The sequence below is a fragment of the Brochothrix campestris genome (assembly GCF_046058945.1).
GTDB lineage: Bacteria > Bacillota > Bacilli > Lactobacillales > Listeriaceae > Brochothrix > Brochothrix campestris.
Genome location: NZ_CP175511.1, coordinates 805,125 through 862,795, shown reverse-complemented (window position 1 = coordinate 862,795; position 57,671 = coordinate 805,125). Strand labels below are relative to the sequence as shown.

Here is a 57,671-nt window from a genome sequence, read left to right as displayed (position 1 = left end):
AACTAATCGATACGGGGGTATACGTCCTGGTGGCGTTGTTAGGTATCATTACCTTTCTGTTTGCTAAATTCGCGTTGACACTTATCCCTGTCTTTATCGCGGGAATACTAAAGCCGATTTTCCCCGGTCACGCCACGCAAATCATTTTAGAAAGTGTCTTTAAATTAAGCCTGTTAGTCGGCTATTTACTAATCGTTTCGCAAACAAAATTAATTAAAACGATTTTTCAATACCACGGCTCGGAACATAAGGTCATCAACTGTTACGAAAGTGGACAAGCAATGACGGTTGCGAATGTCCAAAAAGCGACTCGACTCCATTATCGTTGTGGTTCAAGCTTCATTTTATTCACGGTCATTATCGGGATGTTCGTCTACTTCTTTTTTCCGACCGACCCTTTTTGGCTCCGGTTACTGTCGCGTATTTTACTAATCCCTGTAGTAATGGGTATCTCATTTGAAGTATTGCAAGCAACGAATAAATGCCGGCAGCTACCGCTATTAAAATACTTAGGTTACCCTGGTTTATGGTTACAGCTGCTTACAACAAAAGAGCCGACCGATAAGCAAGTTGAAGTCGCACTTGCCTCGTTCGAAGCATTGCGAGCGATTGAAAAACAACCCTCTTTACTCAAGACAGATGAACGTTTTCAAAAAACAGGCGCTGTTAATGACCAACCTTTAACAAACTAACTGATTATTTCTACTAAAATTCATTTAGCTCTTTATAAAGTCAGCTATTATCGTTATAATTAAAAAGTAGTGATTAACTAAGAAGAGGTGTACGAATTGAACATATTATTTACTTTACTGGCAATTATTGTCATCATTGTTCTTTACCAACTGTACTTCATTATGCGCGCACGTCGTATTGTGACTCGCTTAACTGAAGAAGAATTCAAAAAAGGTTACCGTAAAGCACAACTGATCGATGTTCGTGAACAACGTGAATTTGATTCAGGTCACATTTTAGGTGCCCGTAACATTCCGTTTTCACAATTCCGTCAACGTTCAAACGAATTACGAACTGACTTACCACTTTATATTTACTGCCAAGGTGCTGCTCGTAGCAACCGTTTTGCTATTAAAATGGCAAAAAAAGGGGCCAAAGATATTTACCAATTAAAAGCTGGCTATCAAGGGTGGAAAGGCAAAACTAAATCAAAATAAAAAAAAACGCCGTTTGGCGTTTTTTTTTTGTAGTCAAAGTCGAATTGAACGTTCGTTTTCATCAAAATTATTTGCTTGCATCGGAGATAATCACTCGCACGATCTTTACGCTTTATACGCTGTTGAATGAGCCAATTTCACTTTCATTTCTCCAGTATTTATCCCCTAAACCTGGGTGATTTCAAAAATAACGCAGTTTTGAGACACCGTCGAGACGTTATTTTCTCCAATCACTGCGGTTGAGAACGACTTTAAATTACGTTCATTCCTCTAGTTCAATACTGTGCTTGCCACATCTGTGCACGCACAACCGCTTCGGCATCTGCTAGTTTTACGGCACTGACACCATCGGCAATCGCTTGTTTGACGACAGCGACAGCGACAGCGAACGAGGCTGTTTTTAAATCGGCCACGTTCGGTAATAGGCTCGCGCCAGGTATGCTTGCATCCACTAAGTCAGCCACTGCATTTGCAGCGGCACTTAGCATCGCCATCGTTACACTTTGTGCTTGGGCTGCAACTGCACCCAGTCCTAAACCGGGATATAACAAGGCATTGTTCGCTTGCCCAATCGTATACGTCTGTCCGTTGTAAGTAACCGGTGCAAATGGACTCCCAGTCACGACTAACGCCTGTCCCTTTGTCCATTCGATAATATCAGCTGGTGTTGCTTCTGATAAACGTGTCGGGTTGGATAATGGAATGATAGCTGGTCGCTCGCAATGAGCTACCATTGCCTCAATCACTTCTTGTGTGAATGCGCCCGGAACACCTGATGAACCGATTAACATCGTCGGTTTTACTGCTCGAATAACAGCAGCTAAATTACCTGTATCACAACTAAAGTTCGCATCATCTTGAGCAAACAGTTGTTGTCCCGTCGTTAAGTTCGGCTGTGATTGGAGTACGAGTCCTTCTCGATCAAAGAGGTGTAATTGTTGCTTACATTGATCAGAACCGCTTTGACGGGTCATTTCATCTAGCAACTGCGTCGCAACTCCGACACCAGCCGTTCCACCACCAAAAATAAGCACACGTTGTTCTTTTAGCTGAATATCAGCCGCTTGCGATGCTGCTAAAGCAGCTGCTACAACCATAATACCAGTCCCTTGAATATCGTCATTAAAGGTTAAGTAATCAGGTTGATACTTCGCTAATATACGGGCCGCATTAGCTCGACCAAAATCTTCCCAGTGTAGCAATACGTTCGGATACGTTGTTGTCATCGCCTTAACGACGTTTTCAATAAAGCCATCGTAGATAGTGCCTCCTATACGCGCATGACGGTTACCTAAATAAAAGGGATTCGCTAGTAGTTGTTCATTATTCGTTCCGACATCCAATACGACCGGTAAAACATCTGCTGGGTTAACATTAGCCGCAACAGTATAAACCGCCAATTTACCGATTGAAATATTAACGCCGTTAATCCCCCAATCACCAATTCCGAGCACACCTTCACCATCGGTAATCACAACCATCTTTACATTTGGTTGCAAGTCAGCCCGTTGTTTAATAATACGTTCAATCGTCGCTGGCGCATCATTAATCGATAAAAACAAGGCGTCTTTTGGCGTTGTATAGTCTTCGTTATATTGCATCACTGCATCACCAATCGTCGGTGTATAAATGATTGGTAACATTTCGCTCACGTGATGATTCACTAAATAGTAAAACAACACGCGATTCGTGTCATATAAGCTCATCAAAAAGCGATGTTGACTCATTGCATCTGAGCGTTTCAGAAATTGCTGATAAGCCTGCTCGCTTTGCTCTGCCAATGTTTGGATTGCAGTGGGTAACAGACCTTCTAAGCCATACTCACGGCGTTCAGCCGCTGTAAACGCCGTCCCTTTATTTGTCATCGCATTGTTTAATCGTGTCCATCCGTTCATCTTTGCCAACTCCTTTTTTAGTCTGTTATGTTGTAGAGATCTGGTCGACGGTCTGCAAAGATGGGAATTCTTCCCCGCGCTTGGGCCACAGCCTCCAACTGAATTTCTGCTTGCAAAATCGAATCACTTTCATCCGCTTCTGCAATAATTTCACCCCACGGATTAATAATGAGTGAATGTCCCGCAAAAGTGTTTGCCGGATTACTTCCTGCCACATTGACACCGACGATAAAACACTGGTTTTCAATCGCCCGCGCCTGTAGTAACGTCCGCCAATGATGCAACCGTGGTTCCGGCCATTGTGCGGGCACATAAATAATGTGAGCGTCCTGCAACGCCTGCTGTCTTACCCACTCACTAAAGCGTAAATCGTAACAAATCAAACTGCTTTGTGTAATGCCATCAATCGTAAACACATGGTCTGTTTTCCCTGCCTGCATGTATTCATCTTCGGCCATTAAACCAAATAAATGCACCTTATCATACTGACTGACAAGTTCGCCAGAACGATTCATAACATACGTACGGTTATAAAAGCCCTTTTCTTCTTTAACAGCCACCGAACCACCAATAATATTAACTTTCAATTGCTGTGCGAGTTGACTTAAAAAACGTTTCGTTTGCTCACCACCAACATCGGCTAACATCGCTAAGTCAGATAAGGCATACCCGGTATTCCACATTTCTGGCAACACAATCACATCAGCACCAGCTGCTGCCGCTGCTCTAATTTTCTGTTCAATCACAACGTAATTTTTTTGGGGCTCCCCAAAAAAGACCGTCGTTTGAATACATGAAAGCTTCATTTACTGACCCCCTAATGATTTATCTGCCCTCTCATTATAGCTTATTTAACCACTTATCTATAGGTTTAGCCATCATTTTTAGCCTCGGATGCTAAAAAAGTTGCACCTTTTATCCTCTTATAATAAAGGGAGGGTGAAGTCTAAACAGCAGAAGGAGGGATTCGATGATTATCGTTGCCTTTGATAGCGACTGTTTAATGTGTAACGGTTTCGTTATTTGGTTGTTGAAGCATGATAAGCAAGAGCGACTCACCTTTACAGCTCTCAATTCTGCTTACTTTGAAACGCTCTGCACTGAGCGTAAGCTGACGATTAAACAAGACAGCCTTATCTTCATCAGCGGTTCAAACATAGCCGTTGAATCAACAGCAGTGATTGAAACCTTACGACAGATTAAAGGGTTACAGTACATCAGCCCACTTGCTTATGCACTGCCTCGCTCATTGCGCGATACGTGTTATCGCTTCGTTGCCCGACGTCGCAAAAAAACGAGCAGCTCTTCGGCGTGTCCGATAATACCACCGCAATGGCGTCATCGTTTTAAATAGTCGGTAAATAAAAAGGTCAACTCCTTCGAGTTGACCTTTTTATTACTAACTTTTAACACGACTTATTTGTATACAGCCGCATGTGTTCACTCATACCTGTCAGCTTAATCGGTGCTTGATCAAGGCTATCATCGATTTGATAGGTTGAGCCATCAGTTGGTAAACTTGCAACGAACAAGTCTTCATACGCTGCAATCGTTAATTGTTTACGTGCCTGTAATTGTGCCGCATGAGCGGTTGTATACAGTTGTTTTCTAAAATCAGGTGCCAAGGTTGCGCTGAAAAATTCACCGACTGCCCCCGAACCGTAGCTGAATAAACCTAAACGATCACCTGGCATCAACGTCTCATCATGTTCTAACAACGACAGTACACCTAAATACAATGAGCCTGTATAGATGTTACCAATTTGACGACTGTACTTCGTACTTAATTGATAGTAGGCCATTAAAGCTTCTGCTTTTTCAGGACTCGCAGTCTCAATAATCGTATCCAAGGCCTTTTTACCCATCTTCGTATATGGCAGATGGAAGCAGAGTGCCGCAAAATCAACTAACGTTGCCTTTGTATTGGCTTGATATTGTTCCCAAACATCATTGAAGAAGCGAATGTATTGCTCAGTTGAATACTTACCTTGTACACAGGCTGTTTCGGAGTATAGCGGACGCCAAAAATCCATAATATCATCGGTCAAATAGACATTGTCATCGTTCAATACTAACAAACGCGGTTCTGCAGCGACTAACATCGCTACTGCTCCAGCACCTTGGGTCGGCTCACCTGGTGTATTCAAGCCATAACGGGCAATATCGGAACCAATCACGAGCGCTTTTTTAGTCGGATGGGCCGCAACATGATTACGTGCATAACTTAAACCTGCCGTTGCTGCATAGCAGGCTTCTTTAAATTCAATCGCACGACAGTTTTTAGGTAGTCCGAGTAAACGGTGAATATAAACAGCTCCTGCTTTTGAATGATCGATGCCTGATTCTGAGGCAAAAATCACTAAATCGATTTCGGCAATATCGTCGGTACTTAACATGTTCAACGCTGCATTAGCGCCCATTGTAACTGCATCTTGGCTTAACGGAGCAAATCCCATTTGATCTTGACCAATGCCAATCGTGAATTTATTTGGATCAATCCCACGCGCCTCTGCTAATTCAACCATATCAACATAAAAGGCTGGTGTGTAAAAACTCATCTTGTCTATCCCAATATTCATCGCTAACACCTTTTTCTATTTTATTTTTAGTGTTTGTATATGCCTCTAGTCTATTAAAAAAAACAACTAATTACAACTGATTTTATATATCTTTTTAATGGGTGCCTGTTTTTGATAACACAACCGTTATTTGGTGTTCGTTTTCAAACTGAAATGGTATAATGTAAGCAACGATTACACCACTACTCAGAACACCAACAAAGGAGTTTATTATGAAAGAAATTGTTATTGTAAGCGCAGCACGAACACCGATTGGAAAATTCCGCGGCATGTATACTAATGTCTCGGCTGTTGAACTAGGAACACAAGTGATTAAGGCTGCCATAAAGCGGGCCAACATTTCAACTGACCAGGTTGACCAAGTTATTTTAGGCAATGTTTTACAAGCTGGTTTGGGTCAAAATCCCGCTCGCCAAGCAGCCATCCATGCCGGTATCCCGCAAACAGCGACTGCTATGACAGTCAACCAAGTGTGTGGGTCAGGTTTAAAAGCGGTCATGCTCGGTCAACAAGCACTCCAACTCGGATTGGCTCAAACCGTCGTCGTTGGCGGTACCGAAAACATGACACAGGCCCCACTCCTCCTTAAACGTGAAGATAAGGCTAATGTGGCAACAACACAGTTGAGTGACAGCATGTTTTCAGACGGTTTAACCGATGCCTTCGGACACTATGCGATGGGTGTCACTGCCGAGAACCTCGTCGACCATCATCATATTAGTCGAGAGGCGCAAGATTTATTTGCCTTTAACTCACAACAAACGGCCGCTAACGCACAGGCTGCTGGCAAATTCACTGCTGAAATCGCACCTGTTACCCTTGCAGATGGTACAGTTCTTTCAGTCGATGAATCAATCCGACCGCAAACAACACTCGCCAAACTGGCGGAGCTGAAACCTGTCTTTAAAGCAGGCGGTAGTGTCACTGCCGGTAATTCTTCGACTATTAACGACGGGGCAGCAGCGCTTGTGCTCATGACAAAAGACGATGCGATTGCACAAAACATTCCCTTTTTAGCAACGATTAAGGCAGCAGTCGAAATCGGAACTGATCCCGCAATGATGGGCTATGCGCCTTTTTATGCAGTGACGCAATTACTCGCAAAAGCAGACCTGCCAATTGAGGCGATTGATTTATTCGAATTGAACGAAGCCTTTGCTGCCCAATCTTTAGCCGTAATGACCGATTTAAAAATCCCTGCATCGAAAATTAATATTAATGGTGGCGCAATCGCGCTTGGTCATCCGATTGGGGCTTCAGGGGCTCGGATTCTAACGACCTTAATTGCCAATTTAAACGAAACGCAAACAGCACTTGGCGTGGCATCACTTTGTATCGGTGGCGGGATGGGTGTTGCAGTGCTAATTGAACGTGCATAACGAAAGAGAGGCTTAACTCGCATGAAGAAATTTTACGAACAAACATTAGCCGAACGACATGCCAGTCTGATTGATTCTGGTGTTTTAACGAGCGAACAAACGGCCAGCTTATTAACCGAAGCATTGCTAGACCACGCGATTGCCGATGGGATGATTGAAAATCAAATCGGCCAGTTTCCACTCCCACTTGGTGTAGCGATGCACTTTATGATTGATGGCACACCTTATTATATTCCGATGGTAACCGAAGAACCATCCGTAATTGCGGCCAGCAGTAATGCCGCCAAAATTGTTAAACAAAATGGCGGCTTTATGACGACCGTCCACGAACGAGCGATGATCGGCCAACTCATTTTCACTGACATTAATGATTTCGAAGCTGCCCTAGCCTTAATTCACGAACGTGAAACAGCACTCTTTGAGGTTGCTAACAATGCCCATCCCTCGCTTATTAAGCGTGGTGGTGGCTTAAAACGTATCGAAACTCGCATCATTACTGATGAGGATTCTAACAAAACCTATTTAACACTCCATCTTGTGATTGACGTCCAGGAAGCGATGGGTGCTAATATGATTAATACCATTCTCGAGGCGACTTCAATCGTGTTAAAAGACTGGCTCAACAGCGAAATTCTCATGCGGATTTTAAGTAATTTCGCTGATACCTCGCTCGTAAGCGCATCATGTGTCATTAAACCAACAACGCTAACGACAAAAGACTTTGACGGCAACTGGTTAGCCCAACGAATTGTTGAAGCTACACGTTATGCCCAACTCGATTCGTATCGGGCGACAACACATAATAAAGGCATTATGAACGGTGTCGATGCCGTCGTTTTAGCGAGCGGTAATGATACACGTGCCATCGAAGCTGGCGCTCATGCCTTTGCAGTTAAGCAAGGACGCTATCAACCACTCTCTAAGTGGACGATGGCTGATAATGGCGATTTGCTCGGGACCATCACCCTCCCTTTACCTGTCGGAGCTGTTGGCGGAGCCACTCACTTATTACCGATGGCTCGCGTGGCACATGATCTCCTCAATAAACCGAGCGCGACAGAGTTAGCACGTATTATCGCCGCGGTTGGATTAGCCCAAAATCTTGCGGCCTTAAAAGCGCTTGTATCTGATGGTATCCAAAAAGGGCATATGTCTTTACAAGCCAAATCACTGGCTTTGAGTGCTGGTGCTACTGAAGATGAACTATTAGCCGTAACGACTGCCTTAATTGCAAGTAATCAATTTAACCTTGCTAATGCTAAAATGATTATTTCACAGCTACGAAACACTAAAAACTAGTGATTCGGACAGTTAACAATTGTGGCTCTATGTCAAAAAGTGTTGTTATTCAAAATTTAGTAAAATAAGTCATTTTTGCAGCTATCTTTTTTGGTAGTTGCTTTTTTTGTAGTTGCTTTTTTTGTAGTCATTCCTAATGTGAAGGACGCTTTCTGCGGGTGACGCTTCATCCTCCGCGCTCCGCTGTGGGGTATTCAGCTGCCACTTTTCCCACTAGAGTCGCCTTCACAAACGTCATGACGTGCACGTTTATTATTGAGGCTCTCGCGTATTAAAAGACAGTAAACGAGTCAATTAATTACGAGTTGGGAGCGATGCGTTTATGATTGAATCCGAGTAGAATCCTGTTTCTGAAATTTGAAAAGTTACGGTAACCAAACGAAATCCGTTTAATCACTTTTATTTTGTTATTGATCCCTCCTAAATGCCCGTTGGAATCCTCGTATTTAAAGCTATTTTCGATTGCAGGTAAATGCTTGTTTAATGTTTTTAAACTGCGTTTCAGTTGTGAAGAAACGAAAGGTTTTTTAGTCTGAATCAATGATTGGTAAGCAGGGAAATTTTTGTGTTTTAGCGCAATCAGTAATTGCTGTGCTAGTTCGGTTTGAATTGAGGAGACAATTAGTGTAAAGCACGATTAACAGTAGTTGTTGAAACACTCTGTCTAAAAGCGATATCTTTTTCAGAAGTAATAAACTGTCCTTCGGCAGCTAGTGTTTGGATGACACGTTTGGAGATAAAACAATTTCGTTTTACCATCGAAGTTGAAGCGATAAAGGTTGTTTTACATCCTTTACATAAGAAGCGTTGCTTCTTTAAAAAGAGATAGGTTGGAAGGTTATTTGTTTTAGGGAGTGTGATACGTGATAGTTTAGTTCCGTGTTTAATGAGTTTAACTGTTTTATTATTAAAGCCGCAATTCGCACACCGTGAGGGTGTGTAAGAGAGTGTACCCAAATAACAAGTGCTTAAAACACCTTTAATTAACTGAGTTAAACACCATGTTTTTGGAAAAGAAATAGTTTCATCTGTAATTCCAGAGGAATTTGCGATATTATTAAAAGTGATAGCTGACATTGTCGAATCCCCCTTATAAATTTGTTGTGGTGACTTAATATTATAGGGATTTTGAAAATGCAGCTATTTTTTTGCGAAAAATAGGCATCAGTGAAAATTCACCAACACCATAAATTATAGAACCACAATTGTGTCGGTAATACGACATCTTGTTAACTGTTTTTTGATATAGCTGCTGGAAGCTAGCACTTCCTCATCATTGTCTTTTGTGATGACTCCATCAGAAGTCGCAATGCCAGAATCCGTTGACTAGGTGCCGACTCTTCCGTAGTCTTAAACGTATAACCAATACAAAACGGAGGTAATTATTATGAATAAAACAGCACGTAAAGTCGCAATTATCGGTACCGGCTTTGTTGGATCAAGCATTGCTTATGCGATTGTTAACCAAGGCATCTGCAACGAACTCGTCCTCATTGACGTCAATCAAAATAAGGCTGAGGGTGAAGCACTTGATTTAGCTGACGGCATTGCTTGGGCTGATACGAAAACAACTATTTATGCTGGGGATTACGCGGATTGTAAAGACGCTGCACTCGTTATCTTAACAGCCGGTATCAATCAAAAACCGGGACAAAGCCGCTTAGACCTCGTTGATACAAACGCTAAAATCACCGAACAAGTAACAACAGAAATTATGGCTAGTGGCTTCGATGGAATAATCATCGTCGCGAGTAACCCAGTTGATGTGATGACCTACATCGCATGGCAAGCATCTGGCTTACCATTTAACCGTGTGATTGGAACAGGGACAATTCTTGATACCGCTCGTTTCAAAAAAGAAATTGCCCTTAAACTTAACGTCGATCCTCGCATCGTTCAAGGCTACATCATCGGCGAACATGGTGATTCTGAAACGGCTGTTTGGTCCCATACAACGGTTGGCGGTAAACCAATCATTGAGTGGGACAACATTACAGCAGATGATCTCAATACCATCTATGTCTCTGTTCGTGATGCAGCCTATGAAATCATCGACCGTAAACAAGCAACCTATTATGGTATCGGGATGAGTACGGCTCGTCTCGTGAGAGCGATTTTAAATAATGAAAACACTATTTTACCGGTTTCTGCCTTTCAGCGCGGTGAATACGGTGAAATCGGACTTTTCACTGGTACTCCTGCATTAATTAACGAAACCGGTTTGCGACAAATCATCGCCCTTAATTTAACAGCTGTTGAACAAGTCAACTTCGAAACATCTGTCAATCAACTGCGTCTAACAATCCAGTCTTTAGATTCAAAATAGTCATATGATTAACAGTTGACAGCGCCAAAAAGCGTCTTTCTTATCGATAAAAAAATCGGTAAAAAAGACGCTTTTTATTTGTTATCATTTAGTTAAGCTATTGGCCATACAATTTGTGGCTTACGTGCGGCTTGCGCTTCATCCAAACGATGAATGTAGGTCGTATGTGGCGCTTCTTGTACGATTTCAGGATTATCTTCTGCTTCCTTTGCAATTTGAATCATCACATCGCAGAAGTTATCCAATGTTTCTTTCGATTCTGTTTCGGTCGGTTCAATCATCAATGCTTCTTCAACAATGAGCGGGAAATACGTGGTTGGTGGATGAATGCCAAAATCCAACAGCCGCTTCGCGATATCGAGTGTTCGCACACCCTGCATTTTTTGACGACGACCACTTAACACAAACTCATGCTGACAAGGCCCCGCAAACGGGAGGTCATAATACGGCATGAGTCGCGCCATAATATAATTCGCATTTAAAACAGCATGCTCCGTCACTAATTTCAAACCAATCGGCCCCATTGTCCGAATGTAGGTGTATGCGCGAACATTAATACCAAAGTTACCATAAAATGGCTTCACACGACCAATCGATTCAGGACGATTATAATCAAACTGATAGGCATCGCCCTTTTTGATTAATAATGGTTTTGGTAAAAATGGCACTAAGTCAGCCTTAACACCTACAGGACCAGAACCGGGTCCTCCGCCACCATGTGGACCAGTGAACGTTTTATGCAAGTTGAGATGCACGACATCAAAGCCCATATCGCCAGGACGTGCCTTACTCATCACCGCGTTCAAGTTGGCACCATCGTAATACACCTTACCGCCGACCTCGTGAATAATAGCAGCGATTTGTTCGATGTTTTCTTCAAATAAACCAAGCGTATTCGGATTGGTTAACATTAGCGCTGCTGTTGTTTCATCGGCTACACGGCGCAAATCTTCAATATCAACAAGTCCTTTTTCATTAGATTTAACGGTAATGACATCAAACCCTGCCACTGCTGCTGAAGCAGGATTTGTCCCATGAGCTGCATCAGGAATAATAACTTTTGTTCGCTTCGTATCACCGTTCTTTAAATGGAAGGCACGGATGAGCATTAACCCAGTCCATTCACCGTGAGCTCCGGCTGCAGTCTGCAATGTTACCTCATCCATCCCTGTAATTTCTTTCAAATCTTCTTGTAGATTGTGCATGAGCCCCATGGCTCCCTGCACTGTGTTTTCAGGTTGCAACGGATGAATATGGGCAAATCCATCTAAACGCGCCGTTACTTCATTTACCTTAGGGTTGTATTTCATCGTGCATGAACCCAATGGATAAAAACCTGAATCGACACCATGATTATGGTTTGATAAACGTGTGTAATGACGAATTAAATCTAATTCCGCCATTTCAGGAAGTTCCGCTGGTACTTGACGGATGTTTTCGACACCGAGAATCGCTGTTGCATCTACTGTTGGTACGTCAAGCGGTGGTAAACTATAGCTCACTCGCCCTGCCTTTGTTTGTTCAAAAATGAGTGGTAACGTTGCTGTTGTCATCATTTTGCCACCTCCAGTACGTTAATAAAGCGATCAATTTCTGCTTTAGGAATAACCTCAGTGACAGCAATTAACATCTGATGGTCCATCCCTTCATAATCACGACCGAGATCATAACCGCCAATAAAGCCTTCATCAATGAGTAGCTGTTGTAGCTGCGCGATTGGCTGCGAAAACTCAACGACAAATTCATTGAATTGACGTTGGCCATAAGTCACCTTGAAGCCTTTAGCCTCAAATTGTTGACGGGCATAATGAGCTTTTTGGAAGTTGAGATTGGCCGTCTCAACCAACCCTTGTTTTCCGAGCGATGCCATTGCAATACTTGATGCTAAAGCGTTTAAAGCTTGATTCGAACAAATATTTGACGTCGCTTTATCACGACGAATATGTTGTTCACGGGCTTGTAATGTTAAGACAAAGCCACGTTTACCATTTTCATCAACCGTTTGTCCGACTAAGCGACCAGGTACCTTCCGCATTAGTTTTTTAGAAACTGCGAAATAACCGCAATGAGGACCACCGAATGATTCAGCAATACCAAACACCTGTGAATCACCGACGACGATATCAGCACCTACTGCCCCTGGTGGTGTCAGTAAACCGAGAGCCAATGGATTCGACGATGTAATAAACAAGGATTTATTGGCGTTCGCCAACTCAGCAAAAGTTGCGATGGGTTCCACTTGTCCTACAAAGTTGGGATACTGCACAATCACTGCCGCTGTATCATCTGTCATTAAAGCTTTGATAGAGGCAACGTCAGTTAGCCCGTCTTTTGCTTTTGCAAGCACAACTTCAACGCCGCGCCCCTCACAATAAGACTGCACAACTGCTTGATACTCGGGATGAACGAGTTCGCTCATTAAGATTTGCGATCGTTTTTTGACGCCAGCTGCTAATGCTGCTGCTTCTCCGAGTGCTGTACCACCATCATACATTGATGAGTTTGCCAATTCCATCCCCGTAATGCGGGCAATCATCGTTTGAAATTCAAAGATCGCTTGTAATTCACCTTGTGAAATTTCAGGTTGATACGGTGTATAGGCCGTATAAAACTCCGAACGTGAAATCATACTATCAACCACTGCTGGAATGGCATGCGTATAAACACCGGCACCTAAAAAAGACGTGTGGGTGGTCGTTGTTACATTTTTCGCTGCCAAACGTGACAACTCTCGCACGAGGCTATTTTCATCTGCAGCTGGCTTTAAGTTCAAATCTCGAGGCAGACGGACAGATTGCGGAATCGGTGCAAATAATGCCTCGACATCATCCACACCTATCGTTTGGAGCATTTCTGCTTTATCGTTCTCAGTCAGTGGTAAATAACGGTATTCGTTCATGCTGTCTCCTCCTATCGGCTACGTTTATAAAATGTTTTCGGTACTTTTTTCGCTTGTAACACGCGTTTACGCACTTGAATATCGAAGGTCGTTTCATCAATGACCTCATGATTAACTAAGGCAAGGGCGATACTTGTTCCTAAGGTTGGGGACTGTGTTCCAGTAGTAACGACCCCCACTTCAACCCCATCTTTCAACACAGGATAACCATGGCGTGCCACGCCTTTATCAATCAGTTCTAAACCGATGATACGACGCATTGTACCTGACGCTTTTTGAGCAATTAAGGCCGCTTGACCGATAAAGGTCGCTGTTTTATCGAGCTTGACTGCAAAACCTAGACCGGCTTCAAGTGGCGAAATATCTGCTGTGATTTCTTGACCATATAAGGATAAAGCCGCTTCAAATCGCAGTGTATCACGCGCCCCTAAACCAATTGGCAAAACGGTATCTAATTCAGCAAATAATTGCCAAATTTCTAAAGCTGCCGCACTCGCCATGTAGATTTCAAAACCATCTTCACCGGTGTAACCCGTCCGTGACACCATCACTGGTTGACCCGCGATGATGACGTTCTCTTTAAAATAAAACGGTGGAATCGCTAACACGTCTGTCTCTGTTAGTTGCTGCACGATTGCTCTTGCAGCTGGTCCTTGGATAGCGATTTGACCATACGTCTCAGATACATTCGTAACGGTCACATCATAGGTTTCAAGCTGCGCTTGCATCCAGTCGTAATCCTTTTCGCAATTGGCTGCGTTCACGACTAATAAATACGAGGTTTCATGACGACGGTAGACAATTAAATCATCGACACAGCCACCGGTGGGATAACACATAATATTGTATTGTGCTTGTTGGTCTTTTATTTTACTAATATCATTCGTGAGTAAATGTTGCAAATAAGCAACTGCATCTGGCCCAACGACGGTAATTTCACCCATGTGTGACACATCAAATAACCCTGCTGCTTCGCGCACAGCCTGGTGTTCTTCTTTGATACTGCTAAATTGAACGGGTAACTCCCAACCTCCAAAATCAATTGTTTTGCCATTGAAAGCCGCATACCCTGGAAAAATCGGCGTACGTTTTAATTCGCTCATTGCCATTCTCCTCTCATAGATGTGTGATCCCTTTTTACAGCACGCATAAAAAAGGACGCATTTTTAGCTCATGCGTCTCTGTTATCTGATGATGAGCCAGAATTTCAGAGCTGTGTCCCATAGTAATCCGTTTACCTGAGAGTTTCGTGTCGCAACACTTGCCCCTTCGGTGATGCTTTTTGCATGCTCTCTCACTATGTTCAGCCACTAAACTATTCACTTTTTACCCTTTCATCATAACATATTCCGAATTGTCCGACAATACCTCTCTTTTTTATATTTACTTATTTTGTAACCGCTTACCTTGCGTTTTAAACAAACATTAATGGTATTTATAGAGATAATCATTCGTTTTTAGGTAAAAAAAGGGGGATTGTATCACATCACGAATAGGATATAAGGGACCCTTTTTAACTATTGACAAGCACACGTGGATTTTTTTTGAAGGAGTTGATGGTATCGACATTGCAAATCTTTGCCAGCGCTATATTACTTTAGCCTTACGACAACATTACAGCGACATTCACTTCACCCCCTTAGAAAACAGCTACCTCATCCAACTGCGATCTGGCTCCGATTTAAGAATACTGACCACTTTACCGTTAGATGTTGCCCAACGCTGCCTCACTTACCTAAAATACAACAGTGGGCTTGATATGGGTGAACAGCAACTACCGCAAAGCGGACGATTGCAATTAGCTGGCATCGACGCGGCTAGCCTACGCCTTTCACTCATTCCTAATTTTCGCTCCCAGCCTTCAGCTGTCATTCGCTGCGTGCCTTTACACATAACGGCACCGTTAGCGTTATTCGATACACAACGAAAACAACTGTATCAGCTCATCACAAAGAAAACAGGCTTACTCTTATTTAGCGGACCAGTCGGCAGTGGCAAAACCGCAACGATTGCTCATTTACTCGAACATGTCACCGCTCATTACAATCGTAAAATCATTACGGTTGAAGATCCCGTTGAACGGCCCTCATCCGCTTTTTTACAATTTCAAATTAATGAGAACGCGCAGTTCACCTTCGACGTCGTTCTCCGAGCAATTTTACGACACGATCCTGATATCGTGATGATTGGCGAAATCCGTGATGCTCTTTCAGCCCAAATGGCGATTAGAATCGCGCTAACTGGTCATTTAGTCGTGGCGACCATCCATGCCACTGATGCTACCGGAGTCTTATTTCGCTTAAATAACTTTGGTGTCACTGCATTAGATATTGAACAAACTGTCGAGGCTGTCATTGCCCAACAATTCATTTCTTTGGCGCAAACGCTGACGCATCGTACCCTCTCACCACCACTTCAACGAGCCCTTATCTATGAAATCGTCACCGCTGAACGACTTGACTCTTTACTACACACCCACCAGTTACCAGCACATTTACGTTTTCCGTACTTGTTTAAGAAAGGAGTCCGCTATGGCTTTATCGACCCGCCTAACTAACCAAAAATTTCACGCCGCCTTATTACAGCAACTAAGTGATTTACTCAACAATGGTTTAAGCCTTGAAGATGGTTTACGCTTTTTACAGCAGGTTTATCCTCAGCGAACAGCGTTCTTCAAGGCGCTTCAACATGATTTAAACAGTGGACTTAGCTTCGATAGTTGTTTAAGGCGCCAGCAGTTTCCCCCCATTATTTGTGCACAGTTACATTTTTCCAAAACACATTGGCAATTCAAGCAAACCTTGCACGATTGTGCGACCGCGATGAACTATCAAATTAAACAAGTGGTATTGTTACGACGGTTGTTGTATTACCCGTTCGTTTTATTGACAGTGCTTGCCCTCGTCATCGGACTCTTACAGACCTTCATTGTGCCTCAAATCGAATTATTATTTGCCCACAACGAGGCTTCCCCCCCTTTTTTACTCCTACTGTTAAAAAAGGCCCATTATGGCCTAATTGGGACCGCCATCATTAGCATCGGACTCTTTATTCCGATTAAGCATTGGTTGGCACATCAATCAGCCTATCAGCAAGCGCTCTTTTGGAGCGAGTTTCGTCTATCTGCACACATCGCTAAATTGTATTACACGCAGCTATTCGCACGTGAATTCAGTCTATTGTTAAAAAGCGGTCTCTCCTTGCAACAAATTTTACAATTAAGCCAATCGAATCATACCGGCCTCTTTAAAGATGTGGCGGTGCAGTTAAACAATGAACTCCAAAGCGGCCTTAGCTTTAGTGAAGCCTTGCAGAAACACCCTTTTTTTTTACCGCTGTTCGTTACCATCGTCCAGCACGGTGAACGCAGTGGCAAACTACCACAAGAATTATTAGCCTGCCATCATTATTGTAATGCACAACTAAAAAGCGGATTAAAACGGCTACTCAATTTGATTCAGCCCTTATTGTTACTGTTTATCGGCACCTTTATCATTATGATTTACCTCAGCATTATGTTGCCTTTATTTGAATCAATTGATTATATTTAATTTTGTAACGGATACGAACGAAAAAACATCGACAGTAAGAAGTCGATGTTTTTCATATTATTGGTCTAGCTCATCCACCTAATAGCTTCTAAATTTCAAGTCCGCTACTTGCGACGGGACATAGTCGCGCGTTCGCGACCTTTCCAATTTATTCGCGATTCAACAAGGTGGATTCGCTTTTATTGGTCCAGCTCATCCACCTAATAGCTTCTAAATTTCAAGTCCGCTACTTGCGACGGGACATAGTCGCGCGTTCGCGACCTTTCCAATTTATTCGCGATTCAACAAGGTGGATTCGCTTTTATTGGTCCAGCTCATCCACCTAACAGCTTCTAAATTTCAAGTCCGCTACTTGCGACGGGACATAGTCGCGCGTTCGCGACCTTTCCAATTTATTCGCGATTCAACAAGGTGGATTCGCTTTTATTGGTCCAGCTCATCCACCTAATAGCTTCTAAATTTCAAGTCCGCTACTTGCGACGGGACATAGTCGCGCGTTCGCGACCTTTCCAATTTATTCGCGATTCAACAAGGTGGATTCGCTTTTATTAGTCAAATTCACTCGGATTTCTCGTTCATAATAGTGCTTGAGTGATTGATCAATTTGTCGTTCAAGTTGTGCCACCGAGGCAATGCCACCTGCGACTGAGGCAGTCATCATTAAAATGCCGAGTGCATACACATAAGCAAAACCATTATGAGGGCGCTGGCGTTTCCAAATAATAATAACCACGTCCCTTCAATTCAATATGCCATGCTGTTGTCTGACTCCTTGCTTCAAAAGAGCTGTTGGCGGTGTCAACTTCATACAACAACGTGATATTACCGCCTTTGGCAGTCGTCATCATTAACTTGTCATTTTTCAGTTGAAAATGAAGTGCTTCACCGTCGTTTAAATACCACCCTAATTTCGTTGGCGTTGTGTTGATTGTCCGCAAATCAGCGCCTAAGCGCTGCAGTTGAATGAGCATAAAATGCCAATCCGTTTCTGTTTGTCGCACTAGCCAACGTTCTTGCACTTGCATAACGCTTTGTGTAATACCGACAATTAATTGCATCACCAACGGCAATATCAACAAGGAAACCAGTACCTCAATCAGCGTAAAGCCGTTCGCGCGTAATCTTTTTTTCGGTGGCCCACCATCGCCACTTTTCATCTTCAACCACCACCTGCCACTCCTCTGCTTTTTTTATCAGTTGCCACCGATACAGCTGTCCATCAAACCACATGTCTCCTTTGGTGGGAGTCCCAAATTGGCTGACATGGTATATAACAGCGTAGGCCTGTTTATCTTTATCACCTTCACGCTTCGTCACTTCAATCTGATAAAAAAAACGACAATACTCGTCAAACAAACTATTAAAATAATCAAGGTGAGCATTTGTTCAATCAAGATAAAACCGTTCTGTTTTTTCAAGTCGCATCCGCCCCCATTTAATGTGCATCACCACTTTGAATTGATGATGAGCTGTTTCAAATATTAACGTATCAAACCGATTCACCTCTCCTGCGCTATTATAACGGTATCTCGGCGCTGCCTTTACGATTGTCATCTCTTGATAATCTTCACTGATTGTTCCAAATAATTGCTGCTGCTTAAGCAGATCATAACGCACCTCCTGTGTTTGTTTTGTTTCCAATGCTCGCATTTGTGCAAGTTGATGATGCATGACTGTTCGTTTCAGACTAAAAAAACTGTTCAGTTGCGTATGAAGCTGTGATACGCCTTTAAACGAGATTCCCGCTAACAACATCACAATCACTAAGACAAGCAGTAGTTCTCCGATTGTAAAGGCCCGTTTATTTAATCGTAACGGTGCCATCTTTTGCAATCACAATTTTGCGTTTATCTGCGCATTGATCTTGACCTTTCTTTAAATAGCCCCGGTTGACCAGTTGCGTCACTGTCGGCACCTTTCCTGTATCCATTTGATAAGCCATCACCTGATTTTCAACCATATTGCGCTGTGCCTCACAGCCTTTAGCCTGTGCTGTTTGTGTATGCTGCATCACATTCGGCAAAATAAGTAGTAATAAAGCTGAAATGATGACTAACACAATCAGCATTTCCACCAGTGTAAAACCATTTCGTTTTCGCATGCTTTCGCCTCCTTCATGTTATACCTATTCGCAGACGCTAAACAATCTCCTTTCAAACGGCCAGTTAGACGTTTCAGCTCATTTAGCCACCTCATAATACCCTTATTTACGCCAATAAAAAAAGTGTCAAATGCAGCATTCGCATTCGACACGTTTCTCAGTTCACATTTATTTTTTCTTGCGAATCATATCACCGGGTTTAACCGCTTGTTTAACAGGTAGATAGACGGTCATCATCGCTTTTGGAGCACGTTCAATCGCAATGCCGTCTTCATCTTCCATTGCGGTAATTGTTTGCTCAAAGTGAGTGAATCCCGGCCCGTAAAATTCGACCTCATCCCCAACACTAAAAGCATTCCGCTGTTGAACCGTCGCCATTTGTGTGCTGTTGTCGTAGGCAAGTACTTGCCCAACAAAAGCATAAACAGGCAGTTTGCGGCGCGCACCAAACAACTGTTCATTTTCACTAGGTCGGCCGTAATAAAAACCACTCGACAGTTCACGTTGCGATACCTTCCATAACTCATCAATCCATTCTTGCTTACAAACGTAATTGTCCGGATCAGCCATGTAACTATCGACAGCCGCCTTATACACATTAGAGACGGTCGAAACATAATGAATCGACTTCATCCGCCCTTCGATTTTAAAACTGTTCACGCCATTTTGAATCAAATCGGGAATATGTTCAATCATGGTCATATCTACCGAACTCATCGAAAACGGTTCAACAGTTTCACCTGTCGCTAACGATTGATGCGTCGCCGGTGTTGGTGCTTCGAATAAATCATATTTCCAACGGCATGATTGTGAGCAACCACCACGGTTCGCATCTCGTTTAGACATGTGATTAGACAAGACACAACGGCCTGAATATGAAATACACATCGCCCCATGAATGAACGCTTCAATTTCAACGCTCGTTTTTTCACGCATGGCCGCAACTTCGGCCATCGACACTTCTCGCGCAAGCACAACCCGTTCTAATCCCTCAGCTTGCCAATAATTCAAGGTCTCATAATTTGTTGCAGAAGCCTGTGTTGATAAATGGACAGGCAATCCCGGGGCATCGGTAATACAAATTTCGATTAACGCCGGATCTGATACAATGACCGCCGAGATGCCGATATCGCGCAGGTTTCTAAAAAAGGCGCCTGCGCCTTTCGCGTTACCTTCATGTGTCACCATATTGGCCGCAACATATACTTTTGCCTGATGCGCCTTAGCAAAGGCGACCCCTTCGCGCATTTCATCGTAAGTGAAATTTCCCGCTCGTGATCGCAATCCGAATGCTTCGCCTCCAATATAGACGGCATCTGCCCCATAATGAATCGCTGTTTTTAATTTTTCTAACGTCCCCGCAGGTGCTAACACCTCAGGACGAATTAATGTTTTTGTCATCATAACACTCCTTTACTTAACTGCTTCGGGATCCATTAAAAAGAATCCCGTATCCATACTACGTGTTTTAGGATGTAAGTGCGTCAGTTTTTCTGATAGCCCTAGTAACATCGTCTCTTTAAACGCAGCCGTTTCATACAAACGTTTCACCGTGACAAACAACGCGACAATTTCAACAAAACGCCCTTCCTCCACAAACAGACCATCTAGTTTCCAGTCATGCATACCAATCGCTAGCAACTTATCAAGCTGTCCGAGTAAATTGACATCATGATTGGCAAAAATATGTGTACCATTGACATCTTCATAGATTGAATAATGGGTTTCGTCTTTGCGTGGTTCAGAAATAAAGAGACCACGTTCCTTTGTAATAAGGTCATCTTTTTTAATAAAATTCAAATAATTTTGTACTAATGGACGTCGTGATTGATGAATGCAGGATGCCCCATACACTAAAAAGGTCGCAGGCACAGTGAGTTGTGGCGCCAGCATCGTTAGTTCTTCATAAGGTACTTCATGCGCTAACATCCCCCCGCTTGCGCCTCGTTTCGCCCAAAAATTGATTTGTCGGGCGCTTACAACCATCGTTTGTGCATCATAAATAAACGGCAAACGGTACTCTGGCTGTTTCATGATTTGAAACACACCTGGATCACCAGCCATCACTTCATCGGCACCCGCCGCTTTTAAAAACGTGAGATAGTCCGGTAATTGCTCAATTTGTTCATTATGCATTAATGCATTGACCATGACGCAAGCTTTCGCCCCATAAGAATGAGCAAGCGCGATTAGTTCACGTTGTTCGGCACGGCTAAAGGAATGAGCCAAGCGCAAACCAAAGGTATCTTCACCGAACAATAATTTTGTAACACCAACCTCAAGCAACGCCTTTGCTTGAGCGACTGATTTTATCGTCGTACTGATTTCAATCATGCTAAAAAAACCTCCTCGTTATCCTAATACTGTTTTAGTCTAACAAAGCAGTTGCTGATGAAACAGAAAAAAAGTATCCGCTCAGCGAATACTTTTTTGTTTGTGGCTATTTTTTTACAATATCTTTAAGTTATTCAATAATTCGTCACTTTTACGTCTCAAAATGACTACTAATTTTGTTCCGCTAACACTAGTGAGGCAGCCCCAATAACACCAGCGTCATTCCCGAGTGTTGCCACTGCAATTTTAGTGCTTTGTTTCACAGTGCTAAAAACATTCTTTTCAAACTCATCACGCACAGGTTCAATCAACACATCGCCCGCAGCGGATACACCACCACCAATAACAATCCGCGACGGATTCAATAAGTTACCAATGTGACTTAAGGCAAAGCCGAGCGATTGTGCCACATAGGCAACAACTTCTTGGGCAAACGGATCATATGCCTTGGCCGCATCAAATACAGCTTTGGCACTGACTGAATTGTTTAATAATAAGTCATCACGCAATGTCGAATTGGCTTTTGAAGATGGGGCTTGTTGGCGCGCCACATTAAGAACACCGGTCGCTGAGGCAATCGTTTCTAAACAGCCTTTTTTTCCACAGGTACAAGCAATACCATCTCGTTCAACCGTCACATGACCAATTTCACCACCTGCACCGGCGATACCGCGAACAATTTTACCATTCGTAATAACACCACCACCGACACCTGTTCCTAACGTCACAAATACAACCTCGGATTCACCATCACCCGCACCTTGCCACCCTTCACCTAAGGCTGCCACGTTGGCATCGTTATCAAGATAGACAGGTAAACCGGTCAACTCTGTTAGCGTCGCACTCACTGGCTGAACAGTTGTCCAGTTTAAGTTGAAGGCATTGACTACCGTACCGTTCGTATAGTTAATCGAACCAGGTGTTCCCATTCCGATACCAACGATATTGTCTTTCTCTATAGCTAGTTCCAACAGTTTGTTGTTTAACGACTTGGCAATGTCCGGTACAATGTGCGAACCAGCATCTGCAATATTTGTTTTAATCGTCCATTTTTGTTCAATTTCACCAGTCAAGCTCACAATGGCAAATTTAACAGACGTGCCACCCACATCAATCCCTACTAATTTTTTAACCATACGCCAATCCCTCCATTTTCTTCTTCACGGATCGCACCAAGCAAGACGAGTCGTGCCGCCGCATAATCATTTGTCTCAATTAATTGATGATCAAAAAGTTCTTTTATTTCCGTCGCCATCATTTCTAGGCTGGCTTTGCGGTTACCGACATAAATGAAGGCACCAAATTTTTTTAACAATTGTTGCACATCAAAGACAGTTTTAATTGTCATCGTACACCTCTTTTAGTTCGATTCGTTTAACTTTTCATACAGCGCCTTATAGCTCGCATCACTGCTCTGGGCACTCGCCTGCTTAGCGGCCGCGATTGCTTTCAACCGGTTCCCATCCGCTTGATGCACTAATGCTAGGTTATAGAACGCTTCAGGGAAATTAGGTTCTTGCGCAATCGCTCGTTCTAATGCTGTGATTGCGGCCGCATGATTCCCCTTTTGAAATTCAATTGTACCAAGTAAAAAATCGCTTACATAATCATTATAGTTATTTTTTTCGATAACGCCAACCACTTTTTTTGCTTTGCCCATTTTGTGTTGTTCAATATAACTCATCGCAACAGCGTTTCCAGTGGCTGGATCGCTGGTTGCATTCACATTACGGTAGCCGATGACCACAAAATAACTGAAAATAACAACAGTTAAGGCAACATACACCCACCGTTTCCAATCGACGTACTGCCCCTTAATTGCGACGCAGTAAGCCATAAACAATCCACCAATTAAGCCACCGATGTGAGCATATTGATCAACATTCGACACAACAAAACCGTAGGCGAGGTTAATTCCGAGTAAGAACAAGACGTTTACCCCTAATGTTTTCCAATAAATTTGCGGTTTTTTGATGATGAGATAGAGCAATGCACCAAACAAGCCGAAAATTGCGCCACTCGCTCCGGCAGATAAACTGTCGGAATAAACAAAGCTCGCGATGACACCTGCAATCCCGGCAACAAAGTAGATGGTTAAAAAGCGCCAGCCGCCAAAAATACGTTCAACCAAAGTTCCAATAATAAAGAGTGACACCATGTTCATTAAGAGGTGGGTAAATCCGATATGAAGGAACATCGGCGTAATAAGACGCCACCACTCACCAGCCACAATCAACTCATTAATCTTTGCCCCGAACAAGGTGAGTACATACGTATCGGTACTTCCTCCCATCACCGTCATCGCTAGAAAAACGAGCACATTAATGGCAATCAGTAAATAGGTCCATAAAAATTGGTCTTTCCAGGTTTTCTTAGCCGGAAGTTGCACATTCGCACTCAAATGCGAAACCATCTTCACTTTTAACTCCTCGACTGCTGCATTCGTTTGTTCCGCTAGTGGCAACATCTTCTCAGTGTTCCAGTTAAAGTCCGCCGCCAACAAGCTCATATCAGCCGCTTGTTCTGTTGGTGTGAGTACATAACTGTTAATGGTAATGGTTTTATCCTCGCTCATTTTTGTTTCGTTATACATTCCACTTGTTTCGAGTGTTTTTTCGCATAAATAAATATTTGCTAATGTCAGTTTCGGACGGTTTAATTCTTTGCGAAATTGACTCATCACATGAACGACTTGATTAAAATCACGTTCAACAAGCACACGCCAAGTGACATCACGCTGCGATAAACGTATAATTGGCAAGTCTCTATTCGTTGTATTTTCAATCCAGACTTCTAATTCTTCTTCATTTAAATGGATGATACGGTACTTCTCATCGATAACAAAATGAGAAACAGTGTACCAAAATAAATAATCTAATGGTTTTTTCACTTCTTTGTACACTCGCTTTCTAATCACTATGTATTGTCACTCGTAATCATACCAAATATCACGCAAATATACCAAAGCATACTCCTCAAACACGGTTGATTATTTCAGATTAACAATTAAATGTACCATCTACAATTAATAATTATGCAGATAACAAAGTTTTTTTACATAAGTATGCAAAAACAACTTGCGTATTATCCGATATAGTTGTATGATTAGTGCATAAATATAATATATTTAAGCATATATATACAAAGGGGATTAAGCAGATGAAAGAAAAAGTCGTATTAGCCTATTCAGGTGGATTGGATACATCAGTTGCAATTAAATGGTTACAGGATAAAGGGTATGACGTCATTGCCGTTTGTTTAAACGTCGGCGAAGGAAAGAATTTAGACTTCGTCAAAGCGAAGGCTTTAACCGTTGGTGCTGTCAAATCAATCGTCTTAGATGTTGTTGATGAATTTATTGAGGACTATGCCTTGATTGCGCTCCAAGCTCATACGCTATACGAAGGGGCATACCCGCTTATTTCAGCCTTAAGCCGTCCTTTAATTGCCAAAAAACTTGTTGAAATCGTTGAACAAGAAGGGGCAGTTGCCGTCGCGCATGGCTGTACTGGTAAAGGAAACGACCAGGTTCGTTTTGAAGTGTCCTTCCAAGCACTCGCTCCTAACATTAAAGTGCTAGCGCCTGTACGTGATTGGAAGTGGTCGCGTGAAGAAGAAATTGCCTATGCCCAAGCGAATGCTATTCCGATTCCAATCAACTTAGACAACCCTTACTCAGTCGATCAAAATTTATGGGGCCGTGCCATTGAATGTGGTGTGCTCGAGGATCCGTGGGCAACCCCGCCAGCTGGTGCTTACGAGCTAACAGTTGCCAATTTAGAAGATGCACCTGAACAACCTGAACTGATTGAACTATCGTTTGAAGAAGGTGTGCCTACTAGCCTCAATGGTGTGCCTCTATCACCGGCGGCAATTGTAGCCGATTTGAATAAAATCGCTGGTAAACACGGCATTGGTCAAATCGATCATATCGAAAACCGTGTCGTTGGTATTAAGTCACGTGAAGTGTATGAAGCACCTGGCGCAATGACGTTAATTGCCGCTCATAAGGCGTTAGAATCAATTACACTGATTCAAGAAACTGCTCATTTCAAACCAACTGTTGAGTTGAAATTAACACAAATGATTTACGACGGACTTTGGTTTAACCCATTGACAAAAGCGTTGATTGCCTTCATTAAAGAAACTCAAACAAACGTTACTGGTACGGTGCGTCTCAAACTGTATAAAGGACAAGCAATTGTAGTAGGACGTAAATCACCGACTTCTCTCTATAACGAAAACCTCGCAACTTACACATCTGAAGACACGTTCGATCAAGAGGCAGCCGTTGGTTTCATTAAGCTGTGGGGACTTTCGACCAAAGTCAACGCCGAAGTACAATTACATGCTAAAGCAGGCGTGCATGAGTAGTAAATTATGGGGCGGTCGCTTTGCCGCGACGAATGAGGAATGGGTCGATTCCTTTGGTGCCTCAATCAGTTTTGATCAACAACTCGTAGCCGAAGATATTCAAGGCAGCCTCGCACACGTGAGCATGCTTGGTGCCACTGGTATCTTGCCGCCTGACGATGTTGCCTTAATTAAAAGTGGACTAACGACCTTAGCACAACGGGCACGGGCTGGCGAACTCACTTATCGCGAGGCGAATGAGGACATTCACCTCAACATCGAACAATTATTACATGATGAAATCGGCCCTGTTGCCGGGAAACTACACACCGGCCGTAGTCGAAACGATCAAGTTGCCACCGATTTGCACCTTTACTTAAAGAAAGAAGTCATTCATGCCACCGACTTACTCACTAAGTTGCAAGCAGTCATCGTTCAGTTGGCGACCGACCATGTCTACACCGTGATGCCTGGTTACACCCATTTACAGCGGGCACAACCGATTTCGTTTGCTCATCACCTCCTCGCTTACTTCTGGATGCTCGAACGTGATAAAGAACGTTTTCGTGACAGTCTCAAACGGGTCGATCTCTCACCTTTAGGTGCCAGTGCCTTAGCGGGCACAACCTTTCCGATTGATCGTCATTTGAGTGCGGACTTGCTCGGTTTTTCAAAGCCTTACGCTAACAGTTTAGACGCAGTCAGTGACCGTGATTTCGCAGTTGAATATTTAAGTAACGCTTCACTCGTGATGATGCATTTATCTCGCCTCTGTGAAGAACTTATTGTATGGAGTACTGATGAGTTTAACTTTATCGAGCTTTCTGATACATTCGCCACCGGATCAAGCATCATGCCGCAGAAGAAAAACCCTGATATGGCTGAACTCATTCGTGGTAAAACCGGCCGTGTGTATGGTGATTTAGTCGGATTACTGACTGTCTTAAAAGGAATTCCACTCGCCTATAATAAAGACATGCAAGAAGATAAGGAGGGCGTCTTTGATACCGCTCATACGTTAGCCGGCTCACTCACGATTATGGCAGGCATGCTCGAATCGATGACCGTTAACGTCGACCATCTGGCAGAAACAACTACGAAAGACTTCTCCAATGCGACCGAGTTAGCCGATTACCTCGCAGCTAAACAAGTGCCCTTTCGGCAAGCACATGAAATTGTCGGCAAACTCGTACTGCAATGTATTCAAGCGCAGCATTATTTAGCCGATTTAACGCTCGCACAATTACAGGCGGCACATCCACTGTTTGAGGCAGATATTTATACCGTGTTACAACCTCAAACAGCCGTTGCGCGTCGTAACAGTTTCGGTGGCACCGGTTTTGAACAAGTGCTGCAACAACTGGAACAAGCCAAAGATGCTTTATAGGATAAAACGGCCCCTCAATAATTTTCATTGAGAGGCTTGATTCTGAAGATAAACACCGTTCTAGGTCGTTATTCCCTCTAGTATTTAAAGCCTAAACTTGGGTGATTTCAAAAATAACGCAACGACGGAAAATAGTCCAAACGTTATTTTCTCCAATCACTGCAGTTTTTAACGGGCTTTAAAGTACTTTTATCTCTCTAGTATTTAAAGCCTAAACTTGGGTGATTTCAAAAATAACGCAACGACGGAAAATAGTCCAAACGTTATTTTCTCCAATCACTGCAGTTTTTAACGGGCTTTAAAGTACTTTTATCCCTCTAGTATTTAAAGCCTAAACTTGGGTGATTTCAAAAATAACGCAACGACGGAAAATAGTCCAAACGTTATTTTCTCCAATCACTGCAGTTTTTAACGGGCTTTAAAGTACTTTTATCTCTCTAGTATTTAAAGCCTAAACTTGGGTGATTTCAAAAATAACGCAACGACGGAAAATAGTCCAAACGTTATTTTCTCCAATCACTGCAGTTTTTAACGGGCTTTAAAGTACTTTTATCCCTCTAGTATTTAAAGCCTAAACTTGGGTGATTTCACTTGTATTTCTCCACCTTCTTTTTTACACAGTATTTTAAAAAACAAAGTCCTTTGCTGCGGACATCCTTTACGACTACATTACGCTCACTGGATGATAACCGCTAAAGAACCACACGCTTTTCACGCCAAACTAACGATTAGTTCCTATAAAAAAACGGTTCTATAATTTATGGTGTTGGTGAATTTTCACTGATGCCTATTTTTTCGCAAAAAAATAGCAACATTTTCAAAATCCCTATAATATTAAGTCACCACAACAAATTTATAAGGGGGATTCGACAATGTCAGCTATCACTTTTAATAATATCGCGAATTCCTCTGGAATTACAGATGAAACTATTTCTTTTCCAAAAACATGGTGTTTAACTCAGTTAATTAAAGGTGTTTTAAGCACTTGTTATTTGGGTACACGCTCTTACACACCCTCACGGTGTGCGAATTGCGGCTTTAATAATAAAACAGTTAAACTCATTAAACACGGAACTAAACTATCACGTATCACACTCCCTAAAACAAATAACCTTCCAACCTATCTCTTTTTAAAGAAGCAACGCTTCTTATGTAAAGGATGTAAAACAACCTTTATCGCTTCAACTTCGATGGTAAAACGAAATTGTTTTATCACCAAATGCATCATTCAAACACTAGCTGCCGAAGGGCAGTTTATTACTTCTGAAAAAGATATCGCTTTTAGACAGAGTGTTTCAACAACTACTGTTAATCGTGCTTTACACCAATGGTCTCCTCAATTCAAACCGAACTATCAAAGGCTTCCTCTACATCTTTCAATGGATGAATTCAAATCGGTAAAGAGTGCTGATAGTCAGATGCGTTTTATTTTCACTGATGCGAAAAAATATGAAATCATTGATATCCTCCCATCTAGAAGATTGCATTATCGATCGTTTTCATTTGTCCCAATTAGTAACACGTTCCCTTAATCAAACACGCATTAAACTCATGAACCGTTATGATATTTCAAACTCAGAAGATAAAAAGATTTATCGTAAACTCAAAGCGTATTGGAAATTACTTCTCAAAAACAAAACAGACTTAAGCGATTTTGATTATCGCTATCATCGTTTATTTAACGGACAAAAAAGTTCGAGAGGAATCATCGATTACTTTATGACACTGGATGTTGAATTCAAAGAAACGTACGAACTAGCACAGCAATTACTGATTGCGCTACAACACAAAAATCCCCCTGCTTACCAATCACTGATTCAGACTAAAAAACCTTTCGTTTCTTCACAACTGAAACGCAGTTTAAAAACATTAAACAAGCATTTACTTGCAATCGAAAATAGCTTTAAATACAAGGATTCCAACGGGCATTTAGGAGGGATCAATAACAAAATAAAAGTGATTAAACGGATTTCGTTTGGTTACCGTAACTTTTCAAATTTCAGAAACAGGATTCTACTCGGATTCAATCATAAACGCATCGCTCCCAACTCGTAATTAATTGACTCTTTTACTGTCTTTTAATACGCGAGAGCCTCAATAATAAACGTGCAGTGTCATGACGTTTGTGAAGGCGACTCTAGCGGGAAAAGTGGCAGCTGAATACCCCACAGCGGAGCGCGGAGGATGAAGCGTCACCCGCAGAAAGCGTCCTTCACATTAGGAATGACTACAAAAAAAGCAGCTACCAAAAAAGGTAGCTGCAAAAATGACTTGTTTTACTAACTTTTGAATAACAACACTATTTGACATAGAGCCAAAAAAACCTGAGTCTCTCATGTTTGAGAGACTCAGGTTCAGATTATAGACAAAGTCTAAACAGACTTCATTTTCTTTGTAATGCTATTACAGTGACTTTGGCTACAAAATGACTTGACTGAAAAGAAACGGTGTTATATCCTCTCGTTCTAGTAGGCACGACGAGCGAGTGACGGTGCGCGTACCGATAGTACGTAATCCCGAGCGAGCAAGTCGTAACGACCTAGTACAGCGTTTATCTTCAGTCTCAACCTGAGTCTCTCATGTTTAAGAGACTCAGACTGTCAGGCTATCTTATGAGGCGCTAACTGTCGCTGTTGGTTTATCTGCAGCTTCTTTATCAAAGCTACCATCAACCTTACTTGTGACAACACCAGCCACCATTGAATCGCTGACGTTTAAGGCAGTACGTCCCATGTCGATTAATGGTTCGACTGAGATTAACACACCGGCAAGACCAACAGGTAAGTTTAACGCAGATAAGACGATGATTGCCGCAAATGTTGCACCACCACCAACACCTGCCACACCAAATGAACTAATTGCCACAACGGCAATTACCGTTGCGATGAAGCTAAATGAAGTGACATCTGTTCCAGTTGAGACCGCAATCATAATCGCTAACATCGCTGGATAAATACCAGCACAACCGTTTTGCCCAATCGATAGACCGAACGACGCGGCGAAGTTCGCAATCCCACTCGGAACACCCATCCGTTCTTGAGCTTGAATGTTCAACGGTAAGGCACCCGCACTCGTACGTGAGGTAAAGGCAAACGTTAACACTGGCATCGCTTGTTTAAGGTAGGCTTTAGGACTCATACCCGCAAAGGCTAAAATGACCAAGTGGATGATGAACATCACAATAATCGCTGCATACGAAGCAATAACGAACGTCCCCAGTTTTCCAATCGCTGCTAAATCACTTGTTGCTGTTGTATTAGCAATAATGGCAAACACCCCATAAGGCGTTAATTGAATAATCATTCGAACGATGCGGACGATGATGGCATAAAAGGCATCAATTAAGTTCGCAAAAAAAGCAGCTTCTTTCACCTGTTTGTTTTTGACGCTTGTGTAAGCAATCCCTACAAACAAAGCAAAAACAACAACCCCTAGTGTCGACGTGGCACGAGCACCAGTAAAGTCTAAGAACACATTACTTGGAATAAACTCAACAATTTTTTGTGGTAATGTCAAATCAATTGTGGCTGCCTTGTCTTGAATTTCTTGCGCACGGGCAATCTCTGATGCCCCTTGGGTAATGCTGTTAGCATCGAGATTGAACAGTAAAGCAGCGCCAATCCCAACTGCCGCGGCAATCGCTGCTGAAACGACAAGCACCACAATGATGGTTGAGCCGATTTTAGCAACATTCGCTTTCAATTGTAAACGCGTGAACGCTGCTACAATCGATACAAAAATAAGAGGTATTGCTACCATTTGTAAAAATTTAATGTAACTGTTCCCGATAAGACCTAACCAGTCGGTTGTCATCGTTGTAATTTCGTCGGCCGATCCATAAATAAATTGCATTGCTAAACCGGCAACGACCCCAACTGCTAAGGCTGTTAAGACACGCTTAGAAAAAGACACTTTACGTTTTTGCATCACGATAAACAGACTAATAATAATGGCTGCAATAACTAAGTTAATAATGGTTAATGTAATAGTCATGATTCACACTCCTTGTTTTTATCCCGAGTAAATTGATGAGGATTCGAAATTCATCTTACCGTTTTATGCTATCCTTGTCAACAGGAAAAATCAAAAAAACTCACTTTCAACAATCAAAAGTGAGTTTTAGTAAGGGTGTAGCCTTTCTTATTTTTTAGAAGTAACTAACTTCAAATCAACTGAAATTGTTTTTGCTAATGTTTTACCGTCCGCGATTGCTGTGACAGCTTCCACTGCTTTTTGCCCAATCAATTCTGGTTGTTGAGCAATCGTCGCGGCCATTTTACCTTCTTTAACCGCCTTGAGTCCATCGTCATTGCCATCAAAACCGACGATTAAAATATCTTTGCCGGCTGCTTTCGCTGCTTCAACAGCACCAAGCGCCATTTCATCATTTTGGGCAAAGATGGCAGTAATGCTTGCATTCGCTTGCAACACATTTTCGGCGACATTTAAGCCCTTTGTGCGATCAAAATCGGCTGATTGTTTTTCGACTACGGCCAGCTTCGTGTCGGCAACACTATGAAAGCCTTCGCCTCGTTCGCGGGTTGCAGAAGCACCTGGTGTGCCTTCAAGTTCTGCCACCTTGGCTTGTTGGCCGAGTTGGGCAATGATAAAGTCTGCCGCCATTTTACCACCTTCGCGGTTATCTGAAGCGACGAGTGTTTCAACCTTACCTTTATCAGCTGAACGGTCAATCGCTATCACAGGGATATCAGCATCATTGGCCGTTTTAACAGCGGCTGATATTGCGGCTGAGTCAACTGGATTAACTAAGAGCATATCGACATCTTGTTGAATTAAATCATCGACGTCATTGCTTTGTTTCGACGAATCATTTTGCGCATCTGCAATCTTAACAGTGATTCCAGCCGCTTTTGCTGCTGTTTCGATGCCCTCTTTAACGGAAACAAAGAATGGATTATTTAAGGTTGAAATCGAGACCCCGATGGTAATGTTTTTGGCATCCATCTGCCGTTCTTTTTTAGCCCAACCAGGTGCTTCTAAGGAACAGCCGCTGAGAATGACTAACGTTGCAATGAGCAAGATACTGATTTTTTTCATTACTATTCACCCCTATGCTTTACTTTTTTTTCGATCAATTAAGACGGCAATTACGATAACGACACCTTTAACGACCATCTGATAAAAACTAGACACGCCGAGTAGATTAAGCCCGTTATTTAATGTCCCAATTATAAGCACACCGATTAAGGTGCCGATAATCCGACCTTTACCACCGGCTAAGCTCGTACCTCCTAACACAACAGCTGCAATCGCATCAAGTTCATACGATTGTCCCGCTGTTGGTTGTGCTGAATCAAGGCGTGATGCTAAAATCGCCCCCGCCAATGCGGCTAACAAACCTGTTAACGCATAAATCATAATTTTCACTTTGCTCGTGTTAATGCCAGAAATAATTGCCGCTTTTTCATTGCCACCTAAGGCATACGTTTGGCGGCCGAACGCGGTTTTATTCAAAATAAACCAAAGGATAATGAAGGTAACAATCATCGTAATGGCAGGTACGGGGATACCGAATAAGTAGCCACGACCAAACGCTTGAAAGAGGAAGTTGTCACTTAGACCAGTAATCGGATTTCCATCTGTGTAGACGAGGGTCAACCCCCTAAAAATAGTCATCGTTGCTAAGGTTGCAATAAACGGTGCCATTTTCCCAACTGTAATCAATAAGCCGTTAACAGCACCGAGTACAGCACCGATAACACAGGCTAACACAATCGCGATAATTGGATCGACACCACTCACAATAATACCAGCCATAAAGGCGCTAGAAAGTGCCAAAATCGAACCGACCGATAGATCAATACCACCGGTTAAAATAACAAAGGTCATCCCGAAGGCAATCAATGCATTAATCGACACTTGACGTAATAAGTTCAGTAAGTTCAATGGTTCTAAGAAGGCTGGATTCATAATGGCAACAATCGCCACGAGTAAAATCAAGCCGATAAATGGTACTAGTTTTTCTCCAAAACGTTTGATGCTCATCTTTAGTTCCCCCCTGTTGCTAATGTCATTATTTTTTCTTGCGTTGCTTCTGCTCGACTGAGCTCACCCGTAAGCCTGCCCTCGTGAATAACGACAATACGGTCGCTCATACCTAACACCTCAGGAAGCTCTGATGACACCATGATAATGCCGACACCTCGATCCGTCAGCTCGTTCATCAACTGATAAATTTCACGTTTGGCGCCAATATCGACACCACGGGTCGGTTCATCCATAATTAAAAGTTGCGGTCCAATCCCTATCCATTTGGCAATAACAACCTTTTGTTGATTCCCACCAGAAAGTGATCCTACCGCTAAATCAAGCGAGGCCATTTTGATAGCAAGTCGCTTCGCCAACATCCCGGTAAAGGTGCGCTCGTCTTTTTCGAGCATCACACCATGTGGCGAAAAATCCGCAATACTGGCAAGGGCAATGTTATCATTAATCGAAAAATCAAGAATCAACCCTTCATCCTTACGATTTTCGGTAATAAAACCCATTCCCGCTTTTATCGCTTCTTTTGGCCCTCGTAATTTTTTACGTTCGCCCTTAATGATGACCTCACCGCTATCGTAACGATCCATTGCGAACAAGGCACGCATAATTTCGGTGCGACCCGCTCCCATTAAACCAGCCACACCGACAATTTCACCACTGTCGACCGTCAGTGAGATGTTGTTGAATACACCTTTTTTCGTGAGGTTTTTCACTTCGAGAATGCGCTCACCTCGATGCAGTGTTCGTTGCGGAAAACGTTCGGTCAATTCACGACCGACCATTTGCTTGACCACCGTATCAAATGACGTCGCAGCAATCGCCTCCGTGCTAACAGAAATACCGTCTCGCATAATTGTAATCCGATCACACAGTTGAAAGATTTCTTCCATTCGATGGGAAATGTAGACGATTGATACGCCACGTGCCCGCAGTTGCTGCATCACGCGGAATAAATGTTCGGTCTCTGCTTCTGTCAAAGCAGCCGTTGGTTCATCCATAATGATGACCTTTGCCTCAGTCATTAAACTTTTCATGATTTCTGCCATCTGTTGTTGCCCTACAGAGCAGTCGCCAGCTTCTTTATAGAGCGGCAATTTAATCCCGATTTCAGCACATTTCGCCTCTGCCAACTGTTGCATTTTCTTCGTTTGCAACACGCCAAACTTACTCAGCTGTTTGCCAATAAACAGGTTCTCTAACAAGGTTAAGTTAGGGAAGATATTTAACTCTTGATGAATAAAGGCGATGCCGTCAGTTTCGGCTTCTTGCGGATTTTTATAGTTTTTTGGTTTGCCGTCAACCTTAATGTCTCCTTGATCAAGTTGATGTAAGCCGGTTAAAATATTCATCAACGTCGATTTACCTGCGCCATTCTCACCCATGAGCGCATGTATTTCTCCATCTAACAGCTCGAAATCAACACCTTTTAGCACCTCGTTTTTGCCGAATGCTTTATGAATATTTGTCATTGTAATCTTCATTCTTCGAACCTCCTCTACGAGTAGACATTAAAAGTTAACGCCTGCATGTAAGATGATATTCGCATACGGGGTTGCTTCACCGGTGCGAATGACTGCCTTTGTTTCAGGGAGTGCGGCCTTTAATTGTTCATGACTAACAGTGACAATCGGTATCGCTTCACCAAATAATGCCTGAATCGCTGCATAAACGTCAGGATTTTGCGTGATTATTTCGGTCGCAATCGTCACTTTCTCGATGACGAGATGCTCAGCGACATTTTTCAAAACCGTCATAAAACGCGGAACTCCTTGTTCAATCGCCAAGTCGATTTTTTTGACTTCTGTGGGAATCGGTAAACCACAATCACCGATTGCGATGGTATCGGTATGTCCGATATCAGCCAGCGTTTTACTCATGTCACTATTTAACGGTCCGTATCGTTTCATTTTGCCAACAACTCCTCAACAGCAGCACGTGTTGGCATACCTGATTGTGCCCCTAATTTTTGGACTGAGAGTGCCGCTGCCGCATTGCCGAAACGAACAGCTTCAGCGAGCGATTGCCCTTCAGCGAGACCAACAGCAAAGGCGCCATTAAACGTGTCGCCTGCCCCTGTCGTATCTGTTACAGCCACTTTAAAAGCTGGAACGGTCGTTTCTTTGAAACACACACCGTCTGCACCTAACGTAATTAACAACTCACCTGGAAACGCCCCAAAGCTATCGGCCCGTGATTGTTGACCAAAAATAAGAGCTGCTTCCGATTCATTCGGTGTTAAGTAACTGAATTTCGCTAAGGTTTCAGGCGCGACCGTTGCCGCTGGTGCGGGATTCACGAGTAATGGTGTACCCTCGCTCTCACAGACATCTGCTAAATAGGCAATCATCGGTAACGGAATCTCATATTGTGTCAACACAATATCTGAGGCCGCTATCGTTGCTCGTGCTTCTTCAATTAAACTAGCAGAGACACAGTCATTAGCACCCTTAATGACGATAATACTGTTATCGCCTTCTGCAACGGTAATGTGTGCCGTCCCACTCGTCTGATTAGTAAAACGTTTTACTAATGACGTATCAACCTGTTGTGACGCTAAATTTGCCACAATCATTTCACCATAGGCATCGTCTCCAACACAGCCGACCATCGTTACATCCGCTCCTAGACGTGCGGCCGCCACAGCTTGATTAGCCCCTTTTCCGCCTGGAAACAAGGAAAGATTCGTTCCAATCACTGTTTCACCTGCTAGTGGGCGTTTAGACGCACTCACGACCAAATCCATCGATAAACTTCCAACTACTGTTATTTTTGTCATCTTCGTCCCTCCATCTTCAAGAAAGCGTTTTCATTTCTGCTCTAGTATATAGTAAAACGTTTTACGTTGTCAATCACAAATAAAAAATAAAGCGTTAACAGCCAACTCGAACACCAAATGACGAGTTGACGCTACCGTTTGTGCCCTTAATTACCTTTTTTCTTTCGTTTTTACGCTTTCACGTTCCTTTAACGAAATCGGTAAAATGGTGGTTGCAATTTCCACCGTTTCAGTTTCAATTAAGGCGAGCATGTGACGAGCGGCAATCGCTCCGATACGCTGGGTTGGCTGGGTAATTGTCGTTAACGGTGGCGACATGAAGTGTGCCAAATTAATGTCATCAAAACCGATGACTGAAAGATCAGCTGGCACGCTTAACCCCGCTTCTTCAGCCGCTTTATACACCCCAAACGCCATCAGGTCATTACAGGCAAAGATGGCGCTCACACCTTTGTTGATCAGCGCTTGTGCAGCCAAATAACCACTTTGTTCATTAACAAAACCGGCTTCTTCTAACAATGGGGCCTGTTTGATTGCTTTCATCGCAGCCAAATACCCCTGTGAGCGTTGGTAAATATTACTGAACTGCGGTTTCGTGGTAATACAACCAATGGCCGTATGCCCCTTTTGTAATAAGTGTTCAGTTGCTGTCATACCACCGGCAAAATCGTCAATAAAGACACCATTTGTATCGCTGTAGTCACTCGGACGATCCAACAATAAATAGGGCACACGACGACTCGCCAGTTTGCTAAGCAAATGTTTATTATCCGATACTGTTCCGGCTAAAAAAACGCCATCGACGAAGCGATATAACATTTCATCAACATAACGCTCTTCACGGGCCAGATCCGATGATGAGTTACAGAGCAGCACCAAATACCCTTGCTCCACCAAAATATCCTCTATCACCTTTGCTAATTCCGCAAAAAAAGGATTGGTAATTTCCGACACGATAAACCCAATCGTTTTACTCTTTGTTTTATTTAAATTTTTGGCGAAATAATGTGGTTGATAATTTAATTTTACAATGGCCTCATTCACCTTCGCATGTGTGTCTGTACTAAAACGCTGTCCTTTTTGATTGATGATTAAAGAAACCGTTGTAATCGAGACATCGGCTTCACGGGCAATGTCTTTAATGGTTACCTTCATAGTCTGATCACCTTCTTTTTTTGTTAGTTTCAGCTGTCGTATTACTCAGCAACAAGCACAGTTTGGACTGGCAGGTCATGTGCCTCAACAGGAAGTTCAGTCACAAGCTGTTCACTAAAGGCCAGTGAGATGGTCGTCCCTCGATAGATGCCCAACAAACGATCATAGTAACCACCTCCAAAACCAATGCGATAGCCTGCCGTATTAAACGCAACCCCAGGGACAATTAGTAAATCAATCGTTGCTGCGTCAATCACAGCCGCTGTCGGTAACGGCTCCTCAATGCCCCTTAGAGACTGTGTCGGTGTCGACTTGGTATAGTTACAAAATAAAAGCAAACGTTCGTTAGACTGTGTTCTAGGGATGACAACACGTTTTTGTTCTGCCCAGGCTTGTTCAATGATTGGCTGTGTCGCTATTTCAGGTGCTTTACTCATTGTGATGCCGATTGTTGTCGCCTTCTGCCAGTTGGGACTAGAAAACAATTGCTGATACAGTTGCTGCTCTTTTAATAAGCGTCTATTCGGTGCCATCGTTGCTAACTTAGACAAAATCCTTTGACGTAACCTTTGTTTCGTCATGCTGGGTAACCCCCTTTTTTAAAAAACAGTATAAAAAAAGACAAAATCAAATTGACTTTGTCCCAGGTGTTATTATTTTGTTTCACGGTGTACTGTTGAAGCTTTGTCACGTGGACAATATTTTTTTAATTCAACACGTTCCGGATTAGTACGTTTGTTTTTTGTAGAAATGTAGTTTTGTTCGCCACATTCAGTACATTTTAATGTAATATTTACGCGCATGATTTTCCCTCCCTATTGTCTGATTAATTCAGCACAAGAATGGTTTCATAATATCATTTATTTCACCCTATTGTCAAGTCGATAACGCACAGTTCCTCTTATTTTCAGTAAATCTTTAAAAAAAATGAATATATGACAGTATTACCGATATGCGATATAATTAAACTAGAATTAACAAAAAAACTAAAACATAGGTGAAAAGAGGTGTCATTCTACACATGAGTCTTATACTAATCATCATTTTACTCGTTCTCGCAATCGTATCACTCGTTCTTTCTTTTATGAAAAAAAGCGATACTGCTGCCTTAGAAAAAGAAGTTGACGAACGTTCTGTTCATCTTTTAAAAGAAAACAGTGCATTACGTGAACGTATTAATCGGATTGAAGATGTTTTACAGATTGATTCATCACAGTCGAACCATAACTTTGCTACCGAACAAATCAATCTTAACGAGTTATTAAAACAAGAAATCACAGTGCTATACACAACTGGCCTCACGCCAGAAAACATCGCCATCAAAACAGCTACACCGCTTGATAAAGTCGAAAAAATCATTCATGATTATGTTCAAAATGTATAACCAAGGAGGACAAATATGTCTAGAGAAGCCTATCGCTGGTTAGGAATCGGTTTTCTGATTGCAGCCATCCTTGTTCTATCGTTTAAGTTGTTTGGCACTGACTCAGAAGCAACCTCAAAAAAAGCAGTGAAGGTTGCTGAAACCACCACTTCAACTACCCCCTCAAACGAACAAGCTGACTGGAAAAAGAAATACGAGGATTTATTGGCTGAAACTGAAACAGCTAAATTAGCAAGTGAACAAGCAGCTGAAGAAAAGGCTGCCAAAAAGACCGAAACAGCTGCTAATGCTAAGAAAAAAAGTGATTCTAACAAAAACAAAGACAGTGTATCTATTTCAATCGGCGAAGGCGAACCTGCCTCCGACGTTGCTAAAAAGCTGGCTGAGTACGATATGATTAGCGATGCTGATTATTTCACTGAGTTTATGCGTAATAACGGTTATGAAAAATTCATCCGTAACGGCACTTACACGATCAAAAAAACAATGAACCTTGATGATATTGCTAAAACAATTACCGGTCAAAACTAAAAAAAGCACTGAGCCACACAACTTGTGTGGTTCAGTGCTTTTTCTAGTTGTCTTCTTTTGTTATTTTCAAGGCATTGTCAGTCCCATCAGCCTTTTTAGCCCGCTCTTTTTGCAGGTTAAAGTAGGCATCAAACACACCTTTAGCAATAATCATGTTTAAATGGTTCTCATTGTCGCCCGTGTATGCCCAAGGCACAGCTACTGATACAGCGATTTCTGGATCATCATATGGTGCATAACCAACAAAGGTTGTGTTCCAAACAGCCGGAGCTGCAATACCAGATGTGTAATCCCAGTCAGGTCCAGCATAAAATGATTCTGCTGTTCCTGTTTTACCAGCCACCTTGTAGTCCAAGCCGGCAAAGTAGGATGCACCTGTTCCGCCAGTTGTTCCACCAGCTGTGTTATTCATTACCTCGTAAAAACCTTTTTGCACTTGTTCGAAGTAGTTTTTTGGCAAGTCAATCTTATTTAAAATTCGTGCGTTTGCCTGCGTTTGTAACGCACCAACTTCATCATCTTCATTGGTAGCATCACGCACTTGCCCAAGAATATGTGGTGCAATTCGATACCCATTATTAGCAATCGTCGACACATATTGATTTAATTGTAACGGTGTATAACCATCATACTGGCCATACGATAAATCGAGGTATTTACCTGGTTCTGTCTCGGTTCCAATAATACCGGTTGCTTCACCTGGTAAATCAATCCCCGTTGTCGTACCTAATCCAAACTCCGCATAGACTTTGCGCAGTTTATCAAACGCTGTCGTTGGAATATCGAGCGATCCATCTTTGACATAGGTTGCGCCTGCAATATCGAGCGCTGTTTTCATCATATAAACGTTGGATGATTGACGCAAGGCTGAAATATCATTCATTGCGATTGACCCTGTCCGGTTAAACCATGAACTTTTTTTCTCAGTCCCTTTTAACTCAATCGGCTCATCGATTTCAGTATAGCCTGGTTCTTTACCATATGTGTAACCGGCCATCACTGTTGCACCTTTGATAGCCGAACCCATAACATAAGATGATGTAAAGGTTCCGAGTGAGTCATCTTCAAACTTGCCTTTTTTATATTGTTGACCGGCAAGTGTTAAAATTTCACCTGTTTTCGGATTGGTAATAACGACATAGGCCCGATCTAAAAAAACTGAACCAGCTGTTGTTTTCCCCATTCGAAGAGTATCTTTAATGATTTTATCTGTTTTTGCTTGCAAGTCAGCATCAATCGTTAAGACGACATCGCTCCCTTTTTTACCAGCATAATCTTCAATCGTTGAAATAACATTGCCAGACGAATCAGTCTCACTGCTATATTCTGCTTTGGCTCCTCTTAACAACGCTTCATATTGTTGTTCAACATAACTTTGACCCACTCGGTCATTACGAGCGTAACCAAGCGCCAAATAACTTTGTAGACTCTCATCAGGCAAACCTTGTTTCTCACTTGTAACCGACCCTAAAATCGAGCGTAAGGTTGTATCACTGCGGTATGACCGCACCCAATCTTTCGCGGTGTCTACTCCTGGTAGCTCACTTAAGTTTTCACTTACTTTAGCAATTTCAATATCGGTAACATCTTTACTTTTAACGTTGACTGGTGTCAAAGCATAGCCCGCATTAAATTGACGGTAAATAAAGGCGATATTTTTATCTTCGGTTGTCAATTCAGCCAACTGTGGTTTCGTAACACTCTCAACCTGTTTCGCATAATACTCTGCGTTTCCGATTTTTTCAGCTTCTTTATCAGTGATTTTCGTGTTTGCTTTCGCTTCTTTCGGATGTTTTATAATCCAGTAATCAATCAAATCACGTTCGGTAATATTATCGGTATCAACCGTAATCATCGTTGATAATTTTTTAGCAGTCGCAATCATTTCCGCCGTTTTGGTTGTTGATGAACGTGTATACGTAATGGTATTTTCAGGTTTATTGGCGACTAATTTCTTGAAATTACGATCGTATATTTCACCACGCGGGACATTTTTCGTTACGGTTGTGCTATTCGTTTGTTCCACTTCATTTTTATAATCTTCACCATAGACAATCTGTAAAAAACCTAACCGTAAGATTAGGATTGCAAACAAGGTGAACACAATAAAGAATAAAATATTTAATCGTATAGGAATATGCACCTTACGCTTACTCCGGCTTTTTTTACCATTCACATCAAACAATCCTTCCGTTAAAAAAGTACTTCCTTAATTTTAGTACAAATCCGATAATAATGCTAGACACAAGGGGTGTTTCTCACAATTATTCTTTTTAAACAGGAGTTTTTTGCAATTAGCGACTATCTTCGATATGATAAACAGTAAGTAGCGTACCTCAATGTGCGCAAATCATATATTTTAAGGATAGGTGGTCACAACACACATGAAACTGTTCACACGCTTTATTAAAAGTATTTACTCACCCGATGACATTGCCTCTTATCGCACCGTCAAAACCGGTGGCTTCATCGCACAAATCATTTTAATTGCCTGTCTCGCCTTTATTCCGACGGCGTACTTAGTAGCGACACAGTCCACTGCTCTCTTAGCTGATGTCACTGATGTCGTGAAAAATGATTTCCCCGATTTCACCATCAAAGATGGCACCTTACAGGCAACGAGTGACAAAACCATTATGAAATCGTTAAATCAAGGTGTTCTTGGCTTTGCCACTTCTGATGACAACGCTGAATCCAGTTTATCGCAACTTACTCCTGTCACACAAATTGGTGTTGGCTTTTTCAAAGAAGGACTTGTCGTTGAGTATTTTGGAACCTCTCAAACGATTCCCTATTCAATGATCAACTTGGAAAGCAAGGCTGACTTAGTTAAGATGCTCGACTCGACAAAAGAGTCTGCCACCTATGTTCTCACAATGATTTTCATCTTCATGTTCGTGTTATTACTCGTGATGACAACGATTAAAGTCTTCTTTTACGGCTTGTTTGCCTTCTTGCTTGGAAAATCTGGTCGTAAAAACATCACCTATTTGGCAGCTGTAAAAATTTCAGCTTTCAGTTGGAGCTTGATGACGGTTTTCACCTTCATTACTGATATAGCATCTATTTCAATCTCCTACTTATCGGAGTTCAACATCCTGATTACCATTGTGATTATGTTCCTTGCTGTAAAACGCATCCCAATGGAGAAATAAAAGCGATATCTGCTCGTTCAACAGCGTATAAATTGGAAAGATCGTGCTTGCGATTATTTACCATCGCAAGAAGCGAGCTTGAAATTTACTAGCTGTTAGCTGATTGAGCTAGACTAATAAAAGCGATATCTGCTCGTTCAACAGCGTATAAATTGGAAAGGTCGTGCTTGCGATTATTTACCATCGCAAGAAGCGAGCTTGAAATTTACTAGCTGTTAGCTGATTGAGCTAGACTAATAAAAGCGATAGCTAACCGGTAGAAGCAAACAGCTTGGAAGAAAAATGTGAGCGATTATTTACCGTCGCAATCATTTTTCTGAAAGATGAAAGCTTCTGGTTGATTGAGCTAGACTAATAAAAGCGATATCTGCTCGTTCAACTTCGAAGATATTGGAATGGAAAAGCGTAGCGACTATTTACCGTCGCTGCTTTTTTAATGAAATATCACAGAAGTTAGCTGATTGAGCTAGACTAATAAAAGCGATAGCTAACCGATAAAAACAAAAAGTCCGTTGTGCAAATCAAATGCACAGCGGACTTTTTATTATTCTGCTTTTTCTGTAATATCTAGCTGCAACTCAGCCAATTGTTTCGCACTTACAGCTGAAGGAGCCTGTGTCATCGGATCACTTGCACGACCTGTTTTCGGGAAGGCAATCGTATCACGAATGTTATCACGACCTGTCAATAACATCACCACGCGGTCAAGTCCTAAGGCAATCCCACCGTGAGGCGGTGTACCGTATTCAAAGGCATCCATCAAGAAACCAAATTGAGCACGGGCTTCTTCTTCAGTAAAACCAAGCGCTTTGAACATTTTTGCTTGGATGGCACTGTCATAAATACGCAACGATCCTCCACCAAGTTCATAACCATTTAAAACGACATCATAGGCTTGCGCATAAACAGCTTCTGGTTTTGTATCAAGCAATGCCACATCTTCTTCGTTTGGCATTGTAAACGGATGATGCGCTGCTACAAAACGGTTTTCTTCTTCATCGTATTCAAACAATGGCCAGTTCACAACCCAAAGGAAGGCTAACTCATCTTCGTTAATTAAGTTCATTTCTTTCGCGACTTTGCCACGTAATGCGCCTAATGATGCAGCTACAACACTTGCTTTATCAGCGACAAAGACAAACATATCACCTACATGACCGTCTAGTTTAGCAATTAACTCCGCTTGTTTCGTAGCATCGAAGAATTTAGCGATTGGTCCTTTTAATTCCCCTTCTTCTACTTTTACCCAAGCAAGACCTTTAGAGCCATAAATCTTCACAAATTCACCCATCGCATCGATTTGTTTACGTGAATATGCTGCGCCACCACCGACAATGTTAATCGCCTTAACTTGGCCGCCCATTTCAATCGCTTGTGTGAACACTTTAAAGTCACTCTCTGCCACAACATCAGCCACATCGACCAATTCTAACCCAAAACGAACATCTGGTTTGTCGCTGCCGTAACGCGCCATTGCTTCATCGTATTCCATGCGCGGAAACGGTGTCGGGATATCGATCCCTTTAGCTTCTTTAACGACTGCTTTTAACAACGATTCTGTCATTGTTTGAATTTCTTCAGCACTTTGGAAACTTGTCTCAATATCAATTTGAGTAAACTCAGGTTGACGATCACCACGTAAATCTTCGTCACGGAAACAACGGACAATTTGGTAATACTTATCGAAACCAGCAGCCATTAACAATTGTTTGTTCAATTGCGGTGACTGTGGCAACGCATAAAAATGACCAGGATGTACACGGCTTGGTACAAGATAATCACGTGCCCCTTCTGGTGTTGATTTATTCAACATCGGTGTTTCGATGTCTAAGAAGCCTAAATCATCTAACGTATTACGCACTGCGCGCTTAATATCATGACGTTTACGAATAATATTTGACATTTCCGGACGACGCAAGTCCAAGTAACGGTATTTTAAACGGAGGTCATCACTGACATCAACGCCATCTTCAATGTAAAAAGGTGGTGTTTTAGCTGCATTCAACACTTCGATTGATGAAGCCAACACTTCAACCGCACCGGTTTTAATCTTCGTATTCACTTGCGCTGCGGCGCGTTCAACGACCTTACCTTTGATGGTAATGACATATTCACCACGCACATTTTCAGCAATCGCTAACGCTTCTTTTGATTCGTCAGGATTAAAGACGATTTGAACAGCACCCTCACGGTCACGTAAATCGATAAAAATTAAGCCACCTAAATCACGACGTTTTTGTACCCAACCACTTAAAGTGACTTCTTGACCAACAAAGTCAGTTGTTACTAATCCGCAATACGTTGTACGTTTATCCATTAGTTTGTCTCTCCTTCAGCTTGTTTGCTTTGTAATGTTGCAATGAAATCAGTCATTGCCACTTTCTCTTGCGTCCCGGTAGTCATGTCTTTGATATTGATTAAGCCTTCTGCTAATTCCTCTTCACCAACAACGACAACAAAACGGGCATTTTCACGGTCAGCTGTTTTAAATTGACCTTTAACTTTTTTCGATAAGTAATCACGTTCCGCTGTAAAGCCGGCTTGACGTGCGGCCATCGTTAATTTCAGTGTCACCGGTGATACCGCTTCGCCAACACCTACAACGAAAACATCGAGTGTATTTTCAAAAGGCAAGACAATCTCTTCGGCTGCAAGTGCGGCCAGTAAACGTTCAATACTTAAGGCAAAGCCAACACCTGGTGAGGCTGGCCCACCTAGTTCTTCAACTAAACCATTATAACGCCCACCCCCACAAAGGGTTGTAATCGCGCCAAAACCTTTTGCCTCACTCATGATTTCAAAGGTTGAGTGGTTGTAGTAATCCAATCCTCGTACCATCGTTGGATCTTCGATATAGGCAATCTCCAACGCATCTAAATGACATTTAACCGCTGTGTAATAAGCCAATGATTCTTCATTTAAGAATGAAATAATCGATGGTGCAGATGCGATTAACGGATGTGCGTGATCGACTTTACAGTCTAAAATACGCAGTGGATTTTTTTCTAAACGTGTTTGACAATCCGAACAAAATTCATGAATCGTCGGTTTAAAGTGGGCAATCATCGCTTCACGGTGTGCGAGACGACTGTCTTTATCACCCAGTGAATTAATCACCAATTTCACTTCTTTCAAGCCTAATTCTTGATAGATGGATAAGGCAAGTGCCATGATTTCAGCATCGATGGCTGGATCCTGAACACCAATTGCCTCAGCACCTAATTGTACGAACTGACGTTGACGTCCTTTTTGCGGACGCTCATAGCGAAACATTGGCCCACAATAAAACAATTTTGCTGGTTGATTCACCTGTCCGAACAATTTATGTTCAACATAGGCACGCGCAACTGAGGCTGTTCCTTCAGGACGTAACGTCATTGAACGGTCTTTGCGGTCTTTAAAGGTATACATTTCCTTAGTGACGATATCGGTTGTATCACCGACTCCTTTTTGAAACAGCTCAGTGTGTTCAAAAATAGGTGTGCGGATTTCACTGTAACGCGCACGTTTAAAGAGTTGTTGTGCCACCTGTTCGATGTACTGCCATTTTTCACTTTCTCCTGGCATAATGTCAACTGTTCCACGTGGTATTTGAATTTTCATCGGTCAATGACCTCCTTTATAATTTTAAGTACAAAAAAAGAAAACAAACGTCACCCTGCTCTAACGAACAAGGGACGAGTGTTTTCTTATCACCCGTGGTACCACCCTAATTGAAAACACACTGTGTTTTCCACTCTCAGTTAACGCCTGATAACGTTTCACTCTACTGGCAAGCGTTCGAATGAAAACCTCCTAAGTGTCTTTCAAACAGGGTTTGGTGAAAAACCTTACAGCCACGGGTTTTTCTCTCTGAAACCAAACGATCTCTTTTACTTTTCTTAATCAACGGTATCTCTATGTTTAATATATTTATCCTATGATAAATTAAGAAATAAGTCAATAGAACGATTCCGTTTTTTGAGACTTTTTCAGTAAAAGACGCTTTTTATTAATTAATAGACGTTCGTCGTTAACGGATCAATTGTTTCGACGCTCGTTTTTATCTCCTGTAAAAAACGTCCCGCAACGAGGCCATCTAACACACGATGATCAATTGAGAGGCAGAGGTTCACCATGTCCCGAATCGCAATCATGCCATCTTTCACTACCGGCCGTTTAACGATTGACTCCACTTGTAAAATCGCGGCCTGTGGATGATTGATGATGCCCATCGACTGGACTGAACCGAATGATCCCGTCGAGTTAACCGTGAACGTCCCACCAGTCATTTCGTTAGCACTGAGCTTACCTGTCCGTACTTTTTGCGCCAACGTATTAATCTGTTTACCGATGCCTTTCACACTCAACTCATCTGCCTGTTGAATTACAGGTACGAACAAGGCGTCATCCGTTGCTACCGCAATCGATAAGTTAATCGCTTGGCGTTGGATAATCGCTTCATCAGTCCACGTACTGTTTAACTCAGGGTATTTTTTCAACGCCTGTGCCACCGCCTTCACAAAGAAAGCAAAATAACTAAGACTAAATCCTTCTTTGGCTTTGAACTCATCTTTGAGGCGATTACGTGCCACAACGAGCGCAGTAGCATCGACTTCGACCATCACCCACGCATGAGGAATTTGCTGGACGCTTTCAACCATGTGTTTAGCAATGGCCTTACGAACGGGTGTTAACGGCACTGTTTTATCGCCTGATAATATCGCTGCCGTATGAACTTGCGTCGGTGGTGGCGTCGGCGCAACACGTGGTGCAACGGTTGCTTCAGCTCCACTTGCTGGTGCCACTTCCTTCTGAGGTGGTGCTGTCAATACGTCCTTGCGGGTAATTCGGCCGCCCTTACCAGTACCGCTTAAGTGGCTTAAATCGAGACCACGTTCATGTGCGAGACGGCGTACAACTGGTGAATAACGGCCACGCTCTAACGGATTTATTTTAGCAACGTTCGGTTGTTTTTCTGCAACGTTCGGTTGTTTTTCTGCAACGTTCGGTTGTTTTTCTGCAACGTTCGGTTGTTTTTCCATCATTGCATTGTTGCTTGTTGGTGCGGTCTCAATCGTACAAATTACCTCGTTGATAGGCACTGCCACGTCGATAGCGGCCACTAAGTCTTTAATGACGCCTGTAAATGACGAGGGTATTTCGGCTGTCACTTTATCGGTAATCACTTCTGCAATCGGATCATACTCATTGACTTGGTCACCCGGTTGTACGAGCCAGGCCGTTAATGTACCTTCGGTAACACTCTCACCTAATTGAGGCATTGTGATGTTTTCAATTGCCATGTTTTCACTCCCCTATGTTTATCATTAAAAGGTTGCTAATTCGCGCATTGCTGCTTCGACTTGATCACCGTTCACTAAAAAGGCTTTCTCAATCGAAGACGAAAAGGGCATTGCCGGTGAATCAGGTCCTGCTAAGCGTGCAATCGGAGCATCGAGGTCAAACAGACAATGTTCCGCCACAATCGCAGCCACTTCACCAATAATACTGCCTTGCTTGTTGTCTTCGGTTATGAGTAGTACCTTGCCGGTTTTTTGTGCGGCAGCGATAATACTCGCTTCATCTAACGGATAAATCGTTCGCAAATCAAGCAGATGAACTGAGATACCGTCTTCGGCTAACGTTTTAGCTGCCTCATTGGCTAGCGACACACATAAGCCGTATGTGATAACGGTTAAATCGGTGCCCTCACGAACAACATTGGCTTGACCAATTGGCACCAAGTGTTCGCCTGCTGGCACTTCTTCTTTTAACAAACGATAGGCACGCTTATGCTCTAAAAACAAAACGGGATCATTAGCTCGAATCGCTGCCTTGAGTAGCCCTTTAGCATCGCTTGGTGAAGATGGCATCACAATTTTCAATCCTGGTTGCCCCATAAAGATTTTTTCAATTGACTGTGAATGATACAAACCGCCATGAACACCACCACCATAAGGCGCACGGATAACCATCGGAACAGTCCACTCATTATTCGAGCGGTAACGCATACGGGCCGCTTCTGAAATAATTTGATTGATGGCTGGCATAATAAAATCGGCAAACTGCATCTCGGCCACCGGTCGTTTGCCATAGAGCGCTGCGCCGATACCTACACCGGCAATGGCCGATTCTGCCAACGGCGTATCGATGACCCGTTCCGCCCCATAACGGGCATACAAACCTTCAGTTGCCTTAAACACACCGCCTTTTAGACCGACATCTTCACCAATAACAAACACATTCTCATCGCGTGCCATTTCTTCATCCATTGCTAGCGTAATCGCTTCGATATATGATAAAACCGCCATTTAATCGCCTCCCTGTGATTCATCGTAAACATGTAAACCAAGTGTTTCTATTTGTGGCGCAGCGGCTTCTTCGGCATACGTCGTTGCCGCTTGAATTTCCAAGCGCACACGCTCAGCAATGGCAGCTAAAGTATCCGCATCACTATGACCTTCATCGAGCAACTGTGCCTCAAAAAGGGCTAATGGATCATCGAGACGGGCAGCATCGACTTCTTCACGGCTCCGATACGAACGGTCATCATCATCCGATGAATGTGGGGTGAAGCGGTAGGTGACTGTTTCTATCAACGTAGGCCCCTCACCTGCTCGCGCCCGTGTCACTGCCCGTTGAAATGCTAAATAAACAGCAGCAAAATCATTGCCATCAACTGTTTCACCAGGAATACCATAACCAATCGCACGATCAGACAGTTGTGCGGCCTTATACTGTAATTCTTGTGGCACAGAAATCGCGTACTGATTGTTTTCAATCACAAATACCACCGGCAAGGCATGCACACTTGCAAAATTTATCCCCTCATGAAAATCACCCTGGTTTGAGGAGCCTTCGCCACACGAGGTGTAGGCCACAATCGGGTCATTTGACATTTTGGCAGCTAACGCAATTCCGGCTGCATGCGGAAATTGTGTTGTTACTGGTGAACTTTGCGAAACGATGCGGTGTGCCTTATGCCCATAATGTGCAGGCATTTGTCGCCCACCTGAGTTTGGATCTTCGGCTTTACCAAAGGCGGATAGTAACACCTCTTGCGCCGTCATACCAAAGGCGAGTACGACCGCTAAATCACGGTAATAGGGCAATGTATAATCAATCTGACGATCAAAGGCAAAGGCAGACGCAATTTGCGCCCCCTCTTGACCTTGACCCGAAATATTAAATGGTAATTTGCCGGAACGATTAAGCAACCAAATGCGCTCATCTAAGCGCCTTGCCATTAACATCAGTTCATACATTTCGTGAAGTGTGTCACGTGAGACCCCCATTTCACTTAATGCCGTCGTCTTGCGTGCAGTTTTTAACATCAGCTTCCTCCTTTAGGCATGGATGGCATTGCCATCGACAGCGAGCGCTGCTTCAGCCAATGCTTCAGATAAGGTTGGGTGTGGATGAATCGTCGTGCCAATTTCCCAGGCAGTTGCATCGAGCACCTGTGCTAAACCTGCTTCACTAATTAAATCGGTCGCATGTGGTCCTATCATCGCTACGCCCAACAAATCGTTTGTTGCTTGATCCGCGATGACTTTAACAAAACCGTCGGCCTCACCATAGACGAGCGCCTTACCGTTGCCCTTGAAGTCAAATTTACCGACCTTCACCTCATAGCCACGTACTTTTGCCTCAGCTTCGCTAATACCGACACTGGCAATCTCAGGAGCGGTATAAATACAACGTGGCACCTGTTCATAATTTATCGCAGTCGCTTGTCCATCAACAATATAATTCACCGCTTGTAAGCCTTCATGCATTGCCACATGGGCTAGCTGTAGCGTATTGATACAGTCACCAATTGCAAAAATATGCGGTTCTGCCGTTTGATAATGGTCATTTACGTCAATGTAATCGCGGGTCGTTTTAATTTTAGTGTTTTGCAACCCAATCGTTGTCGTATTCGGTTTTCGACCGACTGCAACCATCATCTTGGCCGCTGTGTAGGTCACGTCTTTGCCTTTAACCGTGGCTGTAATACTGACCCCGTCAGCGGTAGTCTCTAACGTTTCTGCCAGAACGGCCGCCTTGGTCACGCATTTGATGCCCCGTTTCTTGAAAGTTCGGGTTAAAGCTTTGGCAATATCAGCATCTTCAGTCGGAACTAGATGATCCGCGTATTCTAGCACTGTCACCTGTACTCCGAAATCGGCCAACATCGAGGCCCATTCAACCCCAATCACGCCACCACCAACAATCAAAATCGACTCGGGTAAGGACTCGAGTTGCAACATACCATCAGAACTGAGTACCTGTTGTTCGTCACAGGTTAAACCCGGCAATGATGCGGGTGATGAACCGGTTGCAATAATGAGTTGCTTCGGTACAATCATCTCTGGCTCCTTGTCTGAATCATAGACGACTGAAATTGTCCCAGCCGTCGGCGAAAAAATCGACGGCCCTAAAATCGCACCTGTGCCAGTAAAAAGATCAATCTTACCTTTTTTGATTAAATAGACAATCCCGGCCTCAAGTTGGTCAATCACCGCTTGCTTGCGTGTTTGCACTTGTTTAAAATCGATCGCTGCTGCTGCTAAACCAACAGCATTAACCCCAAACTGTGCGGCTTGTTGCACGGTTGCCAATACTTCTGCTGAGCGCAATAATGCCTTTGTTGGAATACAGCCGCGGTGCAAACACGTGCCACCGAGTTTAGCTTGCTCGACTAACGCAACAGTTTGTCCCTTTTTAGCCGCTTCAAGCGCTGCGACATAACCGCCTGTTCCACCACCTAACACAACCACATCATATTCATTCGCCATCTAACCTGCCTCCTTCGTATGTTTTAGCTTGCTCATCACCATTTAACACGCGCTGAGCTCCTTCATTCAATGCTTCGAGTTCATCCTCACCTGGTTCGATGTAAATCGGTGCTAGCCACTGGCATTTTTTAGAAATCATCGCCGTAAAGAGGGCACTGTTTGCTAATCCCCCCGTTAGGATCACACCATCGACCTCACCATCAAGTACAACCGCGCAGGCACCAATTTCTTTGCTTACTTGATAGGCCATTGCTTCAAAGACGACGTTAGCGGCCATTTCTCCGGCAATTACTCGTTGTTCAACGACCCGTAGATCATTCGTGCCTAAATACGACACCACACCGCCTTGACCGACCAGTTGACGGTAAAAGGCGGCAGACGACAGTTCATCCGCCAAGGCAACAGTTTGCATCATCGGTAAACCACCTGAACGTTCAGGACTGAAGGGCCCATCACCATCAAGGGCATTATTAACATCAATCACTCGGCCATTACGATGGGCACCGACTGAGATACCACCACCTAAGTGGGCAATCACCCAGTTTTTTTGTTCGTAAGCGACACCGATTCGTTTGGCAACTTTTCGTCCCGCTGCCTTATGGTTGAGCGCATGAAAAATACTCTTACGTTCGATGCGCGCATGACCTGATATTCGGGCAATTGGTTGCAGTTCATCGACGACGACCGGATCAACGATGAAAGCAGGAATACTATGCAATTCGCTAATACGGTGAGCCATTAACGCACCTAAGTTTGAGGCATGTTCACCGTATGTTGCGGTTCGTAAATCCGCGAGCATTTGCTCGTTAATCGTATACGTACCGCTCGCCATTGGAGCCAATAAGCCCCCACGACCGACGACAGCATCCAAATCTGACAGTACGAGGTTTTCTTCCGCTAATTTTGTTTTAATAAAGTTCGTACGGTAGTCGTACTGCGCAATAATTGACGGAAACGTTTTCAACTCAGTGGTCGGGTGACTGCCTGTATGTTGAAACAGACAGGTTACTCCACGATAGACCGCCATTTTAGTTGAGGTTGAACCCGGATTGATTGTTAGAATCACGTTACTCATCAGTCAATCCCTCCTTCATTTGCTTACAATTCAGCAATGCTAATTGCAACGAAGCTTCTTTGCTAGCCATTGAATCGCTCCGTGAGGTTAAAATAATTGGCACCTTTGCCCCCATAATCGCACCACTTATAACGGAAGGAATAAACCGCGTAATTGTTTTATACATTAAATTGCCACTCTCAATATTGGGCACAATTAACACGTCGGCATCGCCTTGAATCATCCCCGTGTATTTCTTTTGTGCTGCGGATGATGGATCAGTGGCAATATCCATCGACAACGGGCCTTCAACAATCGCTGCACAAGCACTCGCTTTAAAATAATCAGCGACAGCCTTTGCATCGACTGACGACTGCATCTTTGTACTCACTTCTTCGACGGCACTGAGTACGGCTACCCGCGGCTCCTTAATGCCAATAGTTTGAGCCACTGCAATCGCATTGGCCGTAATCGCAATCTTCGTCTTAACATCTGGCATAATATTTAAACCTGGATCGCTTAGCACCCACCGGTGGCTGCCATCCTTGAACGTTATCACGGACACCTGCGATAACACACCTTCAGTACGGAGCTGATTTTCTTTTTGTAAAACGGCCCGTAGCAACGTGCTTGTGTGTATGGCTCCTTTCATGATAATTTGCGCTTTTTGCGTCTGTACGGCGTTAATTGCACCTGTGACTGCTAACGCATCGGTGGCACACGCCACATAATCATATGCGGCAGAGGCTTCTAACTGTTGCTTCGTGCCAAATACGATAAACTGACACAGCCCTTTCGCTTGCATCGGTATCACAAATTCATCAATTAACCGTTGATCGCCACCAGCAATCGCTACTGTTATCGGCATTGTCATCATCCTTTATCTGTTTTGTTTGATCTAAGTTCACGCCCCTGTTACCTTTAATGATGACGTGCTTAAGACTTACGACTAATTGACGAGTGTTCCGTTTGCAAAAAGTTGCTCCGCATCGCCTTAACTTGTGCAATCCGTTGCTCTGCTAATTCATCCGCTGCTATCGCGGGTATAATGTTTTTTGTTTTGGCAATCTCAAACACTTTACCAATTTGATTGTAAATTTCTTTTACCTGCTTTATTGCACGTGCTTCATTATAGCCACTCAATTCATCCGCAACGTTAATCACACCACCTGAGTTAACAATGTAGTCAGGCGCATACAAAATACCACGTGCTTCCAACATTTGACCATGTTTTTCGAGATCCATCAACTGATTGTTAGCACTACCACAAATTGCTTTAACACGCAGGCGTTGAATCGTATCATCATTTAAAATCGCCCCAAGGGCACAGGGTGCAAAAATATCAGCATCCACGTCATAAATCTCATCGATGCCAACTGCTGTAGCATTTAAATTTGTGACAGCACGTGCAACAGCCACCTCATTAATATCAGTCACGATCAGTTTTGCTCCTTCGGCATGCAGTAATTCACATAAGGTATAAGACACATTACCGACACCTTGCACACTGACTTTTTTATCAGCCAACGAGTCGCTACCAAATACTTCTTTGGCGGTTCGTTTCATCGCATAGTATATTCCCAAAGCCGTTTTAGGACTCGGATTACCTGAGGATCCAGCCCCCGCGGTACTGCCTGTCACATAATTCGTTTCATTGTAGATGAAGTTCATGTCATCTTCCGTTGTGCCGACATCTTCAGCAATAATATAACGGCCATTGAGACTTTCAACATAGCGACCTAAGGCTCTGAACAGTGTTTCACTTTTATCGGTACGTGGATCACCGATAATGACGGTTTTTCCACCACCAATATTTAGACCGGCAGCAGCATTTTTATAGGTCATGCCGCGCGATAAACGCAAGACGTCATGCAACGCTTCTTCTTCAGTCGCATAGGGCCACATCCGACAGCCTCCTAACGCAGGTCCAAGTGTCGTATCATGAATCGCGATAATCGCTTTTAAACCTGACGCTTTATCGTGGCAAAACACCACTTGTTCATACCCATCTTGTACCATCGTCTCAAATAACATATTAATTCCTCCTCAAGGTTCATCGCTCCAGTGTCGTTTCATCTAAGGGAGAGTGGCCGGAACGTGATGTGCTGTCGACACTTTTTTGACATATTCGCTTCCCTCACCACTCATTATACAAACAATGTATGCGCTTTCATAGTGAAAGGCGTGCGTTTTGCTTTCGTTTTGAAATGTTCTAAAATTCACTCTTTTCTGACTATTCTGTCTCTCACGTTTTTTTCATATCTTTCCTATTATCTGTTTTTACGATTATCACTAAAAAAAATCATTAAAATCAAAGGACTATTACTATTGATAGACACTAAACTATGCTAAAATTAAAGCATTACTATGCAATTATTCTTTTTTTAAACAGTTTACATTAATCACAGAATGGAAGTGTCTCAATGACCGTAACTAAACGTCCGAGCAAAAAAAAATTAATGTTCATTTCACTCTTATCCATCCTATTAATAGCAAGTGCGATTGTTTCAACCTACGCTTTAACACAAGCGAATTCTGTCAAAGTAACGGCAGAAGTATTAAACGTCCGCAATGGTCCTGGACTTTCGTATGATATTATTTCACAATCACGTAAAAATGATCGCCTTAAGGTGATTGCAGAAGAAAATAAATGGTATAAAGTGACTTTGACGAGTGGCGAGATTGGGTGGGTGGCCAGTTGGCTCGTTGAAAATGTTGATGTATCGGCCGCAAGTAACTCCAACGGTAAAGTAGTCGCGACTTTAGCAAATGTCCGAGCAAATGCCGACATTAACGCGACTGTACTCGATACGGTCAACAAAAATAAAACAGTCACGGTTGTTAGCTCACAAAACGGCTGGACACAGGTGACCTACGATAAAATAACCGGTTGGATTAAATCAGATTTCATTAAGGTTGAAGGGGCTTCAACCGATGACACAACCGCCTTACAAAAACTAACCATCCGTGAAGCCAATACGAATATTCGCGATGAGGCCTCAATCAGTGGCAATTTACTCGAAACGGCGCAACCAGGGACAACTTATGACATCATCGATTCAAAAGACAGTTGGTATGAGGTCAAAACAACCGCTGGTACAACTGGCTATGTTGCTAACTGGGTCGTTACTGTCGGTGAAAACGAGCAGGCAGCTACACCAACTGTTACCTCATTATCTGAGGCAACAATTGTGTTAGACCCCGGACATGGTGGTAACGATACCGGTGCCATTGGCAATAATGGCACGTATGAAAAAACAATTGCTTTAAAAACAGCCGCTGCCATCAAGGCTCAAATCGAAACGACCGGTGCTAAAGTCATCATGACTCGAACCGACGATAGCTATATTGGATTGGCAACGCGAGCCAACAGCACAAACAAACATGGGGCTGATGCCTTTCTCAGCATCCACTTTGACTCAACTGAAGAACCAAACACTGCTTCTGGTACTTCAACTTACTATTACAACGATAACGATCAAGACTTTGCCACAACGCTGAATACGCAATTAGAAACGAGCATGCCATTAGAAAACCATGGTATTAAATATGGTGACTTTCAAGTACTGCGTGAAAATACCGCACCAGCGTTGCTGTTAGAACTTGGTTACATTAACAATGGCTACGATGAAACAACCATTGACACTGATGATTACCGTCAAAAAGTCGCACAGGCAGTTACAAATGGCTTAATTAATTATTACGCCAACTAAAAAAGCTAATTCTTATCGAGAATTCGATAAGAATTAGCTTTTTTTATGGTATCGTGTTAACGCATGCTACGTTTTTTTCTTGGAGTGACGGTAATACGTTTCAATCGCAAAATAGCACACGACTATCATGATAAACACCAACGTCGCTTTTTTCCCAGGATACAGCATCATGAGTGTGAGACCGAAAGCAGTAATTATGAGTTTATAGACAAGTAAAAAAAGGTTCATTTGCTTCTCCTCTCATCACGTACTATGGTTTTTTAGAATCAATCGTAATTGTCACAGGACCATCATTCGTCAATGACACTTGCATATCCGCTCCAAATTGACCAGTTGCTACCGTTATTCCGGCAGTTCGCAATGCGAGATTGAACGCTTCATATAAAGCGTTTGCCTTTTCAGGCGCTGCCGCAGCGGTAAAGCTCGGCCGTCGCCCCTTTTTCGTGTTTGCAAAGAGCGTGAATTGAGAGATGGATAATACTTGGCCACCCACATCTAACAGTGAGCGATTCATCTTCCCATCCTCGTCTTCAAAAATGCGTAGGTGAATCATTTTATTAATCGTGTAGGCAATGTCTGCCGTTGTGTCATCCTCACCAAATCCGACCAACACAACGAAGCCATAATCAATCGCACCCACTTCTGTGTTAGCAATCGTAACCGATGCCTGTAAGCTGCGTTGAATGATAATTTTCATTGCAATCTAACTCCTTATTTCGTGACACGTTTAACCGTGTACACATCGTAAATTTGTTTCAGTTTATCAATAATGCGTTGCATTTCATCCTTGTTACGAATCATGATATTCACAACAAGCGCTGCCATCTCTTTCTTGTCAAGCCGAGCATTAACGCCTTTAATCGTTGTTTGCATGCTGTTCAAGGTTTGAATGACATCGTTGAGTAGTCCATCACGATTAAAGGCATAAATCTCGATGGTGACCTCATATTTAGACTGAACCCGTGTTTCAGCCCCAATCCACGACACATCGATTAAGCGATCTTCTTCGCCCTCTAGTTGTGCCACATTCGGACAATCGGTACGATGGATTGAAATACCATGACCTTTTGTAATAAAGCCGACGATTTCATCACCTGGGACCGGATTACAACAGTGAGCTAAGCGTAATAGTAAGTTACCCATCCCACCTGCCACTTGAATACCGAGGTCATTTTTAGCATTGTTTTCGTGTGATTCAATCGGTGCTACTGCACCAGCTCTTGTTTTCCCTTCAACGATAAGGTTATCTGCCTGTTGCTTCAAGGCACGTTCGCGACGGACTTTTTCAGTCAAACGATTCATTACTTGCAATGCAGTGACGCTATTGTAGCCGATAGCAGCATAGAGATCATCATCGTCACGGAAATTAAAGCGATCGATGATGACTGCAAGTGCATCCGTTGTTAAAAACTCTTTCGGATCAAAATCATGCGCCAGTAATTCTTGTTCGAGGGCTACTCGCCCTTTATCAACCGTCTCTTCTTTAACAAGTCGTTTGAAATATTGACGTATTTTATTTTTAGCCTGTGATGATTTCACTAATTTAAGCCAGTCACGACTCGGTGCGGTCGCCGTTTTAGATGTTAAGATATCAACAATGTCACCCGTTTTCAATTTATAGTCTAACGTAACAATCTTACCGTTTATTTTAGCACCAACTGTGCGGTTACCGACCTCGGTATGTACACGATACGCAAAATCGAGTGGGACAGATCCTTTTGGTAATTCAATCACATCACCTTTTGGCGAGAACACATAGACCATGTCTGCGAACAAATCAGTTTTTAATGACGACATAAACTCTTGGGCATTGCTTTCTTCATCTTGAAATTCCATAATTTCACGGAACCATGACATTTTCCG

Annotated in this window: 56 protein-coding genes, 1 riboswitch and 1 other annotated feature (2 of these 58 cut by a window edge); of the genes, 16 read left to right on the top strand and 40 right to left on the bottom strand. The window is 42.9% G+C overall.

The window, feature by feature from the left end; translation table 11 throughout:
* Both ACJYYY_RS04345 and ACJYYY_RS04340 read left to right on the top strand, forming a co-directional pair.
* A protein-coding gene (locus ACJYYY_RS04345; protein ID WP_051456875.1) for a DUF1385 domain-containing protein crosses the window boundary here: on the top strand, positions 1-692 show its 3' portion. Its footprint begins 280 nt before the window's first position; the window shows 692 of its 972 coding nt (coding positions 281-972); the start codon falls outside the window, past its left edge; its stop codon occupies positions 690-692.
* 162 nt (positions 693-854) lie between these two features.
* Positions 855-1,169, top strand: a complete 315-nt coding sequence (locus ACJYYY_RS04340; protein ID WP_408605178.1) for a rhodanese-like domain-containing protein — start codon at positions 855-857, stop codon at positions 1,167-1,169.
* A 275-nt stretch (positions 1,170-1,444) separates the two neighbouring features.
* Here ACJYYY_RS04340 and ACJYYY_RS04335 read toward each other — a convergent pair whose 3' ends face one another.
* Both ACJYYY_RS04335 and ACJYYY_RS04330 read right to left on the bottom strand, forming a co-directional pair.
* Positions 1,445-3,073, bottom strand: a complete 1,629-nt coding sequence (locus ACJYYY_RS04335; protein ID WP_269479264.1) for an NAD-dependent malic enzyme — start codon at positions 3,071-3,073, stop codon at positions 1,445-1,447.
* Positions 3,074-3,081: 8 nt separating this feature from the next.
* Positions 3,082-3,870, bottom strand: coding sequence for a carbon-nitrogen family hydrolase (locus ACJYYY_RS04330; protein WP_035313917.1), 789 nt, complete (start codon positions 3,868-3,870; stop codon positions 3,082-3,084).
* A gap of 164 nt (positions 3,871-4,034) precedes the next feature.
* On the opposite strand from ACJYYY_RS04330, the gene ACJYYY_RS04325 reads away from it, so the two are divergent.
* Positions 4,035-4,418, top strand: coding sequence for a thiol-disulfide oxidoreductase DCC family protein (locus ACJYYY_RS04325; RefSeq protein WP_035313915.1), 384 nt, complete (start codon positions 4,035-4,037; stop codon positions 4,416-4,418).
* A gap of 52 nt (positions 4,419-4,470) precedes the next feature.
* On the opposite strand, the gene ACJYYY_RS04320 is transcribed toward ACJYYY_RS04325, so the two are convergent.
* Positions 4,471-5,643 carry a hydroxymethylglutaryl-CoA synthase gene (locus ACJYYY_RS04320; RefSeq protein WP_035313914.1) on the bottom strand — a complete coding sequence of 391 codons (1,173 nt, stop codon included), beginning with the start codon at positions 5,641-5,643 and terminating at the stop codon, positions 4,471-4,473.
* A gap of 212 nt (positions 5,644-5,855) precedes the next feature.
* Here ACJYYY_RS04320 and ACJYYY_RS04315 point away from each other — a divergent pair, with 212 nt between their 5' ends.
* On the top strand, positions 5,856-7,022 hold the full coding sequence (locus ACJYYY_RS04315) for a thiolase family protein (RefSeq protein ID WP_035313913.1): 1,167 nt from the start codon (positions 5,856-5,858) through the stop codon (positions 7,020-7,022).
* A gap of 21 nt (positions 7,023-7,043) precedes the next feature.
* Positions 7,044-8,321: a hydroxymethylglutaryl-CoA reductase, degradative gene (locus ACJYYY_RS04310; protein ID WP_035313912.1), complete on the top strand. Its 1,278-nt coding sequence runs from the start codon at positions 7,044-7,046 to the stop codon at positions 8,319-8,321.
* 298 nt (positions 8,322-8,619) lie between these two features.
* Here the strand turns inward: ACJYYY_RS04310 and ACJYYY_RS04305 are convergent, their stop codons facing one another.
* Positions 8,620-8,862: a transposase gene (locus tag ACJYYY_RS04305; protein WP_408869153.1), complete on the bottom strand. Its 243-nt coding sequence runs from the start codon at positions 8,860-8,862 to the stop codon at positions 8,620-8,622.
* An 80-nt stretch (positions 8,863-8,942) separates the two neighbouring features.
* Positions 8,943-9,398 carry a transposase family protein gene (locus tag ACJYYY_RS04300; RefSeq protein WP_408869152.1) on the bottom strand — a complete coding sequence of 152 codons (456 nt, stop codon included), beginning with the start codon at positions 9,396-9,398 and terminating at the stop codon, positions 8,943-8,945.
* 310 nt (positions 9,399-9,708) lie between these two features.
* On the opposite strand from ACJYYY_RS04300, the gene ACJYYY_RS04295 reads away from it, so the two are divergent.
* Positions 9,709-10,647 (top strand): L-lactate dehydrogenase, encoded by a 939-nt coding sequence (locus ACJYYY_RS04295; RefSeq protein ID WP_035315680.1) that lies wholly within the window; start codon positions 9,709-9,711, stop codon positions 10,645-10,647.
* Between the two features lie 92 nt (positions 10,648-10,739).
* Here the strand turns inward: ACJYYY_RS04295 and gcvPB are convergent, their stop codons facing one another.
* Genes gcvPB through gcvT form a run of 3 tightly spaced genes read right to left on the bottom strand, consistent with a single transcriptional unit; the run spans position 10,740 to position 14,649 of the window.
* Positions 10,740-12,200, bottom strand: a complete 1,461-nt coding sequence (gene gcvPB, locus ACJYYY_RS04290) for an aminomethyl-transferring glycine dehydrogenase subunit GcvPB (protein ID WP_035314192.1) — start codon at positions 12,198-12,200, stop codon at positions 10,740-10,742.
* On the bottom strand, positions 12,200-13,546 hold the full coding sequence (gene gcvPA, locus ACJYYY_RS04285; protein ID WP_035314166.1) for an aminomethyl-transferring glycine dehydrogenase subunit GcvPA: 1,347 nt from the start codon (positions 13,544-13,546) through the stop codon (positions 12,200-12,202). The genes gcvPB and gcvPA overlap by 1 nt, the downstream gene beginning before the upstream one ends.
* Positions 13,547-13,557: 11 nt before the next feature.
* Positions 13,558-14,649: a glycine cleavage system aminomethyltransferase GcvT gene (gene gcvT / locus ACJYYY_RS04280; RefSeq protein ID WP_408869151.1), complete on the bottom strand. Its 1,092-nt coding sequence runs from the start codon at positions 14,647-14,649 to the stop codon at positions 13,558-13,560.
* Between the two features lie 113 nt (positions 14,650-14,762).
* Positions 14,763-14,853, bottom strand: a riboswitch (glycine riboswitch).
* Positions 14,854-15,026: 173 nt separating this feature from the next.
* Here gcvT and ACJYYY_RS04275 point away from each other — a divergent pair.
* Positions 15,027-16,103 carry an ATPase, T2SS/T4P/T4SS family gene (locus ACJYYY_RS04275; protein ID WP_084038562.1) on the top strand — a complete coding sequence of 359 codons (1,077 nt, stop codon included), beginning with the start codon at positions 15,027-15,029 and terminating at the stop codon, positions 16,101-16,103.
* Positions 16,078-17,097, top strand: a complete 1,020-nt coding sequence (comGB, locus tag ACJYYY_RS04270; protein ID WP_408869150.1) for a competence type IV pilus assembly protein ComGB — start codon at positions 16,078-16,080, stop codon at positions 17,095-17,097. Before ACJYYY_RS04275 ends, comGB begins: the two co-directional genes overlap by 26 nt.
* Positions 17,098-17,611: 514 nt before the next feature.
* Here comGB and ACJYYY_RS04265 read toward each other — a convergent pair.
* The 10 genes from ACJYYY_RS04265 to ACJYYY_RS04220 all read right to left on the bottom strand — a co-directional run bounded on the left by ACJYYY_RS04265 (position 17,612) and on the right by ACJYYY_RS04220 (position 24,422).
* The gene (locus ACJYYY_RS04265) at positions 17,612-17,830 is read right to left on the bottom strand and encodes a hypothetical protein (protein WP_035314171.1); all 219 of its coding nucleotides are present in this window, start codon (positions 17,828-17,830) and stop codon (positions 17,612-17,614) included.
* Positions 17,793-18,254 (bottom strand): competence type IV pilus minor pilin ComGF, encoded by a 462-nt coding sequence (locus tag ACJYYY_RS04260; protein ID WP_035314173.1) that lies wholly within the window; start codon positions 18,252-18,254, stop codon positions 17,793-17,795. The genes ACJYYY_RS04265 and ACJYYY_RS04260 overlap by 38 nt, the downstream gene beginning before the upstream one ends.
* Entirely contained in the window at positions 18,190-18,414 is a 225-nt protein-coding gene (locus tag ACJYYY_RS04255) for a hypothetical protein (protein ID WP_408869149.1), read from the bottom strand. The genes ACJYYY_RS04260 and ACJYYY_RS04255 overlap by 65 nt, the downstream gene beginning before the upstream one ends.
* 69 nt (positions 18,415-18,483) lie before the next feature.
* Positions 18,484-18,921, bottom strand: a complete 438-nt coding sequence (locus tag ACJYYY_RS04250; RefSeq protein WP_035314174.1) for a hypothetical protein — start codon at positions 18,919-18,921, stop codon at positions 18,484-18,486.
* On the bottom strand, positions 18,899-19,198 hold the full coding sequence (gene comGC / locus ACJYYY_RS04245; RefSeq protein WP_035314176.1) for a competence type IV pilus major pilin ComGC: 300 nt from the start codon (positions 19,196-19,198) through the stop codon (positions 18,899-18,901). The genes ACJYYY_RS04250 and comGC overlap by 23 nt, the downstream gene beginning before the upstream one ends.
* Before the next feature lie 168 nt (positions 19,199-19,366).
* Positions 19,367-20,599 carry a U32 family peptidase gene (locus tag ACJYYY_RS04240; protein ID WP_198015712.1) on the bottom strand — a complete coding sequence of 411 codons (1,233 nt, stop codon included), beginning with the start codon at positions 20,597-20,599 and terminating at the stop codon, positions 19,367-19,369.
* A 12-nt stretch (positions 20,600-20,611) separates the two neighbouring features.
* Positions 20,612-21,532, bottom strand: a complete 921-nt coding sequence (locus ACJYYY_RS04235) for a peptidase U32 family protein (RefSeq protein WP_035314179.1) — start codon at positions 21,530-21,532, stop codon at positions 20,612-20,614.
* 170 nt (positions 21,533-21,702) lie between these two features.
* A complete protein-coding gene (locus tag ACJYYY_RS04230; protein ID WP_035314181.1) occupies positions 21,703-22,668 on the bottom strand; it encodes an ROK family glucokinase in 966 nt (321 codons plus the stop codon).
* Complete coding sequence (locus ACJYYY_RS04225) at positions 22,653-22,880, bottom strand: YqgQ family protein (RefSeq protein ID WP_332248510.1); 228 nt, start codon at positions 22,878-22,880, stop codon at positions 22,653-22,655. The genes ACJYYY_RS04230 and ACJYYY_RS04225 overlap by 16 nt, the downstream gene beginning before the upstream one ends.
* 12 nt (positions 22,881-22,892) lie before the next feature.
* Entirely contained in the window at positions 22,893-24,422 is a 1,530-nt protein-coding gene (locus ACJYYY_RS04220; RefSeq protein ID WP_408869148.1) for a rhomboid family intramembrane serine protease, read from the bottom strand.
* 269 nt (positions 24,423-24,691) lie between these two features.
* Here ACJYYY_RS04220 and ACJYYY_RS04215 point away from each other — a divergent pair, with 269 nt between their 5' ends.
* The 4 genes from ACJYYY_RS04215 to ACJYYY_RS04200 all read left to right on the top strand — a co-directional run bounded on the left by ACJYYY_RS04215 (position 24,692) and on the right by ACJYYY_RS04200 (position 29,327).
* A complete protein-coding gene (locus ACJYYY_RS04215) occupies positions 24,692-25,906 on the top strand; it encodes an argininosuccinate synthase (RefSeq protein ID WP_035314187.1) in 1,215 nt (404 codons plus the stop codon).
* The gene (argH, locus tag ACJYYY_RS04210; RefSeq protein WP_051456900.1) at positions 25,899-27,272 is read left to right on the top strand and encodes an argininosuccinate lyase; all 1,374 of its coding nucleotides are present in this window, start codon (positions 25,899-25,901) and stop codon (positions 27,270-27,272) included. The genes ACJYYY_RS04215 and argH overlap by 8 nt, the downstream gene beginning before the upstream one ends.
* Before the next feature lie 872 nt (positions 27,273-28,144).
* Positions 28,145-28,804 carry a transposase family protein gene (locus ACJYYY_RS04205; protein ID WP_408869147.1) on the top strand — a complete coding sequence of 220 codons (660 nt, stop codon included), beginning with the start codon at positions 28,145-28,147 and terminating at the stop codon, positions 28,802-28,804.
* Entirely contained in the window at positions 28,710-29,327 is a 618-nt protein-coding gene (locus ACJYYY_RS04200) for a transposase (RefSeq protein ID WP_408869146.1), read from the top strand. Before ACJYYY_RS04205 ends, ACJYYY_RS04200 begins: the two co-directional genes overlap by 95 nt.
* A 555-nt stretch (positions 29,328-29,882) precedes the next feature.
* On the opposite strand, the gene ACJYYY_RS04195 is transcribed toward ACJYYY_RS04200, so the two are convergent.
* The 9 genes from ACJYYY_RS04195 to rpmG all read right to left on the bottom strand — a co-directional run bounded on the left by ACJYYY_RS04195 (position 29,883) and on the right by rpmG (position 38,012).
* On the bottom strand, positions 29,883-31,265 hold the full coding sequence (locus ACJYYY_RS04195) for an L-cystine transporter (RefSeq protein WP_035313264.1): 1,383 nt from the start codon (positions 31,263-31,265) through the stop codon (positions 29,883-29,885).
* 147 nt (positions 31,266-31,412) lie between these two features.
* Entirely contained in the window at positions 31,413-32,330 is a 918-nt protein-coding gene (locus ACJYYY_RS04190; RefSeq protein WP_035313265.1) for a D-ribose ABC transporter substrate-binding protein, read from the bottom strand.
* 12 nt (positions 32,331-32,342) lie between these two features.
* Positions 32,343-33,278: an ABC transporter permease subunit gene (locus ACJYYY_RS04185; protein WP_035313266.1), complete on the bottom strand. Its 936-nt coding sequence runs from the start codon at positions 33,276-33,278 to the stop codon at positions 32,343-32,345.
* 2 nt (positions 33,279-33,280) lie between these two features.
* Positions 33,281-34,759 carry a sugar ABC transporter ATP-binding protein gene (locus tag ACJYYY_RS04180; RefSeq protein WP_035313267.1) on the bottom strand — a complete coding sequence of 493 codons (1,479 nt, stop codon included), beginning with the start codon at positions 34,757-34,759 and terminating at the stop codon, positions 33,281-33,283.
* 27 nt (positions 34,760-34,786) lie between these two features.
* The gene (gene rbsD, locus ACJYYY_RS04175) at positions 34,787-35,185 is read right to left on the bottom strand and encodes a D-ribose pyranase (RefSeq protein ID WP_035313269.1); all 399 of its coding nucleotides are present in this window, start codon (positions 35,183-35,185) and stop codon (positions 34,787-34,789) included.
* Positions 35,182-36,054, bottom strand: coding sequence for a ribokinase (gene rbsK / locus ACJYYY_RS04170; protein WP_035313270.1), 873 nt, complete (start codon positions 36,052-36,054; stop codon positions 35,182-35,184). Before rbsK ends, rbsD begins: the two co-directional genes overlap by 4 nt.
* 150 nt (positions 36,055-36,204) lie before the next feature.
* On the bottom strand, positions 36,205-37,209 hold the full coding sequence (locus tag ACJYYY_RS04165) for a LacI family DNA-binding transcriptional regulator (RefSeq protein WP_408869145.1): 1,005 nt from the start codon (positions 37,207-37,209) through the stop codon (positions 36,205-36,207).
* Positions 37,210-37,250: 41 nt separating this feature from the next.
* On the bottom strand, positions 37,251-37,790 hold the full coding sequence (locus ACJYYY_RS04160) for a 5-formyltetrahydrofolate cyclo-ligase (protein ID WP_035313272.1): 540 nt from the start codon (positions 37,788-37,790) through the stop codon (positions 37,251-37,253).
* Positions 37,791-37,862: 72 nt separating this feature from the next.
* A complete protein-coding gene (gene rpmG / locus ACJYYY_RS04155; RefSeq protein WP_035313274.1) occupies positions 37,863-38,012 on the bottom strand; it encodes a 50S ribosomal protein L33 in 150 nt (49 codons plus the stop codon).
* Between the two features lie 218 nt (positions 38,013-38,230).
* Here rpmG and ACJYYY_RS04150 point away from each other — a divergent pair, with 218 nt between their 5' ends.
* Complete coding sequence (locus ACJYYY_RS04150) at positions 38,231-38,593, top strand: hypothetical protein (RefSeq protein ID WP_035313276.1); 363 nt, start codon at positions 38,231-38,233, stop codon at positions 38,591-38,593.
* Positions 38,594-38,608: 15 nt separating this feature from the next.
* Complete coding sequence (locus ACJYYY_RS04145; protein ID WP_035313281.1) at positions 38,609-39,124, top strand: endolytic transglycosylase MltG; 516 nt, start codon at positions 38,609-38,611, stop codon at positions 39,122-39,124.
* Positions 39,125-39,167: 43 nt separating this feature from the next.
* On the opposite strand, the gene ACJYYY_RS04140 is transcribed toward ACJYYY_RS04145, so the two are convergent.
* Positions 39,168-41,300 (bottom strand): penicillin-binding protein 2, encoded by a 2,133-nt coding sequence (locus tag ACJYYY_RS04140; RefSeq protein ID WP_232217891.1) that lies wholly within the window; start codon positions 41,298-41,300, stop codon positions 39,168-39,170.
* Between the two features lie 208 nt (positions 41,301-41,508).
* Between ACJYYY_RS04140 and ACJYYY_RS04135 the strand changes: the two genes are divergently transcribed.
* Positions 41,509-42,279 carry a DUF1189 domain-containing protein gene (locus ACJYYY_RS04135; RefSeq protein ID WP_051456806.1) on the top strand — a complete coding sequence of 257 codons (771 nt, stop codon included), beginning with the start codon at positions 41,509-41,511 and terminating at the stop codon, positions 42,277-42,279.
* A gap of 544 nt (positions 42,280-42,823) precedes the next feature.
* Here ACJYYY_RS04135 and aspS read toward each other — a convergent pair.
* From aspS to ACJYYY_RS04090, 9 genes are all read right to left on the bottom strand, one after another.
* On the bottom strand, positions 42,824-44,596 hold the full coding sequence (gene aspS, locus ACJYYY_RS04130) for an aspartate--tRNA ligase (protein ID WP_035313283.1): 1,773 nt from the start codon (positions 44,594-44,596) through the stop codon (positions 42,824-42,826).
* The gene (gene hisS, locus ACJYYY_RS04125; RefSeq protein WP_035313285.1) at positions 44,596-45,882 is read right to left on the bottom strand and encodes a histidine--tRNA ligase; all 1,287 of its coding nucleotides are present in this window, start codon (positions 45,880-45,882) and stop codon (positions 44,596-44,598) included. The genes aspS and hisS overlap by 1 nt, the downstream gene beginning before the upstream one ends.
* 67 nt (positions 45,883-45,949) lie before the next feature.
* Positions 45,950-46,177 (bottom strand) — a binding site (T-box leader).
* A gap of 97 nt (positions 46,178-46,274) precedes the next feature.
* Positions 46,275-47,564 (bottom strand): dihydrolipoamide acetyltransferase family protein, encoded by a 1,290-nt coding sequence (locus ACJYYY_RS04120; protein WP_035313287.1) that lies wholly within the window; start codon positions 47,562-47,564, stop codon positions 46,275-46,277.
* A gap of 24 nt (positions 47,565-47,588) precedes the next feature.
* Positions 47,589-48,572: an alpha-ketoacid dehydrogenase subunit beta gene (locus tag ACJYYY_RS04115; protein ID WP_035313289.1), complete on the bottom strand. Its 984-nt coding sequence runs from the start codon at positions 48,570-48,572 to the stop codon at positions 47,589-47,591.
* Positions 48,573-49,595, bottom strand: a complete 1,023-nt coding sequence (locus tag ACJYYY_RS04110; protein WP_035313291.1) for a thiamine pyrophosphate-dependent dehydrogenase E1 component subunit alpha — start codon at positions 49,593-49,595, stop codon at positions 48,573-48,575.
* 12 nt (positions 49,596-49,607) lie between these two features.
* On the bottom strand, positions 49,608-51,041 hold the full coding sequence (gene lpdA, locus ACJYYY_RS04105; protein WP_408869144.1) for a dihydrolipoyl dehydrogenase: 1,434 nt from the start codon (positions 51,039-51,041) through the stop codon (positions 49,608-49,610).
* Positions 51,031-52,116: a butyrate kinase gene (gene buk, locus ACJYYY_RS04100; protein WP_035313292.1), complete on the bottom strand. Its 1,086-nt coding sequence runs from the start codon at positions 52,114-52,116 to the stop codon at positions 51,031-51,033. Before buk ends, lpdA begins: the two co-directional genes overlap by 11 nt.
* Positions 52,109-52,963 (bottom strand): phosphate acyltransferase, encoded by an 855-nt coding sequence (locus ACJYYY_RS04095; RefSeq protein ID WP_408869143.1) that lies wholly within the window; start codon positions 52,961-52,963, stop codon positions 52,109-52,111. The genes buk and ACJYYY_RS04095 overlap by 8 nt, the downstream gene beginning before the upstream one ends.
* Before the next feature lie 68 nt (positions 52,964-53,031).
* Positions 53,032-54,129, bottom strand: coding sequence for a Glu/Leu/Phe/Val dehydrogenase dimerization domain-containing protein (locus ACJYYY_RS04090; protein WP_035313294.1), 1,098 nt, complete (start codon positions 54,127-54,129; stop codon positions 53,032-53,034).
* A gap of 389 nt (positions 54,130-54,518) precedes the next feature.
* On the opposite strand from ACJYYY_RS04090, the gene ACJYYY_RS04085 reads away from it, so the two are divergent.
* Positions 54,519-55,808 (top strand): N-acetylmuramoyl-L-alanine amidase, encoded by a 1,290-nt coding sequence (locus tag ACJYYY_RS04085; RefSeq protein ID WP_408869142.1) that lies wholly within the window; start codon positions 54,519-54,521, stop codon positions 55,806-55,808.
* 66 nt (positions 55,809-55,874) lie between these two features.
* Here ACJYYY_RS04085 and ACJYYY_RS04080 read toward each other — a convergent pair whose 3' ends face one another.
* The 3 genes in view from ACJYYY_RS04080 to ACJYYY_RS04070 are tightly spaced (at most 22 nt apart) and all read right to left on the bottom strand, a layout consistent with a single transcriptional unit that may run on beyond the window.
* A complete protein-coding gene (locus ACJYYY_RS04080) occupies positions 55,875-56,036 on the bottom strand; it encodes a hypothetical protein (RefSeq protein ID WP_408869141.1) in 162 nt (53 codons plus the stop codon).
* Positions 56,037-56,058: 22 nt separating this feature from the next.
* Entirely contained in the window at positions 56,059-56,505 is a 447-nt protein-coding gene (gene dtd / locus ACJYYY_RS04075) for a D-aminoacyl-tRNA deacylase (RefSeq protein WP_035313295.1), read from the bottom strand.
* 14 nt (positions 56,506-56,519) lie between these two features.
* Positions 56,520-57,671, bottom strand: the 3' portion of a protein-coding gene (locus tag ACJYYY_RS04070; RefSeq protein ID WP_408869140.1) for a RelA/SpoT family protein. 1,077 nt of this gene lie beyond the right edge of the window; the window shows 1,152 of its 2,229 coding nt (coding positions 1,078-2,229); its start codon lies off the right edge, out of view; its stop codon occupies positions 56,520-56,522.

What these genes read in the sequence shown, in the direction of transcription:
- ACJYYY_RS04340 (WP_408605178.1), top strand. Translation starts at nt 855, where the DNA reads ATGCGCGCACGTCGTATTGTGACTCGCTTAACTGAAGAAGAATTCAAA.
- ACJYYY_RS04330 (WP_035313917.1), bottom strand. Translation starts at nt 3,870, where the DNA reads ATGAAGCTTTCATGTATTCAAACGACGGTCTTTTTTGGGGAGCCCCAA.
- ACJYYY_RS04325 (WP_035313915.1), top strand. Translation starts at nt 4,035, where the DNA reads ATGATTATCGTTGCCTTTGATAGCGACTGTTTAATGTGTAACGGTTTC.
- ACJYYY_RS04320 (WP_035313914.1), bottom strand. Translation starts at nt 5,643, where the DNA reads ATGAATATTGGGATAGACAAGATGAGTTTTTACACACCAGCCTTTTAT.
- ACJYYY_RS04315 (WP_035313913.1), top strand. Translation starts at nt 5,856, where the DNA reads ATGAAAGAAATTGTTATTGTAAGCGCAGCACGAACACCGATTGGAAAA.
- ACJYYY_RS04310 (WP_035313912.1), top strand. Translation starts at nt 7,044, where the DNA reads ATGAAGAAATTTTACGAACAAACATTAGCCGAACGACATGCCAGTCTG.
- ACJYYY_RS04300 (WP_408869152.1), bottom strand. Translation starts at nt 9,398, where the DNA reads ATGTCAGCTATCACTTTTAATAATATCGCAAATTCCTCTGGAATTACA.
- ACJYYY_RS04295 (WP_035315680.1), top strand. Translation starts at nt 9,709, where the DNA reads ATGAATAAAACAGCACGTAAAGTCGCAATTATCGGTACCGGCTTTGTT.
- gcvPB (WP_035314192.1), bottom strand. Translation starts at nt 12,200, where the DNA reads ATGACAACAGCAACGTTACCACTCATTTTTGAACAAACAAAGGCAGGG.
- gcvPA (WP_035314166.1), bottom strand. Translation starts at nt 13,546, where the DNA reads ATGAACGAATACCGTTATTTACCACTGACTGAGAACGATAAAGCAGAA.
- gcvT (WP_408869151.1), bottom strand. Translation starts at nt 14,649, where the DNA reads ATGAGCGAATTAAAACGTACGCCGATTTTTCCAGGGTATGCGGCTTTC.
- comGB (WP_408869150.1), top strand. Translation starts at nt 16,078, where the DNA reads ATGGCTTTATCGACCCGCCTAACTAACCAAAAATTTCACGCCGCCTTA.
- ACJYYY_RS04260 (WP_035314173.1), bottom strand. Translation starts at nt 18,254, where the DNA reads ATGAAAAGTGGCGATGGTGGGCCACCGAAAAAAAGATTACGCGCGAAC.
- ACJYYY_RS04250 (WP_035314174.1), bottom strand. Translation starts at nt 18,921, where the DNA reads ATGGCACCGTTACGATTAAATAAACGGGCCTTTACAATCGGAGAACTA.
- comGC (WP_035314176.1), bottom strand. Translation starts at nt 19,198, where the DNA reads ATGCGAAAACGAAATGGTTTTACACTGGTGGAAATGCTGATTGTGTTA.
- ACJYYY_RS04240 (WP_198015712.1), bottom strand. Translation starts at nt 20,599, where the DNA reads ATGACAAAAACATTAATTCGTCCTGAGGTGTTAGCACCTGCGGGGACG.
- ACJYYY_RS04235 (WP_035314179.1), bottom strand. Translation starts at nt 21,532, where the DNA reads ATGATTGAAATCAGTACGACGATAAAATCAGTCGCTCAAGCAAAGGCG.
- ACJYYY_RS04230 (WP_035314181.1), bottom strand. Translation starts at nt 22,668, where the DNA reads ATGGTTAAAAAATTAGTAGGGATTGATGTGGGTGGCACGTCTGTTAAA.
- ACJYYY_RS04225 (WP_332248510.1), bottom strand. Translation starts at nt 22,880, where the DNA reads ATGACAATTAAAACTGTCTTTGATGTGCAACAATTGTTAAAAAAATTT.
- ACJYYY_RS04215 (WP_035314187.1), top strand. Translation starts at nt 24,692, where the DNA reads ATGAAAGAAAAAGTCGTATTAGCCTATTCAGGTGGATTGGATACATCA.
- argH (WP_051456900.1), top strand. Translation starts at nt 25,899, where the DNA reads ATGAGTAGTAAATTATGGGGCGGTCGCTTTGCCGCGACGAATGAGGAA.
- ACJYYY_RS04205 (WP_408869147.1), top strand. Translation starts at nt 28,145, where the DNA reads ATGTCAGCTATCACTTTTAATAATATCGCGAATTCCTCTGGAATTACA.
- ACJYYY_RS04200 (WP_408869146.1), top strand. Translation starts at nt 28,710, where the DNA reads ATGCGAAAAAATATGAAATCATTGATATCCTCCCATCTAGAAGATTGC.
- ACJYYY_RS04195 (WP_035313264.1), bottom strand. Translation starts at nt 31,265, where the DNA reads ATGACTATTACATTAACCATTATTAACTTAGTTATTGCAGCCATTATT.
- ACJYYY_RS04190 (WP_035313265.1), bottom strand. Translation starts at nt 32,330, where the DNA reads ATGAAAAAAATCAGTATCTTGCTCATTGCAACGTTAGTCATTCTCAGC.
- ACJYYY_RS04185 (WP_035313266.1), bottom strand. Translation starts at nt 33,278, where the DNA reads ATGAGCATCAAACGTTTTGGAGAAAAACTAGTACCATTTATCGGCTTG.
- ACJYYY_RS04180 (WP_035313267.1), bottom strand. Translation starts at nt 34,759, where the DNA reads ATGAAGATTACAATGACAAATATTCATAAAGCATTCGGCAAAAACGAG.
- rbsD (WP_035313269.1), bottom strand. Translation starts at nt 35,185, where the DNA reads ATGAAACGATACGGACCGTTAAATAGTGACATGAGTAAAACGCTGGCT.
- rbsK (WP_035313270.1), bottom strand. Translation starts at nt 36,054, where the DNA reads ATGACAAAAATAACAGTAGTTGGAAGTTTATCGATGGATTTGGTCGTG.
- ACJYYY_RS04165 (WP_408869145.1), bottom strand. Translation starts at nt 37,209, where the DNA reads ATGAAGGTAACCATTAAAGACATTGCCCGTGAAGCCGATGTCTCGATT.
- ACJYYY_RS04160 (WP_035313272.1), bottom strand. Translation starts at nt 37,790, where the DNA reads ATGACGAAACAAAGGTTACGTCAAAGGATTTTGTCTAAGTTAGCAACG.
- rpmG (WP_035313274.1), bottom strand. Translation starts at nt 38,012, where the DNA reads ATGCGCGTAAATATTACATTAAAATGTACTGAATGTGGCGAACAAAAC.
- ACJYYY_RS04150 (WP_035313276.1), top strand. Translation starts at nt 38,231, where the DNA reads ATGAGTCTTATACTAATCATCATTTTACTCGTTCTCGCAATCGTATCA.
- ACJYYY_RS04145 (WP_035313281.1), top strand. Translation starts at nt 38,609, where the DNA reads ATGTCTAGAGAAGCCTATCGCTGGTTAGGAATCGGTTTTCTGATTGCA.
- ACJYYY_RS04135 (WP_051456806.1), top strand. Translation starts at nt 41,509, where the DNA reads ATGAAACTGTTCACACGCTTTATTAAAAGTATTTACTCACCCGATGAC.
- aspS (WP_035313283.1), bottom strand. Translation starts at nt 44,596, where the DNA reads ATGGATAAACGTACAACGTATTGCGGATTAGTAACAACTGACTTTGTT.
- hisS (WP_035313285.1), bottom strand. Translation starts at nt 45,882, where the DNA reads ATGAAAATTCAAATACCACGTGGAACAGTTGACATTATGCCAGGAGAA.
- ACJYYY_RS04120 (WP_035313287.1), bottom strand. Translation starts at nt 47,564, where the DNA reads ATGGCAATTGAAAACATCACAATGCCTCAATTAGGTGAGAGTGTTACC.
- ACJYYY_RS04115 (WP_035313289.1), bottom strand. Translation starts at nt 48,572, where the DNA reads ATGGCGGTTTTATCATATATCGAAGCGATTACGCTAGCAATGGATGAA.
- ACJYYY_RS04110 (WP_035313291.1), bottom strand. Translation starts at nt 49,595, where the DNA reads ATGTTAAAAACTGCACGCAAGACGACGGCATTAAGTGAAATGGGGGTC.
- lpdA (WP_408869144.1), bottom strand. Translation starts at nt 51,041, where the DNA reads ATGGCGAATGAATATGATGTGGTTGTGTTAGGTGGTGGAACAGGCGGT.
- buk (WP_035313292.1), bottom strand. Translation starts at nt 52,116, where the DNA reads ATGAGTAACGTGATTCTAACAATCAATCCGGGTTCAACCTCAACTAAA.
- ACJYYY_RS04095 (WP_408869143.1), bottom strand. Translation starts at nt 52,963, where the DNA reads ATGCCGATAACAGTAGCGATTGCTGGTGGCGATCAACGGTTAATTGAT.
- ACJYYY_RS04090 (WP_035313294.1), bottom strand. Translation starts at nt 54,129, where the DNA reads ATGTTATTTGAGACGATGGTACAAGATGGGTATGAACAAGTGGTGTTT.
- ACJYYY_RS04085 (WP_408869142.1), top strand. Translation starts at nt 54,519, where the DNA reads ATGACCGTAACTAAACGTCCGAGCAAAAAAAAATTAATGTTCATTTCA.
- ACJYYY_RS04080 (WP_408869141.1), bottom strand. Translation starts at nt 56,036, where the DNA reads ATGAACCTTTTTTTACTTGTCTATAAACTCATAATTACTGCTTTCGGT.
- dtd (WP_035313295.1), bottom strand. Translation starts at nt 56,505, where the DNA reads ATGAAAATTATCATTCAACGCAGCTTACAGGCATCGGTTACGATTGCT.